The organism is Amycolatopsis sp. 195334CR (assembly GCF_017309385.1).
Taxonomy (GTDB): domain Bacteria; phylum Actinomycetota; class Actinomycetes; order Mycobacteriales; family Pseudonocardiaceae; genus Amycolatopsis.
Genome location: NZ_JAFJMJ010000002.1, coordinates 3035857 through 3091471 on the forward strand (window position 1 = coordinate 3035857; position 55615 = coordinate 3091471).

General features: G+C 71.9%; 42 protein-coding genes and 1 pseudogene (1 of these 43 cut by a window edge). 23 read left to right on the plus strand and 20 right to left on the minus strand.

All coding sequences use genetic code 11. From position 1 onward, the window contains the following. From JYK18_RS36870 to JYK18_RS36895, 6 genes are all read left to right on the plus strand, one after another. A protein-coding gene (locus JYK18_RS36870) for an HpcH/HpaI aldolase/citrate lyase family protein (RefSeq protein WP_206808029.1) crosses the window boundary here: on the plus strand, positions 1-576 show its 3' portion. The gene continues 162 nt to the left of window position 1, outside the view; 576 of the gene's 738 nt are visible here — the last part of the coding sequence; its start codon lies beyond the left edge, outside the window; the stop codon is at positions 574-576. A gap of 100 nt (positions 577-676) precedes the next feature. Beyond that, on the plus strand, positions 677-1576 hold the full coding sequence (locus JYK18_RS47170; protein ID WP_206808030.1) for a carbohydrate ABC transporter permease: 900 nt from the start codon (positions 677-679) through the stop codon (positions 1574-1576). Then, positions 1573-2466 carry a carbohydrate ABC transporter permease gene (locus JYK18_RS36880; protein ID WP_206808031.1) on the plus strand — a complete coding sequence of 298 codons (894 nt, stop codon included), beginning with the start codon at positions 1573-1575 and terminating at the stop codon, positions 2464-2466. Before JYK18_RS47170 ends, JYK18_RS36880 begins: the two co-directional genes overlap by 4 nt. Beyond that, complete coding sequence (locus JYK18_RS36885; protein ID WP_206808032.1) at positions 2463-3821, plus strand: ABC transporter substrate-binding protein; 1359 nt, start codon at positions 2463-2465, stop codon at positions 3819-3821. Before JYK18_RS36880 ends, JYK18_RS36885 begins: the two co-directional genes overlap by 4 nt. Positions 3822-3835: 14 nt before the next feature. Next, positions 3836-4831 (plus strand): ester cyclase, encoded by a 996-nt coding sequence (locus JYK18_RS36890; RefSeq protein ID WP_206808033.1) that lies wholly within the window; start codon positions 3836-3838, stop codon positions 4829-4831. Between the two features lie 11 nt (positions 4832-4842). After that, a complete protein-coding gene (locus JYK18_RS36895) occupies positions 4843-5901 on the plus strand; it encodes an ABC transporter ATP-binding protein (RefSeq protein ID WP_206808034.1) in 1059 nt (352 codons plus the stop codon). Here JYK18_RS36895 and JYK18_RS36900 read toward each other — a convergent pair. After that, the gene (locus JYK18_RS36900; RefSeq protein WP_206808035.1) at positions 5898-6800 is read right to left on the minus strand and encodes a LysR family transcriptional regulator; all 903 of its coding nucleotides are present in this window, start codon (positions 6798-6800) and stop codon (positions 5898-5900) included. The genes JYK18_RS36895 and JYK18_RS36900 overlap by 4 nt on opposite strands. A 72-nt stretch (positions 6801-6872) precedes the next feature. Here JYK18_RS36900 and hisD point away from each other — a divergent pair, with 72 nt between their 5' ends. The 3 genes from hisD to JYK18_RS36915 are packed head-to-tail and all read left to right on the plus strand — an operon-like array spanning position 6873 to position 10119. Next, entirely contained in the window at positions 6873-8195 is a 1323-nt protein-coding gene (hisD, locus tag JYK18_RS36905) for a histidinol dehydrogenase (protein WP_206808036.1), read from the plus strand. Beyond that, complete coding sequence (locus tag JYK18_RS36910) at positions 8192-9346, plus strand: ester cyclase (RefSeq protein ID WP_206808037.1); 1155 nt, start codon at positions 8192-8194, stop codon at positions 9344-9346. Before hisD ends, JYK18_RS36910 begins: the two co-directional genes overlap by 4 nt. Next, positions 9343-10119: a nitrilase-related carbon-nitrogen hydrolase gene (locus JYK18_RS36915; protein ID WP_206808038.1), complete on the plus strand. Its 777-nt coding sequence runs from the start codon at positions 9343-9345 to the stop codon at positions 10117-10119. The genes JYK18_RS36910 and JYK18_RS36915 overlap by 4 nt, the downstream gene beginning before the upstream one ends. Here the strand turns inward: JYK18_RS36915 and JYK18_RS36920 are convergent, their stop codons facing one another. Beyond that, positions 10120-10509: a hypothetical protein gene (locus JYK18_RS36920; protein ID WP_206808039.1), complete on the minus strand. Its 390-nt coding sequence runs from the start codon at positions 10507-10509 to the stop codon at positions 10120-10122. It lies immediately after the preceding gene. Between the two features lie 229 nt (positions 10510-10738). Here JYK18_RS36920 and JYK18_RS36925 point away from each other — a divergent pair, with 229 nt between their 5' ends. The 4 genes from JYK18_RS36925 to JYK18_RS36940 all read left to right on the plus strand — a co-directional run bounded on the left by JYK18_RS36925 (position 10739) and on the right by JYK18_RS36940 (position 13886). Further along, positions 10739-11815 carry a hypothetical protein gene (locus JYK18_RS36925; protein WP_206808040.1) on the plus strand — a complete coding sequence of 359 codons (1077 nt, stop codon included), beginning with the start codon at positions 10739-10741 and terminating at the stop codon, positions 11813-11815. Between the two features lie 57 nt (positions 11816-11872). Beyond that, positions 11873-12880, plus strand: a complete 1008-nt coding sequence (locus JYK18_RS36930) for a GlxA family transcriptional regulator (protein ID WP_206808335.1) — start codon at positions 11873-11875, stop codon at positions 12878-12880. Further along, positions 12877-13620: a DJ-1/PfpI family protein gene (locus JYK18_RS36935; protein ID WP_206808041.1), complete on the plus strand. Its 744-nt coding sequence runs from the start codon at positions 12877-12879 to the stop codon at positions 13618-13620. Before JYK18_RS36930 ends, JYK18_RS36935 begins: the two co-directional genes overlap by 4 nt. Before the next feature lie 71 nt (positions 13621-13691). Then, complete coding sequence (locus tag JYK18_RS36940) at positions 13692-13886, plus strand: DUF3072 domain-containing protein (RefSeq protein ID WP_206808042.1); 195 nt, start codon at positions 13692-13694, stop codon at positions 13884-13886. A gap of 10 nt (positions 13887-13896) precedes the next feature. Here JYK18_RS36940 and JYK18_RS36945 read toward each other — a convergent pair whose 3' ends face one another. The 6 genes from JYK18_RS36945 to JYK18_RS36970 all read right to left on the minus strand — a co-directional run bounded on the left by JYK18_RS36945 (position 13897) and on the right by JYK18_RS36970 (position 19266). Further along, the gene (locus JYK18_RS36945) at positions 13897-15066 is read right to left on the minus strand and encodes a cupin domain-containing protein (protein ID WP_206808043.1); all 1170 of its coding nucleotides are present in this window, start codon (positions 15064-15066) and stop codon (positions 13897-13899) included. Further along, entirely contained in the window at positions 15063-15308 is a 246-nt protein-coding gene (locus JYK18_RS36950) for a hypothetical protein (RefSeq protein ID WP_206808044.1), read from the minus strand. The genes JYK18_RS36945 and JYK18_RS36950 overlap by 4 nt, the downstream gene beginning before the upstream one ends. A gap of 181 nt (positions 15309-15489) precedes the next feature. Next, entirely contained in the window at positions 15490-16212 is a 723-nt protein-coding gene (locus tag JYK18_RS36955) for an SDR family oxidoreductase (protein ID WP_206808045.1), read from the minus strand. Further along, a complete protein-coding gene (locus tag JYK18_RS36960) occupies positions 16209-17363 on the minus strand; it encodes an NADH:flavin oxidoreductase (protein ID WP_206808046.1) in 1155 nt (384 codons plus the stop codon). The genes JYK18_RS36955 and JYK18_RS36960 overlap by 4 nt, the downstream gene beginning before the upstream one ends. Continuing rightward, complete coding sequence (locus JYK18_RS36965; protein ID WP_206808047.1) at positions 17360-17932, minus strand: TetR/AcrR family transcriptional regulator; 573 nt, start codon at positions 17930-17932, stop codon at positions 17360-17362. The genes JYK18_RS36960 and JYK18_RS36965 overlap by 4 nt, the downstream gene beginning before the upstream one ends. A 32-nt stretch (positions 17933-17964) precedes the next feature. Beyond that, on the minus strand, positions 17965-19266 hold the full coding sequence (locus tag JYK18_RS36970; RefSeq protein WP_206808048.1) for an MFS transporter: 1302 nt from the start codon (positions 19264-19266) through the stop codon (positions 17965-17967). Between the two features lie 101 nt (positions 19267-19367). Here JYK18_RS36970 and JYK18_RS36975 point away from each other — a divergent pair, with 101 nt between their 5' ends. From JYK18_RS36975 to JYK18_RS36985, 3 genes are read left to right on the plus strand one after another with little or no spacing between them, the layout of a single operon-like run. Then, positions 19368-20282: a DUF6772 family protein gene (locus JYK18_RS36975; protein WP_242582429.1), complete on the plus strand. Its 915-nt coding sequence runs from the start codon at positions 19368-19370 to the stop codon at positions 20280-20282. Further along, complete coding sequence (locus tag JYK18_RS36980) at positions 20279-20614, plus strand: hypothetical protein (RefSeq protein WP_307796215.1); 336 nt, start codon at positions 20279-20281, stop codon at positions 20612-20614. The genes JYK18_RS36975 and JYK18_RS36980 overlap by 4 nt, the downstream gene beginning before the upstream one ends. A 48-nt stretch (positions 20615-20662) precedes the next feature. Continuing rightward, positions 20663-21655, plus strand: a complete 993-nt coding sequence (locus JYK18_RS36985) for a LacI family DNA-binding transcriptional regulator (protein ID WP_307796216.1) — start codon at positions 20663-20665, stop codon at positions 21653-21655. Here the strand turns inward: JYK18_RS36985 and JYK18_RS36990 are convergent. The 3 genes from JYK18_RS36990 to JYK18_RS37000 are packed head-to-tail and all read right to left on the minus strand — an operon-like array spanning position 21649 to position 23754. Further along, positions 21649-22347 (minus strand): hypothetical protein, encoded by a 699-nt coding sequence (locus JYK18_RS36990; RefSeq protein WP_206808050.1) that lies wholly within the window; start codon positions 22345-22347, stop codon positions 21649-21651. The two genes, JYK18_RS36985 and JYK18_RS36990, sit on opposite strands and share 7 nt — an antisense overlap. Before the next feature lie 4 nt (positions 22348-22351). Further along, complete coding sequence (locus tag JYK18_RS36995; RefSeq protein ID WP_206808051.1) at positions 22352-23470, minus strand: thiolase family protein; 1119 nt, start codon at positions 23468-23470, stop codon at positions 22352-22354. Beyond that, positions 23467-23754: a Zn-ribbon domain-containing OB-fold protein gene (locus tag JYK18_RS37000; protein ID WP_206808052.1), complete on the minus strand. Its 288-nt coding sequence runs from the start codon at positions 23752-23754 to the stop codon at positions 23467-23469. The genes JYK18_RS36995 and JYK18_RS37000 overlap by 4 nt, the downstream gene beginning before the upstream one ends. Before the next feature lie 60 nt (positions 23755-23814). On the opposite strand from JYK18_RS37000, the gene JYK18_RS37005 reads away from it, so the two are divergent. Genes JYK18_RS37005 through JYK18_RS37020 form a run of 4 tightly spaced genes read left to right on the plus strand, consistent with a single transcriptional unit; the run spans position 23815 to position 27608 of the window. Beyond that, entirely contained in the window at positions 23815-24546 is a 732-nt protein-coding gene (locus JYK18_RS37005) for a TetR family transcriptional regulator (RefSeq protein WP_206808053.1), read from the plus strand. 24 nt (positions 24547-24570) lie between these two features. Continuing rightward, on the plus strand, positions 24571-26058 hold the full coding sequence (locus JYK18_RS37010) for a class I adenylate-forming enzyme family protein (RefSeq protein WP_206808054.1): 1488 nt from the start codon (positions 24571-24573) through the stop codon (positions 26056-26058). Beyond that, complete coding sequence (locus JYK18_RS37015) at positions 26051-26848, plus strand: SDR family NAD(P)-dependent oxidoreductase (protein ID WP_206808055.1); 798 nt, start codon at positions 26051-26053, stop codon at positions 26846-26848. Before JYK18_RS37010 ends, JYK18_RS37015 begins: the two co-directional genes overlap by 8 nt. Next, entirely contained in the window at positions 26835-27608 is a 774-nt protein-coding gene (locus JYK18_RS37020; protein WP_307796217.1) for a crotonase/enoyl-CoA hydratase family protein, read from the plus strand. The genes JYK18_RS37015 and JYK18_RS37020 overlap by 14 nt, the downstream gene beginning before the upstream one ends. Positions 27609-27612: 4 nt before the next feature. Here the strand turns inward: JYK18_RS37020 and JYK18_RS37025 are convergent, their stop codons facing one another. Further along, the gene (locus tag JYK18_RS37025) at positions 27613-28755 is read right to left on the minus strand and encodes a helix-turn-helix domain-containing protein (protein WP_307796218.1); all 1143 of its coding nucleotides are present in this window, start codon (positions 28753-28755) and stop codon (positions 27613-27615) included. A gap of 128 nt (positions 28756-28883) precedes the next feature. On the opposite strand from JYK18_RS37025, the pseudogene JYK18_RS37030 reads away from it, so the two are divergent. Together JYK18_RS37030 and JYK18_RS37035 are read left to right on the plus strand one after the other, a co-directional pair. Then, a pseudogene (locus tag JYK18_RS37030) lies at positions 28884-30679 on the plus strand (FAD-binding dehydrogenase). A 445-nt stretch (positions 30680-31124) separates the two neighbouring features. Further along, complete coding sequence (locus tag JYK18_RS37035) at positions 31125-31484, plus strand: STAS domain-containing protein (RefSeq protein WP_206808056.1); 360 nt, start codon at positions 31125-31127, stop codon at positions 31482-31484. On the opposite strand, the gene JYK18_RS37040 is transcribed toward JYK18_RS37035, so the two are convergent. The 5 genes from JYK18_RS37040 to JYK18_RS37060 form a co-directional block, all read right to left on the minus strand. After that, positions 31432-32745: a helix-turn-helix domain-containing protein gene (locus JYK18_RS37040; protein WP_206808057.1), complete on the minus strand. Its 1314-nt coding sequence runs from the start codon at positions 32743-32745 to the stop codon at positions 31432-31434. The genes JYK18_RS37035 and JYK18_RS37040 overlap by 53 nt on opposite strands. 66 nt (positions 32746-32811) lie before the next feature. Further along, positions 32812-33216 carry an STAS domain-containing protein gene (locus JYK18_RS37045; RefSeq protein WP_206808058.1) on the minus strand — a complete coding sequence of 135 codons (405 nt, stop codon included), beginning with the start codon at positions 33214-33216 and terminating at the stop codon, positions 32812-32814. Positions 33217-33246: 30 nt separating this feature from the next. Continuing rightward, positions 33247-33624, minus strand: coding sequence for an STAS domain-containing protein (locus tag JYK18_RS37050; protein ID WP_206808059.1), 378 nt, complete (start codon positions 33622-33624; stop codon positions 33247-33249). Continuing rightward, the gene (locus JYK18_RS37055; protein ID WP_206808060.1) at positions 33621-34679 is read right to left on the minus strand and encodes a B12-binding domain-containing protein; all 1059 of its coding nucleotides are present in this window, start codon (positions 34677-34679) and stop codon (positions 33621-33623) included. Before JYK18_RS37055 ends, JYK18_RS37050 begins: the two co-directional genes overlap by 4 nt. Next, positions 34676-36277 (minus strand): PP2C family protein-serine/threonine phosphatase, encoded by a 1602-nt coding sequence (locus tag JYK18_RS37060; RefSeq protein WP_206808061.1) that lies wholly within the window; start codon positions 36275-36277, stop codon positions 34676-34678. The genes JYK18_RS37055 and JYK18_RS37060 overlap by 4 nt, the downstream gene beginning before the upstream one ends. Positions 36278-36460: 183 nt before the next feature. On the opposite strand from JYK18_RS37060, the gene JYK18_RS37065 reads away from it, so the two are divergent. Further along, on the plus strand, positions 36461-37021 hold the full coding sequence (locus JYK18_RS37065; RefSeq protein WP_206808062.1) for a helix-turn-helix transcriptional regulator: 561 nt from the start codon (positions 36461-36463) through the stop codon (positions 37019-37021). A 205-nt stretch (positions 37022-37226) separates the two neighbouring features. Here the strand turns inward: JYK18_RS37065 and JYK18_RS37070 are convergent, their stop codons facing one another. From JYK18_RS37070 to JYK18_RS37080, 3 genes are read right to left on the minus strand one after another with little or no spacing between them, the layout of a single operon-like run. Then, positions 37227-38402, minus strand: a complete 1176-nt coding sequence (locus JYK18_RS37070; protein WP_206808063.1) for an FAD-binding oxidoreductase — start codon at positions 38400-38402, stop codon at positions 37227-37229. Positions 38403-38425: 23 nt separating this feature from the next. Next, positions 38426-39127: a GntR family transcriptional regulator gene (locus tag JYK18_RS37075; RefSeq protein WP_206808064.1), complete on the minus strand. Its 702-nt coding sequence runs from the start codon at positions 39125-39127 to the stop codon at positions 38426-38428. Positions 39128-39153: 26 nt separating this feature from the next. Next, the gene (locus JYK18_RS37080) at positions 39154-55608 is read right to left on the minus strand and encodes a non-ribosomal peptide synthetase (protein ID WP_206808065.1); all 16455 of its coding nucleotides are present in this window, start codon (positions 55606-55608) and stop codon (positions 39154-39156) included. Between the last annotated feature and the right edge of the window lie 7 nt (positions 55609-55615).

Genomic DNA, 55615 nt, shown 5'->3' on the forward strand with positions numbered 1-55615 from the left:
CACCTCAACGCCGCCGACGCGCACGGCCTGGCGACACTGGTGCGGGTGGGCAGCGCGGAACCCGCGCTGATCCTGCGGGCGCTCGACCTCGGTGCCCAGGGCGTGGTGGTGCCCCATGTGGACACCGCCGGGCAGGCCGCGGCCGTGGTCGCCGCGGCGCACTACCCACCGCTGGGCGAGCGCGGGTTCGCCAACTACACCCGAGCCGCCCGCTTCGGCTCCCGCGCCCCGGCCGACTACCTCGACGACGCGGCCGCCACCACCATGGTGATCCCGATGCTGGAGACGGCGGCGGCCTGCGAGAACGCGGCGGAGATCCTCGCCGTGCCCGGGGTGGACGCGGTGATGCCGGGTCCCGCCGACCTGGCCGTCTCGATGGGTGCGCTGGCCGACAAGCCGCGCGTCGACGCCGCGATCGCGGCCGCCGGTGCCGCCGCCGAACGGGCGGGCAAGCCGGTCCTGCGCATCGTCGGCGACGCCGCGGCGGCCAGGGCGACCGGCTCCCGCTTTGTCGTCTACAACCTCACCCAGGTGCTGTTGACCGCGTTCCGCGAGCTGGTCCTCACCCCTCGTTGACATACGAATACTCCCCGATCAGCTGGGGTGTTGCGGATCTCGTGAATACGCATACACTCGGCCGATCGCGGCACTGGAACCCCGCAAGAGGAGTGCACCCGTGACCACCACGAAACCTCCACCGCGCAAGCGGCACGCGGTCGCCTACCTGCACCTGGCCCCGGCCCTGATCGCCATCGTGCTCACCACGGTGTACCCGCTGGCGTCGGCGCTGATCACCAGTTTCCGGCACTGGCGGCTGAACGAGACCAGGGAGCCCGGCGAGTTCGTCGGGTTCGAGCAGTACGAGCGGGCCTTCACCGACTCGACCTTCTACAACAGCGCCTGGGTCACCCTGCAGTACACGGTGATCTCGGTGGTGCTCTCGGTCGGCATCGGCCTGCTCATCGCGCTGGTGCTCAACCGCCCCGGCCGGCTCAGCGCGCTGACCAAGGCGCTGCTGATCCTGCCGTTCGCGGTGGCGCCGGCGCTGAAGGGCTTCTCCTGGCGGTTCATGTTCAACCCCGAGTACGGCGTCTACGACCAGATGCTCGGCACCGTGCTGCCGTTCACCGACGGCGTCAACTGGCTCGGTGACCCGTTCTGGGCGCTGATGGTGCTGGCGATGACCGAGGTGTGGGGGTGGGCGCCGCTGATCGCGCTGATGCTGCTCGGCGGGCTCGGCTCGATCTCGCCGGAGGTCCGCGACGCGGCCAGGGTGGACGGGGCCACCGGCTGGCAGGAGTTCTGGCGGGTCACCTTCCCGCTGCTGCGCCCGCTGCTGCTGATCATCGTCTTCCTCAAGGCGGTGTTCTCGGTGAAGGTGTTCGACCAGGTGCTCACCACCACCGGCGGCGGGCCCGGCCGGGCCACCGAAACGCTGAACTTCTTCGCCTACGCCCAGGGCTTCACCTTCCTCGACATCGGCTACGCCTCGGCGATCTCCTGGATCATCGTGCTCGTGCTCGGGGTGCTGGCGGCGATGTACCTGATCACCATGACCCGGCAGGAGGCGAAATGACCGACCTCACCGTGCGGCCGGTGCGCCCAGCTCCCCCGGCGACAGCCGCTTCGCCCCGGACCCGGCGCGTGACGCCGTGGCAGCGGGCCGGGCGCCTCCTGCGGGTGCTGGCCACGCTGGCGATCCTGTTCTTCGTGTTGTTCCCCGTGCTGTGGCTGGGGTTGACCGCGTTCAAACCGGCGTCGGAGGTGTTCTCCACCTCGGTCGTCTTCACGCCCACAATGGACAACTTCGCCGAGATCCTCGGTGGCGCCAGCGATCTGACCGGTTCGCTGGTGAACAGCGTGCTGATCGCGGTGGCCACCACGCTGATCTCGATCCCGCTGGCCCTGCTCGCCGCCTACGCGTTCTCCCGGTTCCGGTTCCCCGGCCACCGGGCGATGCTGCTGGCGATCGTGGCCACCCAGTTCATCCCCGGGGTGGCGATCGCGCTGCCGTTCCTGACCCTGTTCCGCGCACTCGGGCTGATCGACACGCACCTGTCGCTGATCGTGGTCAACCTGTCCCTGGTGGTCCCCTACATCACCTGGCTGCTCAAGGGTTTCGTGGACGGGCTGCCGATCGAGATCGAGGAGGCCGCCCGGCTCGACGGCTGCGGGCAGGTGAAGATGCTGTGGCGGGTGATCACCCCGCTGGCCGCGCCCGGCATCTTCGTCAGCGTGGTGTTCTCGTTCCTGTTGTCCTGGAACGAGTTCCTCTTCCCGACCTTCCTGTCGCGGACCGAGGCGAGCACGCTGCCGGTGGCGCTGATGACGTTGGTCCAGCCCGAGGGCGTGGCGTGGGGGCCGATGGCCGCGGCCGGCCTGCTGGTGATGGTGCCGATGCTGGCGCTGTCGTTGCTGGTGCGCAAGCACTTCGCGCAGGGCATGACGATGGGAGCGGTGAAATGAGGCGGATCCGCACACTGGGCGTGCTCGCGGTGACCGCCCTGCTGGCGCTGAGCGGCTGCGCCGGGACCCCGGCGAGCGTGGACCTGGTGTCGCAGCTGCGCGAGGGCCAGGCCGACGAACTCGGCCTGCTCACCGGCAAGCCCTACGACAGCACGCGCATCCGGCTGCTCAGCTGCTGCAAGACGGCCGCGCAGTTCAGCGCGCTGCAGAAGCGCACGGCGGGGTTCACCGCGCGCACCGGGATCGAGGTCGAGTGGGCCAACATCCCGTACGAGTCCTACCTGCAGAAGATCGTCGCGGAGAGCGCGGTCGGCGGCGGGACCTACGACCTGATCGTCTGGCCGGACGCCTACGGGGCCTCGGCCAAGGTCGGGCTCCAGCCGCTGGACGACGCGCTGGCCCGGGCCGGCCGGTCGATCGCCGACTTCCCGCCGCCGTTCCAGCAGGCGGCCCGCGCGGGGGACGCGGACACCGTGTACGGCATCCCGTTCCGCGGCTTCTCCTACAACTACTTCTACCGCAAGAGCGACTACACCAAGCTCGGCCTGACCCCGGCGACCACCTGGGCCGAACTGGACCAGCGGCTCGACGCGCTCAAGCAGGGCCAGGAACGCAACCCGCTGGCCGGGCAGTACGGCCGCAACGGCGGGCAGAACCTCTACACCTGGCTGTCCATGCTGTGGAGCAACGGCGCCGACGTGTTCGACGCCAACGGGGAACCGGCGTTCGACACCCCGGCCGGCATCGAGGCCACCGAGCAGTACATGTCCGTGCTGCGCCGCGGGTTCAGCCCGCCGGAGTCGACCAACTGGTCCGAAACGGACTCCACCCAGTCCTTCGAGCAGGGCGCCAGTTCCTCGGTGTTCACCTGGGCCTGGCAGATGGACGACTTCAGCGATCCGGAGAAGGTCAAGCCGGAGGTCGCCCAGGACGTCGGCGTGGCCCCGATCCCGGGCTGGCCGGGCAAGACCACCGTGTCCTACGGGTTCACCTGGCTGATGGGCGTGCTCAACACCTCGGAGAACCAGGGCGCGGCGTGGGAGTACCTGAAGTGGGTGACGCACCCGGAGACCGAACGGGACATCGCGCTGGACAAGTCGGATCCGGCCACCGCCAACAGCATCGTGGTGCACACCGCGAACATGCTCGATCCCGAGGTGAACGCGGCGAACTTCGGCCTGCCCCGGCTGCAGGAGTCGTCGCTGCGCACGGCCAGGACCGTGCCGATGACCATCGACTGGCCGCAGGTCCAGGACGCGCTGGAGGTGGCCGTCAACGAGATGGCGCACGGCGCGCCGGTCCCGGACCGGCTCAAGGCCCTGTCCGGCGAAGTCCGCGACCTCGTCAAGCGCTGAGGAGAGACCAGCAAGTGGAACTGGAGAAAGCCGCCTACGCCCCCTACGCCGGGCCGGAGGAGTTCATCACCGAGTGGACCGACCGGATCTGGGTCCAGCGGGGCATCGGGCTGATCAGGGAGAACTACGCGGCCGACGCGGTGGTGCACGGCGCCTACGGCACCGGCCGCGGGGCCGAGCAGGTGGTGCGCTCGACGCTGATGAAGATCAACGCCTTCCCCGACCGGGTCGGGCAGGCCGCCGACGTGGTCTGGGAGGCACGTGGTTCCGACGCGTTCCTCAGCTCGCACCTGGTGCTCAGCGCCGGGCGGCACACCGGGCCGGCCGCCTTCGCCGCGCCGACCTTCCGCGAGTTCAACTCCTACACCATCGCCACCTGCCTGTACCGGCGCGGCGTGATGGAGCACGAATGGGTGGTGCGGGACGAAGGCGCGGTCATCCAGCAGCTGGGTCTCGATCCCGAGGAGGTCGCGCGGCGGGTGGCGTTCGGTGGCTGGGACGACGAGGCGTTCAAGCCGTTGTCGCGGCACGTGCTCGACGCCGGGGACACCGGGCCGCGGCCGGACCTGCACCGCGGGGAGTGCGAGCAGGTGCTGGAGCTGGTCGAGCAGGTGTGGAACCAGCGGATGCTGCACCAGGTCGAGCGGTACGTCGCGCGTGACGTCACCTCGTACCTGCCGCGGCACCGCTCGTTCGTGCGGCCCGACGGTTACCAGCGCGGCCTGCTCGAACTGCTGGCGCCGATGCCGGACGCGCGGTTCGAGGTCCGCGAGGTGATCGCGCACGCCGACCCCGCGCGCGGTGGCCTGCGCGTGGCGCTGGTGTGGTGGCTGCGCGGAACCTATTGCGGCACACCGGTCCACGGCCCGCTGACCGGTTCGCCGGTCACCGTGCTCGGTTCGTCCCAGTTCCACTTCCGCGACGGGCGCGTCGTCGCCGAACGACGGGTCTACGACGAAATCGCCGTCCTCGCCCAGATCGCCCGAGCCCGCGGCGACGAACCGTCCTGATTGGAGTACCGATGGCACCGGTCACCTACCACCACGTCACCCGGCGTTACCCGGGCAGCGACCAGGCCGCGGTCGACCGCCTCGACCTCGACATCGCCGACGGCGAGTTCCTGGTGCTGGTCGGCCCGTCCGGTTCGGGCAAGACCACCGCGCTGCGCATGCTGGCCGGGCTGGAGGACGTCGACGAGGGCGAGGTCAACATCGGCGGCCGGGCGGTGACGCACCTGCCGCCGAAGGACCGCGACATCGCCATGGTGTTCCAGTCCTACGCGCTCTACCCGCACATGACGGTGCGGCAGAACATGGCGTTCGGCCTGCAGATGCGGCGCACCGGTTCGACCGAGATCGACCACCGGGTCACCGAGGCGGCGCGGCTGCTCGACCTGACCCCGTACCTGGACCGCAAGCCGAAGCAGCTGTCCGGCGGGCAGCGCCAGCGCGTGGCCATGGGCCGGGCCATCGTGCGCGAGCCCGCGGTGTTCCTGATGGACGAGCCACTGTCCAATCTGGACGCCAAGCTCCGGGTGGAGACCAGGGCGAACATCGCCGCGCTGCAGCAGCGGCTGGCCACCACCACGGTCTACGTCACGCACGACCAGGTCGAGGCGATGACCATGGGCCACCGGGTGGCCGTGCTCAAGGACGGTGCGCTGCAACAGGTCGACACCCCGGCGCGGCTCTACGCCCGCCCGGCGAACGCCTTCGTCGCCGGCTTCATCGGCTCACCCCCGATGAACCTGCACACGACGGCCGTCGAGGGTGGCCACGCGCGCCTGGGCGAGCTGAGCGTGGCCCTCCCCCATTCCCACGCGGGCAAGGAGGTCACCCTGGGCATCCGCCCGGAGTCCCTGCGGTTGACCGGTGCGGACGAACCCGGGTTCAAGGCCACCGTGGAACTGGTGGAGGAACTCGGCGCCGACGCCTTCGTGCACGCCCGCGCGGAGGACGCGCGCGTGGTCGTCCGGGTCGACGGGCGGAACACCCCGGCCATGGGCCAGGTCGTCCGCATCGGCCTGCGCGACGTCGGCGAAGTGCACCTGTTCCACCCGGAAACTGGAGAACGTATCTAGCGGCGGCGCTGGTCCAGCAGCATCTGCTGGGCCAGCCTCGCCAGTTCCTGGCTCGCCGGGGACAGCACCTCGGCCCGCCGTCGCACCAGGGCGATGGTGTCGAACAGCGGTTCCGCGAACGGCACCGTGTGCACGCCGTCCGGCCGGCTCGAACTCGTCGCCACCGCGCGCGAGACGATGGTGTCCCCGATGCCGCGCGCGGTCAGCGCGAGCGCGGACTCCACGTGCTCGACCTCGATCCACGGCGCCAGCCGCACCCCGGCCAGCTGGGCGCGTTCGGCCAGCTGCCGCCGCGTCGGGTCCTTCCAGCCGTAGTGCGCGTCGTACAGGATCAGGCGTGCCTCGGCCAGCTGCCGGATGGTGATCGGCTCCGTCACGCGCGCCGGGTCCGCGCTGACGTAGACCACCTCGTCGCGCAGCAGCGGCGTGACCACCAGGTCGTCCTGCTCGATCGGCAGCACCACCAGCCCGGCCTCCACCGTGCCCGCCGCGACCGCGGCCGCCACCTCCACCGAGTTCAGCCCGATCAGCCGGATCCGCACGTCCGGGTACCGCTCGTGGAACTGTTGCGCCAGGTCCGAGAGCAGGTAGTACGCCGCGTTGCGCAGCAGGCCGAAGGTGGCCACCCCGCCCTGCAGCGACCGCACCGAGCGCAACGCCTGCTCGCCCGCGTCGGCCGCGGCCACCGCCTGCTCGGCGAAGGGCAGCAGCGCCGTGCCCGCCGCGGTCAGCACCAGCCGCCGCGGGCCCCGGCTGAACACCGGCGCGCCGTGCTCGTCCTCCAGTTTCCGGATCAGTTCCGACACCGACGCCTGTGCCACGCCCAGCGCGCGGGCCGCCGCGCTGAACGAGCCCAGCCTGGCCGCGGCCAGGAAGGCCCGCAGCTGCCGCAGAGTCATAGGGCAACCCTATAGCAAGCACTGGATCCATCCGCCTTGTCCTGTGCTTGCAGTTCGCTTAGCGTTCGCCGCATGCGACTGAGTCCCTCCACCCCGACGCAGCTCAGCGGCTCGTACCACGTGCTCAAGTCCGCTGTGGACAAACCACCGGCCCAGCGCGACCCGGCGGTCGTCGAGCGCGTTTCCGCCATGCTGCGCGAGATCGAGCGCGACGGCATGGCCGCCGTGCTGCGCTACGCCCGCGAACTCGACGGCACCGAAGGCGAAGACGTCGAACTGACCGCCGCCGACCTCGACCGCGCCGAGCAGAGCCTGTCGCCCGAGCTGCGTGACGCGCTCGCACTCGGTGCCGAACGGACCGCCGCCTTCGCCCGCCAGCAGCGCTCGCACCTCACCGACTTCGAGACCGAACTGGCGCCCGGCCTGGTCACCGGCGTGCGGTACGTGCCGGTCGGCAGCGTCGGCGCCTACCTGCCCGCCGGGCGCTTCCCGCTGCTCGCCGGCGCGTTCATGACCGCGGGCGTGGCCAAGGTGGCCGGGGTGCCGACCGTGCTCGCGTGCACGCCGCCCAGCCGCGGTGGCGGCCCGGACCCGGCGGTCCTGCACGCGGCCCGGCTTTCCGGCGCCGACCGGGTGTTCGTGCTCGGCGGGGTGCAGGCGCTGGCCGCGCTCGCCTTCGGCCTGCTCGGCGAACCGCCGGTGGACATGCTGGTCGGCGCGGGCAACGCCTACGTGGCCGAGGCCAAGCGGCAGCTGTTCGGCAAGGTGGCGATCGACCTGCTCGCCGGGCCGTCGGAGGTGGCCGTGCTGGCCGACGACAGCGCCGACCCGGTGCTCGTCGCCGCCGACCTGCTCGGCCAGGCCGAGCACGGCACCGACTCCCCCGCCGCGCTGGTCACCACCTCGCGGCGGCTCGGCGAGGCGGTGATCGAGGAGGCCGAGCGCCAGCTCAAGGACCTGGCCACCGCGGAAATCGCCGGACCGGCCTGGCGCGACCACGGCACCGTGCTGTGGGCCGCCGACCAGTCCGTGGCCGCGAAGCTGATGGACGACCTGGCCCCGGAGCACCTCGAACTGCAGACCGAGGACGACGACTACTACCTCCGCACCCTGCGCAACTACGGCTCGCTGTTCATCGGCCGCTGGAGCACCGTGGCCTATTCGGACAAGGGCATGGCGGGCACGAACCACGTGCTGCCCACCGCGGGCGGCGCCAAGCACAGCGCCGGGCTGTCGGTGTCGCGGTTCCTCAAGCCGCTGACCTACCAGCGGCTCGACCGCGCGGCCACGCCCGAGGTGGCCGGTGCGGTCGACGTGATCTCCAGCTACGAGGGCATGGCCGCGCACCGCGCGACCGCCACCCTGCGCATCGGCGCGTACCAGGAGGAGAAATGACCGACGAGCAGCCGAACCGGCCCGGCACCGGCAGTCCGGGCGGCGCGATGGCGCCCGGCAAGCGGACCATGCCGGGTGACTTCAGCATCTCGCTGCGCCCCGGCTACGGCGCCGACGCGCCCAACCTCACCCCGGGCACCCGCCGCCAGCCGATGCGCGGGTTCGAGGACACCTACACCGACATCGTCGACTACATCGTCCGGATCACCCACCGCATCTGGGAGGACCAGGACGTCGGCTACATCTACGACACCTACAGCCCCGGCTGCCGCCTCTACGACGACAGCGGCTACGCGTTCGGGGTGGAGCAACTGGTCAGCGGCACGATGCAGAGCATCAACGCCTTCCCCGACTGCCGCCACTACGCCGACGACGTGATCTGGGCGGGCACCGAGGACGAGGGCTTCGTGACCTCGCACCGCGCGATCAACATCGGCCACCACACCGGCCCGTGGCGGTGGAGCCCGCCGACCGGGAAGCGGCTGCACACCTGGGTGATCGCCAACTGCGTGGTCCGCGAGAACGAGATCTACGAGGAGTGGGTGCTCTACAACCTCGCCTCGAAGCTCCAGCAGATGGGGCTCGACGTGCCCGCCGCCGCGCGTGCCTTCGGCAACGACAGCGGGTTCGTGCCGCTGACCGAGCGCGTCAGCACCGAGCCCGACCGGCTGATCGGCGGCCGCAAGCCCGCGCTCTACCCGGCCGGGGACGACAACGACGTCGAGCACATCGTCCGCGCGCTGTTCCACGACACCTACAACCGCCGGGACCTCACCGCGATCGACCGCGCCTACGACCCGGCGGTGCGCTGGCACGGCACCACCAACCGCACCGGGTACGGCCGGGGCGACGTGCGCGCGCAGGCCAGGAACCTGCTTGCCACCTTCCCCGATCTCGGCGTGCGGGTGGACGAGGTCTACTGGCAGGGCAACCCGGCCGACGGCTACAGCGTGTCCGCGCGCTGGTCGGGGGCCGGAACGCACCGCGGGTACGGGATGTACGGGCGGCCCACCGGGCGGCGCGCGCACCTGTGGGGCATCACCCAGCTGTACTTCGTCAACGGCCGGATCGTCGAGGAGTGGAACCTGTTCAACGAGTTCGACGTACTGGCCCAGCTGCTGCGGGACGACCCGCCGCCGCAGTTGTCGTGACGGTCGTGTGCTGCGCGCCGGTGGCCCCGGTCATCGGCGACCACGACGGCAACCGGCGGCGCGTGCTCGCCGCGATCGCCACGGCGGTGGCGGCGGGCGCGCGGATCGTCGTGCTGCCCGAACTGGCCACCTGCGGTTACGCCTTCGCCGACGTGGCCGAGGCGCGTGCCGCCGGTGTCGCCGCCGATGACCCGATGTTCGCCGAGTGGGCCGCCGCGGCCGGGCCGGCGACGGTCGTCGGCGGCTTCGCCGAACTGGGCTCCGACGGGTCGCTGTACAACAGCGCGGCGGTGGTCGACGCCACCGGCGTGCGCGTGGTGTACCGCAAGACCCATCTGTGGGACCGCGAGAAACTGCTGTTCACGCCTGGGGATTCCGCCCCGCCGATCGTCCACACCGGACACGGGCGGATCGGCGTGCTGATCTGCTACGACCTGGAGTTCCCGGAGGTGACGCGGAACCTCGCCGAGCGCGGCGCGGACCTGATCGCCGCGCCGGTCAACTGGCCGCTGGTCGACCGGCCGGACGGCGAGCACCCGCCGGAAACCATCATCGCCATGGCCGCGGCCCGCACGAACCGCGTGTGCTTCGCCATCAGCGACCGCTCCGGCGGGGAACGCGACGTCACCTGGACCGGTGGCAGCACGCTGGTCGACGACCACGGCTGGCGCCGGGGCACCACCGCGGACCTGGATCTCCGGCGTGGCCGGGACAAGCGCCTGTCCCCGCGCAACCACGCCTTCGGCGACCGGCGGCCCGGCCTGTCCCGCTGATCAGCTGTCGGTGGTCTTCTCGCAGGTCACCGGGCCACCGGCAGCCGGGGCGGTCACCTTGGCCAGCTCCTTCACCCCGTCGAGCAGGATGCGGCAGGTCAGCGTGAGATCACCGGTCGGCTTCGCGGTGACCTCCGCCTTCTGCCCGGCGGCGACCACGACCTCCTGCTTCCACGGCACCCCGACGGGCCCGGTGACGGTGTCCTGCTTCACCTCGTCGTTGTACCGGTCCGGCGACTGCGCGAAGCTGACGTCCGACAGCGTGCCGCCGTTCGCGTCGGTCACCTCGTAGGTGATGGCCCACGACTTGCCGCTGGGATTCGAACACGCCGACGCACCCAGCAGCACACCCGCCGCCAGCACGATCCCGAGCCCTTGCTTGATCTCCATGGCGCTCAGGCTAGGAAAACCCGGGCCGCGAGGGCGTCCACCCGGCGTCGGATCAGCCGATAGTGCTATCGGCTGATCCCGTTGTCACCGGGTCGTGAACTGAGCCCGTTCGGCCGCTGTTGGGCGGTGTGCCCGTGGTTATGCTGCGAATGTCCTTGCAGGGGGCCGGGACAATCGACTTTGGGGGAATGACATGCGGAAATCTCGCGCTTCAGCCTGCGCTGCCGTCGTGGTGGGCCTGATCGCCGCCGGGAGCGCGGCGCCCGCCGCCGCGGCCGTGCGGGCGCCCGTCGATCTGGGCACCCTGCCGGGCGGCGATTACAGCGCCACCACGGCGATCAACAACCAGGGTTCCGTCGCCGGCATCGCGAACACGAGCGACGGTGTCTCCCACCCGGTCCGCTGGTCGCGCACCGGGACGATCACCCAGCTTTCGCTGCCGGACGGCGTCGACTTCGGCCAGACGGTCGACATCAACGAGTCGAACACGGTGCTCGGTTATTACCAGGACCAGCAGCTCGCCCTCCACCCGGCAGCCTGGGACGCCAGTGGGGTCCGGACAGACCTGCCGTTGCCGCCGGGCACCGAATTCAGCCGGGTCAACGACCTGAACAACGCCGGCACAGCCGTCGGCTACGCGAGCCCCAACCCCGTCCGGTGGAACACCGACGGCACGGTCACCGTGCTCCCGCTGCTGCCGGACGCCACGGGCGGGCAGGCCGTCGCGATCAACGACGCCGGGACGATCGTCGGCTTCTCCCGCCAGTCCGACGGCACCGGGCACGCCGTGCGCTGGTCCCCGGACGGCACCATCACCGTCCTCGGCGCCCTGGGTGGCGGCGACAGCGACCCCGCCGACGTCAACGAGCGCGGCGCGGCCGCCGGTCAGGCGCGGGCGCCGGACGGCGCCTTCTACGCCGTGCGGTGGACCGAGAACGGCCAGCTCACCGCACTCGGTCCGGCCTACAGCAGGGCTTTGGCGATCAACGACCGCGGCGTCGTGGTCGGCACCGCGGGAAGCACTCCGACGCGGTGGACGGGCACCACATCGACCGCGCTGCCCCTGCTGGAAGGCGACTTCCAGGGCTACGCCGCCGACGTGAACCGGACCGGCGTCGTCGCCGGTCTCTCCGGCGACCCGTTCACCAACGGCCGCGGCGTGGTGTGGAGTGCCGCGGGCACCGTGACCGAGCTCGGCCCGGTGCCGGGCAGGCGGGTCACCTCGGTCCACGACCTCAACGACCGGGGCGAGATCGTCGGCAACATGCGGATGGCGAACGGCGACATCCACGCGGTCCGGTGGTAGCGCCGCGCTTCGCCGTTCGGACCGTACACAGTGGACCCAGTTGATCGATCGCCTAGGCTGCGGGGTGTGCCGGCCCGCCGCGTCGTGATCGTCGCCTACGACGGTGCCCAGATCCTCGACGCGGCCTCCCCGGCCGGTGCGCTGGAGATCGCGAACTCGCACGGCGCCGATCCGCCGTACGCCGTCGAACTGGTCACCGGCAAGGGCGCCACCATCCGCACCTCGTCGGGCCTCCAGCTGGCCGGGACCCGGCGGATCGCGACCGTGACCGGCCGGATCGACACCCTGCTGGTGGTCGGCGGGGCGGGTGCCGAAACCGCCGCGCACGACGAGGCGATGCTGGCGCAGCTCCGCCGCCTGGCCGGTCGCAGCCGCCGGTACGGCTCGGTGTGCACGGGTGCCTTCGTCCTGGCGGCGGCCGGCTTGCTCGACCACAAGCGGGTCACCACGCACTGGCGGTACAGCGCGCTGCTCGCCGACGGCTTCCCCGCGGTCGAGGTCGACGCCGCGCCGCTCTACATCCGGGACGGGAACGTCTACACCTCGGCCGGGGTGACCAGCGCGCTCGACCTGACCCTCGCGCTGGTCGAGGACGACCACGGTCCGGCGCTGGCCCGCGAGGTGGCCAGGGAGCTGGTCACCTACCTGCACCGGCCGGCCGACCAGGCGCAGCTCAGCGTGTTCGTCAGCGCGCCGCCGGGCAACCGGGTGGTGGACGACCTGCTGCGGTACGTCACCGCGAACCTGGGCGCCGACCTCAGCCCGGGGGCGCTGGCCGCCCGCGCGGGCATCACCCCGCGGCACCTGTCGCGGTTGTTCGGCACGCACCTGGGCACCACGCCCGCCAAGGCCGTCCGGGCCACGCGCACCGAGGCGGCGGCGCACCTGGCCATCGGGACGGACCTGCCGCTGGCCACCATCGCCCGGCGGTGCGGGCTGGGGACCGCGGCCACGCTGCGGCACGCCTTCCTCGACCGGTACGGCGTCACCGGGGACATCCTTCGCAAGCGGACGGACATCCCGCCCCCGCGGCAGCACCACGGTGCCCAGAATCCCGGGGCATGAACACCACACGCAGAACCGTATTGGCCGCGGGCGCGAGCGCGGGTCTCGCGCTGGGCCTGGCTTCGACGGCGACCGCCGCTCCGGCGGCCGGTTCCGGCCCGCACATCGGCATCCTGCTCTACGACGGGTTCAGCCTGCTGGACCCGACCGGCCCGGCCGAACTGCTCTCCCGGGTCCCCGGTGCGACGGTGAGCATGATCGCCGAGCGCCGCGGCCCGGTGCGCACCGACACCGGGCAGGCGGCGGTGGTGGCGGACCGCTCCCTCGCCGAGGTACGGCGGCTCGACGTGCTGCTGGTGCCGGGCGCGGGCAACCGGGGCACCATCGCGGCGATGGAGAACCCGGTGCTGCTGGACTGGATCCGGCGCGTCGACCGGACCACCACCTGGACCACCGCGGTCTGCACCGGGACCCTGGTGCTCGGCGCGGCGGGCCTGCTGCGCGAGCGGGCCACGACGTACTGGGCCTCGGCGGACTACCTGGAGCAGACCTTCGGCGTGGAGTACGTCGCCGAGCGCTACGTGCGGGTCGGCAAGGTGATCACCGCGGCGGGGGTGTCTGCGGGCATCGACATGGCGCTGTACCTGGCTTCCCTGCTCACCGACGAGAACACCGCTCGCGCGGTGCAGCTGGCCGTCGAATACGCACCCGATCCCCCGTTCGACTCGGGAGACGCGGCCACGGCAACGCCGGAGCTGAAGAAGCTCGCCCTGGAGTTGCTGGCCAAGTCACAAACCTGAGCTGTTCGCGCGGGGTGTGAAACCCGCCGGGGGTGGGTAAGTCGAACGTGGGTTCGACGAAAGGAGCCACCGTGACGCAGACGCCCGAGAAGGATCCCGAGGACTGGACCACCGGCGACGAGCCGATGACCGGGCCGCAGGCTTCCTACCTGAGCACGCTCGCACAGGAGGCGGGGGTCAAAGTGCCGGAAGGCCTCACCAAGGTGGAAGCCTCCCGGCGCATCGATGAACTACAACAACAAACCGGCCGGGGCACCGACACCTGAGTGCCGGTCCCTACCGGTCCACCACTGTCAAGAAGCCTTCGGTGACCAGGCGCCGGACCAGTACCAACCGGCCCCGCTCGTCGAGGCCACCGGGGAGATCCCGGGCGGTGAACTCACCGGCTTCACCGGCGAACTCCAGGTCGACGGCCACCCGCGCCGGCATTCGCACCGCCTTTCCGTGGAACGACAACACCACCACGTCGCCTTCGGTGCGCAACCGCCACGCGAGGTCCGCGCGCTTGCTCACCACGCTGGACAGGCTCAGGCAGGCAACCGAACCCAGGTCGAGCAGGTGGCCGTCGAGCGACACCGGGGCGCCCCGCGCCACCACCTCCTCCGCGTTGTCGAGCAGAGCCCCTGGATCAAGGGCGTCGCGGAAAGCTCCGGCCAGGTGGTTCAGCTGTTCCTCGGCCCCCTGGCGATCCCTGGCGAAGCCGAACGGGAGCGCGGCACGGAAGCGCGCGTCCCGCTCGATCAGCTCCTCCAGCGCCCCGAGCAGGACGGAAGCCCAGGTGACCGGCCGGACGCCGACGGTGAGGTGCAGGGACACCTCGGTGGTGCTCACCGCGTCGTGGGGAAACCCCCGGGGGAGGTACAGCGCGTCCCCGGCCGCGAGATCGAACTCCGCCAGCGGGGTTCCGGCCGCCCCGCCGCGGAAAGCCTGTCCCGGCAACGGTGCTCGGATCGGCCGCTCGTACCACCGCCACCGCTTCGACCCCGAGAGCTGGAGGACAAAAACGTCGTGGGTGTCGTAATGGGTCGCCAATCCCTGCTCGTGCGGAGGAGTCAGATAAGCATTGGCCTGGAACGTCGCGGAGAACTCCTCGCCCAGTGCCGAACAGGCCCGCCGCAGCGGCTCGTGCCGCTCGTGCAGGAACTGGAGCGCCAGGGTGCAACCGTCCCGGAACCGGGCGAACATCCTTTCCACGCGCAGGCCGTCCGGCCCGGCGTCGCCGCCGAGGCCGAGTTGCCTGCCCTGGTGCAGCACGCGGACCACCGGTTCCCGGACGCCCGAACCCGCCAGCATCCGGTCGACCTCGGCCAGGGTGAGCAGTTCGTGGTAGTAGCCCGGGTCGTCGCGGTGGACGACGAGCGGCCGGTTCTCCCAGTGCTCACGCACGAAGACCCCGGGATCGACCGGGTGGATCAGCCGGGCGAGGCCGAATCCTCCGCCCATCATTCGGGCAGGCTGTGCACCAGGTCGACCCCGTCGGCGTCGGAGATCGGGCCGATGTCCCCGTCCGCGTGAATCGGGTCCGAGCCGGGGCCGACGTCGAGGTCGAAGGTCGGGTTGTCCGCGATCGCGACAACGGCCCGGTGCGTGATCTCCACCGAGCCGAGCAACGCGGACAAAGGAATGGTGACCTTGATTTCCGCGACCTCGATCTCCTCGTCGGAAAGCGTGGTCGCCTCCGCCGTCATCCTTTTCCGAAGAGTGATCACGGCTTCGGTCTTCTTCAGGGAAAGATCTTTCAACCGCTCGAGTTTCGATTCGGCAGTTTCCCCACTTCGGGGTCTTTCCGGTTCCTCGGCCATTTTTCCGGCCCCCTCTCCTGCCAGCCCCATATCATCCCACGTCCGTGACGGATAATCCACGCGCGATTCAGAATTCGGTGGGGCGCATCAGTGCGTCCGAGCCGCCGTCTATCGAAAATTGGGCGCCGTGGATGTAGGAGGCTTGCGGGCCCAGCAGGTACACGATCAACGCGGCCACCTCCTCCGGGCGGCCGTGCCGGGCGATCGGGGCCTGGTAGTTCCGGATCGCGTCGCCGTAGCGGGGGTCTGTCAAGGCCCCGGCCAGCAAGGGGGTCTCGACGGCACCCGGGGCGACCGTGTTCAGGCGCACCCCGGCGGCACCCCAGGCACCGACCCGCTGCCGTACCGCTACGGTCAGGGCGTTCTTCGACCACACGTAGGCCAACTGGCCCCGATACTCACCCGCCGAAGCCAGCGCCGAGGCTTCCTCGCCCCGCGAAATCGGGTTGTCCGCCCAGCGCACCATCGTCGAGGCCGACGACGAAACGGCCACCGCCGCCGTGCGCAAGGCCGGGAACAGCCCGTCCAGCAAAGCCACCGCGCCCCAGTAGTTCACCTCGATGATCCGCATCGGGTCCGGGGTGTGCGGGCCGACCCCGGCGCACAGCACCAGCCCCTCCAGCTCACCACGGGCCAGCACCTCGTCGATCGCCCGCTGCCTGCCGCCGGGTGTGCTCAGGTCCGCGCACACCTCCGCGTCCCGCAGATCGACGCCGACCACCTCGTGACCGTCCAAAGCGGACACCACCGCCGCGCCGATGCCCGACGCGGAACCCGTCACGGCGATCATCCGGCCGCCAGCACGCAGTGCGTACCGCGGTAGATCGTCGGCATGCACTTGTTGCAGTGCACGCACAACGACCTCGCCCCCGACCGCAGGCGCGACGGCAGATCGGGCTCACGCAGCAACGCCCGCGCCATCGCGACGAAGGCGAACCCGTCCCCCATCGCCTGCTCCATCGTCTCCAGCTTCGTGATCCCGCCGAGCAGGATCAGCGGCAGGTCCAGCGCCGCGCGGAACTGGCGTGCGCGATCGAGCAAGTACGCCTCCTGGAACGGATAACTGCGCAAGAACGCACCACCGGCCGCGCGCACGCCCCACCGCACCGGCCGCGGGAACTGCGCGGCGAACTCCCGCAGTGGCGCGTCCCCGGTGAACAGGTACATCGGATTCAGCAGCGAACTGCCCGCGGTCAGCTCCAGCGCGTCGACCGTTCCGTCCGCCGCCAGCCACCGCGCCACCTGAACGCTTTCGTCCAGCCAGAACCCGCCCGGCACCCCGTCGTCCATGTTGAGCTTCGCCGTCACCGCGATCCGGTCGCCCACCGCGTCGCGGACCGCCCGCGCGATCTCCAGCGCCAGCCGGGCGCGGTTCTCCAGCGGCCCGCCGTAGGCATCCCGCCGGTGGTTCAACCGCGGGCTCAGGAACGAGCTGACCAGGTAGTTGTGTCCGAAGTGGATTTCCACCGCGTCGAACCCCGACGCCACGGCGAACAACGCCGCCGACGCGTGCGCCCGCACCACCCGGGCCAGATCGTCCACTGTGGCCGCCCGGGTCATCCGCATGCCCAGCGGGTTCGGGAACCGGCCCGGCGCCAGCGCGGGCAGGCGGTTCGACGCCGCGTTCGCCACCGGGCCCGCGTGCCCGATCTGCGCGCTCACCGCCGCGCCCTCGGCGTGCACCGCTTCGGTGAGCCGCCGCAGGCCGGGCACCGCCTCGTCCCGCATCCAGAGCTGGTGCCGGTCGGTCCGGCCCTCCGGCGACACCGCGCAGTACGCGACCGTGGTCAGGGCCGCGCCACCACGGGCCACCCGCCGGTGGAACTCGATCAGCCGGTCGGTGACCACCGCGTCCGGCGTGGCCCCTTCGAAGGTCGCCGCCTTGATGATCCGGTTGCGCAGCGGCACCGGTCCCAGGTGCGCGGGCGTGAAGACGGTCATGAGCCCGCCAATCCCGCCGTGACGAACGCGCGCAGGGTCGCCACCGGGACCTCGCCGGGCATGGCGTCGGCGAAGAACTCCAGCACCAGCCCGAAAGCGAGCAGCCAGCGCTGCGCCGCGGCCCGCTTCGACAGCTCCGGGCGGGCATCCCGCAGCAGTTCGACCCACGGCGCCAGGCCGAACCACCGCGAGGTCCACGCCGGTTCCCGCCGGTCACGCACGAACCGGGCGAGCAACCGCAGCCGCAGCCGCCCGACCGGGTCCTCGGCCAGTTCGGCCAGCGGCGTCACCACCAGGTCGACCAGTTCCGGCACGGTGGGCACCCAGCCCCCGCGCCGCCGCTCGGTGACCTCGTCCAGCCGCCGCTGCCACACCGGCGCCAGCCGCGCCTCCAGCAGCGCCGCGATCAGCGCGTCCTTCGACCCGAAGTGGTAGTGCACGGCTGCCGGGTTCATGCCCGCCGCGCTGTTGATCGCGCGGGCGGACACCGCGTCGTAGCCGGATTCCAGCAGCAGCCGCTCGGCGACGGTCAGCAGCCGCTCACGGGTGGGGGCGTCGGTGCCTGCCATGCACGCAGTGCACCACACCCCCGGCGGCAAAATCAATCACTGATTGAAACCGGCACGCGCGCCTCGCGCCGCAGGTGCTCCGGCTCGGCGATGAACCGGGCACCGAGCACCGACAACAGGCACAGCAGCCCGCACACCAGCGCGATCGGCCAGGTCTGGCCACCGGAAGCGGTGCCGAGCGCGGCGGCGGCGAACGGGATGCAGCCGCCGACGATCGCGCCGGCGATCTCCCGGGTGAAGGTGACCCCGGTGTAGCGGAAGCCGACCGGGAACAGCTCGGACATCATCGTCGCCTGCGAGGCCAGCGTCAGGTCGTTGCACAGCGTGTAGACCAGCACGAACGCCGCCCAGATCAGCACCGGCGTACCGGTGTCGAGCAGGAAGAAGAACGGGTAGAACAGCAGCGCCGCCGCGGTCGCGCCGGTCATCATCACCGGCCGTCGCCCGTACCGGTCGCACAGCAGGCCCGCGACCGGCACGGTGACGATCTTGCACGCGTTCGCGATGACGATGCCGACCAGCCCGACCCAGGCCGCGGTGCCCACCTCGTCGGCCAGGTAGCTCAGCGCGTAGACCGAGGGCAGGTAGCTGATCACGTTGGGCGCGACGGAGATCAGCATGCCGGGCAGGATCTTGCGCCCGGAGGTGGCGAACAGCGCCCGCAGCGGCGCCCGCGTGCTGCGGCCCTCGTCCTTGGCGCGCTCGAACTCGGGGCTGTCCGGCACCTTGATCCGGACGATCACCCCGGCCACCCCGACCAGGCAGCTGAGCAGGAACGGGAGGCGCCAGCCGTAGGCTAGGAAGTCCTCTTCGGACATCAGCGCCGAGGTCAGGAAGAACACGCCGGTCGCCACCAGTGAACCGACCGCGTTGCCGAGCGTGGGCGCGCTCGCGTTCAGCCCGCGGGCCCGGGTTTCCGCGTGCTCGGCCGACAGCAGCATCGCCCCGGCGTACTCCCCGCCGGCACCGAGCCCCTGCACCACGCGCAGCAGCACCAGCGCGATCGGCGCGAACACGCCGGCCGTGGCGTAGCTGGGCAGCACGCCGATCAGCGTCGAGGCCACGGCCATCAGCATGAGCGTGGCGAACAGCATCGTGCGGCGGCCGACGCGGTCGCCGAGGATGCCGATGATCACGCCGCCGACCGGCCGGGCGAAGAACCCGACGGCGAAGGTGGCCAGCGACGACAGCGTCGCCGCCGCCGGATCACCGGCCGGGAAGAACACCTGCGGCAGCACGAGGGCGGCAGCCGTGCCGTAGAGGGAGAAGTCGTACCACTCGAGCGCCGTGCCCACCGTCGAACCGACCGTGGCGCGGCTGATGCGGGGTGCCATCGCCGACCCTTCGTTGCGTCCGTCGAACGTCTACATTAACGTTCATGGTGGCGAGAGATTACGAGTTCCCTTTCGCTTAGGTCAAGAGACAAGGACCCGGTTTGACGACCATTAACGTTCATGAGACCGCCCTGGCGAAGTACAACCCGCTGTCCCGCGTGCTGTGCTTCGACACCTTCGACACCACCACGCACGGCTGGACCGAACTGCTCGGCAACTACGACGGCCGCGGCGACCTGGACACCGTCGACGACCACATGCGCGACTTCCGCCCGCCGCAGCTGTCCTCGTGCTCCTTCTTCGACGTCGGCACGCACGGCACGATGAGCGGGAACTACGCGCTCAAGCTCGCGACGCGCGCCCACCCCGGCCACACCGCCACCGGCATCCGGCGGCTGACCATGGCCGGTCGCGGCCGGGTCCGCATCGAGACGCACTTCGCCTTCAAGGCCGAAGCCACCGTGGGCCACGAGGCGGCCGCGTCGGTGCCGTGGGACGGCAACCACCACCCGTCGGAGTCGCAGTTCGGCGCGTTCACCGTGGCCACCGACATCTGCGCCGACGGCGGTCTGCGCTACCACAACGTCATCCGCTACCAGAACACCGATCTGGACGGCCGGATGACGCAGCGCTGGATGTACCCGGTGGTGCCCGAGCCGACGCCGCGCGACCACCAGGAGGGCAAGTTCTCGCTGCCCTACGCCGCCGACTTCACCGCACCGGACCCCGACGACTGGCGCACCGTCGGCGAACCGCTGGAGCTGTGCGTCAACGAGGTGCCCACCAAGATCAACTGGCACTACCTGCGGTGGGACATCGACACCGCCACGCGGTCCAATGTGGAGCTCCAGCTCAACGACCGGGTGGTGGACCTGCGCGAGGTGCCGGTGCCGCCGTACCCCGACCGCTACGCCACGCTCGACAACCTGCTCAACTTCTACTTCTCCGTCCGCACGCACCGCGGTGTGCGCAACTTCCTGTTCCTGGACTCGGTCCTGATCTCGGTGGATTGGTGAGGCACGACATGCGCTCGACGATGACGGCGGTGCTGGAACGCAACACCGCGGTGCGGGAGGACTTCGCCACCGAACCGTACGAGCTGCCGTGGGCGGCCGAGGCGCGGTTCTTCGTGCAGGCGCTGGAGGTCGACGGCGCGCTGGACTTCCGCACGCAGATCTCCCCGGACGGCCTGCACTGGTGCGATCTGGACGGGGAAACCCACCGGATCGACTCCCCCGGCCTGCTGACCTGGGCGGTGAGCGGGTTCGGGCAGTGGCTGCGGGTGCGGTGCGCCGTGGGTGCCGGCGCGTCCGGCAAACTGCGGATCTATCTTGTAGGCAAGGGTTGATCCGGAGGTCGGCTGGTGGTGCGCGCGCGGCGGGTCACGTTACGTGACGTGGCGGACAGGGTCGGCCTGTCCGCCAACACGGTGTCCCGGGCGCTGTCGGGCAAGGACCAGGTCAGCGAGAGCACGCGCGAGATGATCGTGGCGGAGGCCCGGCGGCTGGGGTACGTGCCCAACAACCACGCCCGGTCGCTGGTCTCCGGCACCACGACGGTGCTCGCGCTGGTGATCACCAACCCGTCCAACCCGTTCTACGCCGCGCTGATCTCCGCGGTGGAGCGGCAGTGCCGCCTCGCCGGGTACTCGGTCCTGCTGCTGGTCACCGAGGAGAACGAGGACAACGAGGCCCGCGCGGTGCAGCAGCTGCTGCGGTTCGGCGTGGACGGGGTGCTGGCCGTGCCGAGCCAGCACCGGCCGGGCGTGTGGGCCGAGCTGTCCGAAGCCGGGCTGCCGGTGGTGCTGCTCAGCCGCGACATCCCGGAACTCGGCTTCGACTTCGTCGGCACGGACGTGGAGCGGGCGGTCACCGACGCGGTGACGCGCGTGGCCGGGCCGGATCCGCGGCGGGCGTGGTTGTTCGAAGAGGACCTGGAGATCAGCACGGTCGCCGCGCGCACGGCCGCGTTCCGGCAGGCGCTCGGCGGGGATTCGCTGGTGCTGAAGGTGCCGGGCCACCGCACGCGCGACGCCACCCTGCCGTGGCGCCCGGACGACGCCTACCGGCTCGCGGCCGGCCTGATCACCCGCGAGCACCACCCGGAGCTGGTGGTCACCGGCAACGACTACTTCGCGCTCGGGGTGTACAAGGCGGTCCGCGAGTGCGGGCTCACCGTCGGCGAGGACGTGCGGGTGCTGGGTTACGGCGACCACCCGTTCGCCGCCTACCTCGAACCGGGGCTGACCACCATCCGGCTGCCCGCCGACGACGTCGGCACGACGGGCGTGGACCTGCTGGTGCGGCGGATCGCGGACCCGGACCGCCCGCGCGAGACGGTCCTGCTGAGCGCGACTCTGGTGGAACGCGGCTCCGCGACAGCTCAGTAGAGTCTGCCGCTGCGGACCTCGAACCGCTGGTATTCCCCGATCTCGTCATCGACGTGGTGGAACGACTGGACGATCGCCGTGTCGCCGTGGATCTCGCGGACCACGACCGGCACGCCGACGTCGAGCGGGTAGGACGACTCCGGGAGCACGTCCTCCTTCGCCTCGAAGTACGGGACCTTGTCGATCAGCTGGTGCTCGTTGTGGTGCCGGTCGTACAGCACCACCTCGACCAGGCCGGGCTGCGGCTCGTCGTCGTACCAGCGGAGCGCGAGCGCGGGCACCAGGCACTGGTCCCCCACCGCGACCTTCGCCGCGACCAGATCCTCGAACGCGCTCCGGACCGCTCTCCGGCCCGCATACCGGTTGTTCAGCTCGTTGGCCTCGACCGGGTGCGGCAGCACCTCCCGCACCACCACCCGGACCGGCGGCGCCGGTGTGCCGAAGCGCTCCTCGAACTCGGTCCGCACGCCGAGCACGATGTACTCGAAGCACATCGGCACCAGTTCCGGGAAGTCCAGCGCGTCGCGGCTCGTCCGGATCTTCTCGGGGATCGCGTCGACCGCCTCGAACTCCGCGGCGGGCTCCAGGTCCAGCAGCGCGGTGGCCCCGCCCTTGCGCGAGTGCTTGGTCCCCACGTCGCCGCGGAGGTCGCGCAGGGGCAGCGCGTGCAGGACGTCGTCGAGGGAGATCACGCGATCAGGTTAGGCGCAGGACGTGGACCAGGCACACCGCGCCCACACCGACCATGTGCGCCAGCCCCGTCCGCGCGCCGGGATGCTGACGCGGGCCCGCTTCGCCACGCAGCTGGGTGGTGATCTCGGCGATCTGGCCGACGCCGGTGGGGCCGATGGGATGGCCCATGGACAGCAGCCCGCCGGAAGCGCTGACGGCGACGCGCCCGCCGATGTCGAACTCCCCCGCTTCCAGCGCGAAGACGGCCCGGCCCGGTTCGGCCAAGCCCATGGCTTCGACGTAGAGCAGTTCTTCGACGGTGAACGCGTCGTGGAGTTCGACGACGTCCAGGTCGGCCGCGGTGATACCCGCGTCGGAAAGAGCCTGTGCGGTGGTTTCGCGGGTGAGTGCGGCGTCGAAGTTCTCGCCGTCGTAGACGGTTTCCGAACGCGAGGCCGACGAGAGCACCGTGACCGCGCGAGACCGGTCCAGTCCGAGGCGGGCGATGGCGTCGTCGGAAGCCACGATCGCCGCGGCGGCGCCTTCGCCGACCGGACAGCACTGCAAGCGCGTGAGCGTCCCACTGATCTGCGGCGGTGCCAGCACTTCGGCGAGCGTGCGGGCCTTGCGCCGTTGCGCGTTCGGGTTCAGCGCGCCGTTGCAGCTGTTCTTCACCGCCACGGCCGCGAGTTGCTCGGGCGTGACGCCGTGGTCGTGCTGGTACCGCGACGCCAGCAGCGCGAAGTGCGTGGCGGGTGCGACGCGGACCAGTTCGCGCACCCCGGCCGCCTTCTGCGGCAACAAGAAGTGCAGCGGCTTGTCGACGCCGACGGCGATCGCCACGTCGGCCAGTCCGGCGCCGACCTCGACGCAGGCCTGGCGGAAGGCGGTCGAGCCGGACGCCGAGGCGTTCTCCACCTGGGTCATCGGGATGCCGGTGGCGCCGAGGTGCCGGAACATCAAGCGGGACAAGCCCATTCCGGTCGTCGCGGTGCCGGTGTACGCGGTCTGCACCTGGCGCCACTGAAGTCCGGCGTCGGCGAGCGCGGCGCGGACGGCGTGCACGCCGAGCCGGGTGTAGGGGGTGTCGCTGAGGCGCTGGTACGGGTGCAGCCCGACGCCCACCACGTGCACCGGCCTCATCCGAACACCTGCCCGTCGGCCGCGCGGACGACGTCCCCGATCCGCGGGCGGTCGGAGGACAGCACGGCCCGGATGAGCGGGCCGTCGTCGAGCTGGATCTCGGCGACGGTGCACGGCTTCTCACCGTGGACCCGCGCCAGCGCGTGGATCGTGCCGCGCGCGGTGATCTCCATGGGCCGCAACTGGTCCTCGGGCGCACCGCACGCCTCGCAGCCGATGGCCAGCGGCGGGAAGTAGACGCGCTCGCACCGGGCGCACCGGGTACCGGCCAGGGTCGCGTCCATCGGGGTCCTCCCTGCCGAACTTACTTGTTAACCGCTTAGTAAGTTAGTACGGTGAACCGCATGGCGTCCAGCGCGAAGAAGCAGCGCACCCAGGAGGAACGCCGGTCCTCCGCCGAACGGGCCATGCTCGCCGCCGCCGTCCGGCTGTTCAGCAAACGAGGTGTCGAGCAAACGTCGATGGCCGACATCGGCGAGGAAGCCGGGTACAGCCGCGGGCTGGCCAACCACCACTTCGGCTCGCGGGCGGAACTGGTCGACCGCCTCGCACGGCGGTCGCAGGCCGACTTCGTGACCAGCCTCGGTGACGCCGGCGGGAACGAACTCCGCGAGCTGGCCGACCGGTTCAGCGCGGGCGAGCACACCACCCAGGAACTCGTGGCCCGCCTGGATTCCCGGAAGCGGTCGCCGGTGCTGGAGGACGTGCGCGGCGCCGAACCGCGCGCGCTGGTGGCACTGGCCGACGCCTACCTCGCCACCATCGGCGGCGGTTCGGAGGCCGTGCGGGCGTTCCTCGTCATGTGGGGCGCGTCCTTCCCCGAGGAAACCGCGCTGCGCCTGGTTTTCGCGGCCAACGACGCCCGGTTCCGGTTCAGCGTCGAAGACCTGGTGCGGCTCGGGCAGCGGAACGGGACGATCGTCCCGGAGGCCGATCCGGCGGGCACCGCGACCGTCGTGGTCGGCCTGCTGCGCGGCATCTCGGCCCAGTACGCGGTCGACCCGGACGCCGTCGACCTCGCCGCGGCACGCCGCACCACCGCGCGCTTCCTGCGCGACACCCTGGCCCGCCCCTGACTCCCAGACGGCCCGGAGGCCCCGGTGGACGAACCCGGCAGCGGTACCCCGGAATTCTGGGCGCGGGAACGACCGGACGCCCCGGCCGTGGTCCACGGCGAGGAGGTGCTGACCTACGGCGAGTGGAACGCGCGGGCGGACCGCGTCGCCGAAGGCCTGGCCGCGCTCGGGCTCGGCGCGGGCGACCGGCTCGGCATGCGGTTCACCCTGTGCCCGGAATGGTTCGTGCTCCAGCGCGCGGTGCAGAAGCTCGGCGTGGCGCAGGTGGCGGTGAGCTGGAAGCTGACCGACGGCGAAGTGGCCCACATCCTCCGCGACAGCGAAGCGAAAGGCCTGGCGCACAACGACAACGCGGACGTCGTGGTCATCGTCGGGTCGGCGAGCTCGCGGTATGAGGACCTGCTGGCCACCCCGATCCGCACGCCCCGGTTCGGCCGACTCCGCCCGGAACTGGTGCTCTACACCTCCGGGACCACCGGCGCGCCACGCGGAGTCCCGCCACCGGGCAAGCCCGCCGACGAGTTGCGCGCCCGGCGGTACAACGCGTCCGTCCGCGGTATCCCGCCCTACCCCGACCACGCGATCACCCTGCTGGCGTTGCCGGTCCACCACGGCGCCGGTGTCGCGGCGGCGACCCGCACCTGCGCGGAAGGCGGCACGGTGGTCCTGCTGCCTTCCTATGACGCCGAGCGCGCGCTGGCGCTGATCGAACGGCATCGCGTGCAGATCTGGCCCACCGTGCCGACCATGCTGCTGCGCGTCCAGAAACTGCCCGAGCCGGTGTTCGCGCGGTACGACCTGTCCTCGCTCACCGCGGTGACCGTCGGCGCCGCGCCCGTTCCGCAGTCGCTGAAGGAGTGGATCACCGACCGGCTCGGTGGCGGCCTGCTGTGGGAGGGGTACGGCACCAGCGAAACCGGGATGATCTCCTACACCGCACCGGAATTCCAGCTGAGCAAACCGGGAACCAGCGGAATTCCCCATGACGGCGTCGAAATCGCCATCGTCGACGAGGACTGGAACCGCCTGCCCACCGGGCGGACCGGGGAGATCGCGGTCAGCACCCCGATCGTGCTTCGCGGGTACCTCGGCGACGAAGACCTCGGGAGGGACGCGGTCCGCGACGGCTTCTTCCGCACCGGCGACGCGGGCCACCTCGACGAAGACGGTTTCCTGTACCTCACCGACCGGGTCAAGGACATGATCGTCGCCGGTGGCGTCAACCTCTACCCGGCCGAGATCGAGAAGGCGCTGCTCGCCCACCCCGCCGTGCTCGACGCGGCGGTGATCGGTGTTCCCCATGACGACTTCGGCGAGCAGCCGATGGCGTTCCTGGTCGCCGACGGGCTCGCCGAGGCCGATCTGGAGACCTTTTTGGACAGTCGGCTGGCCGCGCACAAGCACCCGCGCCGGTACGCCTTCGTCGGTGCGCTCCCCCGCAACCCGATGGGCAAGGTGCTCAAGCACCGGCTCCGCGCCCCCTACTGGAAAGGACGTGAGCGCCGTGTCTGAAGGGCTCGCCCAGTTGCTGGACCTGACCGGCGAAGTGGCGCTGGTGACCGGCGCCGGTCAGGGCGTCGGCGCGACGATCGCGCGGTACCTGGCGGCACAGGGCGCCGCGGTCGCCGTCAACGACTACCGCGCCGAACGGGCCGAAGCCGTCACCGACGAGATCCGCGGGGCCGGCGGCACCGCCATCGCCGTGCAGGCCGATGTCACCGACTATGCCGCCGTCGGGGCCGCGGTCGAGCGGGTGACCGCCGAACTCGGTCCGGCGAGCATCCTGGTCAACAACGCCGGGAACGCCGGGGCGAACCCGAGAGCGGCCGCGCGCGGGCCGTTCTGGGAGAGCGAACCCGCCGACTGGGAACCGTTCCTGGCGGTCAACCTGCACGGGGTGCTGGCGTGCTGCCGCGCGGTCATCCCCGGCATGCTCCACTTGGGACACGGCAGGCTGATCACCGTGATCAGCGACGCCGGGCGCGTCGGCGAAGCGGGCATGGAGGCCTACTCCGCCGCCAAAGCCGGTGCCGCCGGGCTGATGCGCGCGCTCGCCCGCAGCCTCGGACGGCACCAGGTCACCGCGAACTGCGTGGCGATCGGCCTCACCGACACACCCACGCTGGCGGGGGTCACCGGCAACCCGGAGCTGACCCGCAAGGTGCTGTCGAACTACCTCATCCGCCGGGTCGGCCGTCCCAGCGACGCCGCCGCCGTGGTGACGCTGCTGGCGTCGGCGGCGGGCAGCTGGATCACCGGCCAGACCTACCCCGTGAACGGAGGCTTCAGTGTCAGCCGATGACCCCATCCGCACCGAGCACCACGGCGACCACGTGCTGATCATCCGGATCGACCGGCCGCGCCGCCGCAACGCCTTCGACGGCGCCACCGCGCACGCGCTCGAAGCCGCGATCGACGCCTACGAGAACGACGACCGGCTCCGCTGCGCCGTCCTCACCGGCTCCGACGTGGTGTTCTCCGCCGGGCAGGACCTCATCGCCGCCGCCCGCGGTGACCTGGCCACGACCGGGCGCCGCGGTGGGTTCGGCATCATGGCCCGGCCACCGGACAAGCCGATCATCGCCGCGGTCGAGGGCCACGCGCTGGCCGGTGGCCTGGAGCTGTGCCTGGCCTGCGATCTCGTGGTGTCCTCGCGCACCGCGACGATGGGCCTGCCCGAGGCCGCCAAGTCGCTGGTCGCGCTCGGCGGCGGCCTGTTCCGGCTCCCCCGGCGGATCCCGTACCACCTGGCCATGGAACTCGCGCTCACCGGGAAGGCCTGGCCCGCCACCCGGTTCGCCGAACTCGGCCTGGTCAACAGGCTGACCGAACCGGGGCAGGCGCTGGCGGGCGCGCTGGAACTGGCGGAGGAGGTGCTGGCGGCCGCGCCGCTGGCGGTCCGGGCGAGCAAGCAGATCGTCCGGCACGCCTACGACTGGTCCGACGAGGAAGCCTGGAAGAAGCAGCGGGATCCCGCCGGGCCGGTGCTCGCCTCCGAGGACCTGCAGGAGGGATTGCGGGCGTTCGCCGAGAAGCGGCCCGCCGTCTGGAAGGGACGGTGAGCGCTCAGCGCGACTGGAGCCACGTGCGCAGCGCCCACCACGTCTGCATCGCGGTCACCACGTAGGGGTGGGACCGGTCGTTGACGTCGATGCCGACGAGTTCGTTCAGCCGGTCCAGGCGGTAGCGAACGGTGTTGGCGTGGATGTGCAGCGCCTTGGCGGTCGCGTTGATCACGCAACCGTGGTCCAGGAAGGCCACCGCCGTGGCGGCGATCTCCTGGTGGAACTCGTTGGCGGGGTCCAGTGGTGCCAGCAGTTCGCCGGCGAGCGTGCGGGCCAGTGCCGGGTGCGCGGCCAGCGCGGTTTCGGCGGCGAGCCCGACGAGCGGCTGGACTCCGGCGAGCCCGCGTTCGGAAGCGACGGCGAGTGCCTGGCTGCACAAGGGATACGTATCGCGCAACGCCAGCAGCGGCCGGGCGGGCGAAGTCACCACCACCGGCGCGTCCCCGGGCAGCGCCGGGTTGTGCGGCGCGACACCGGTCAGCGTTCCTTCCACGAAGCCGTACACCCCGCCGAAGGGCGCGAGCTGCTGTTCCAGCGACCTGGCGTCACGCGGATCGGTCACCGCGGAAACCACGCAGTGGTACCGGCGTTCGGGGGTCAGCCCGGCCCGGCCGAGCGCTTCGGCGTCCGGCAGCCGTTCGCCGGGGAGCAGCAGTTGGCGCAGCACCTGCGTGCTGAGATCCCTTGCCGTGCGGGAGAGTTCGAGTTCGGCGGTGTGGTAGCCGCTGACGATCTGGCGCTGCACCGCGCCGACGTAGTGGTCCAGGTCGACGATGAACTCCAGGATCGTGGCCTCGTCGACCCCCGCCGCGCGGGCGGCGTCCACCCCGGCGCGGGTGACCTCGGCCCGGCCCGCGTGCACCCCGCGCAGCAGGTCGATGATCGGCACGCCTTGGGCGGCGCGGTCGGCACCGAGGGCGAAGGCCGCCGAGAAGTCACCGGCCTCGTGCTCGTCCCCGCGTTCGAGGTGGGCCACGGCCTCGGTGAGCAGGGTGGCGATGTGCCTGCGGTTCTCCGCGGCGGGCAGCCGCGCCACCTCGGGTGAGCTGCGGCGGGCGGCCTCGACCGCCCGGCCGAGCACGGCCGGATCGCTCGCCAGCGCCCGCACCACGTGCAGCGCGATGGCGGTGGTCCGCTCGTCCACGCCCCACCTCCGCCGTTGTGGACCGGCCACAGCGGCGGCGGTCGAGTTTGGCGGTTCGAGCCTATGTTCGCTGCCCACAGACTGGTTCCCTGTCCCTACTGGACGGTAACAGGGCGGAGGACCCGACGATGAGTTCCCCCAGCAACCGCAACCTCAGCCGGCGCGGGCTCCTGACCGGTGGCGGGGCGCTCGCCGCGGGCACGGCGCTGAGCGGTCTCGGCTTCGGTTCGACCGCCTACGCGGCCGGGGCGGCACCGGACGCGGACGCGATCGTGGTCGGCGCGGGACTGGCCGGGCTGGTGGCGGCCTCGGAGCTGGCCGCGGCCGGGCGGCGGGTGCTGCTGGTCGACCAGGAGCCGGAGGCCAGCCTCGGCGGGCAGGCGTTCTGGTCGCTGGGCGGGTTGTTCTTCATCAACTCCGACGAGCAGCGGACCGCCGGGATCAGGGACTCGTTCGAACTGGCGTGGGCCGACTGGTTCAACAACGCCGGGTTCGACCGCGGCATCGACAACCCGCTCGGCGAGGACTACTGGGCCTCGCGCTGGGCGGAGGCCTACCTGCACTTCGCCGCCGAGGAGAAGCGCAAGTGGCTCTACGGCCTCGGCATGCGGTGGGTGCCGATCGTCGGCTGGGCCGAGCGCGGCGGTCAGCTCGCCGACGGTCCCGGCAACTCCGTGCCCCGGTTCCACCTGACGCTGGGCACCGGTCCGGGGGTGATGGAGCCGTTCGAGAAGAAGGTCCGCGAGGCGGCCGCGCAGGGCAAGATCGTCTTCAAGTTCCGCCACCAGGTCGACGCCCTGATCACCAGCAACGGCGCGGTCACCGGGGTGCGCGGCAGCCTGCTCGAACCGAGCGGCGCGGCCCGTGGCACGCTTAGCTCGCGCACCAAGGTCGGCGAGTTCGAGCTGTCCGCGCCGATGGTGCTGGTGACCTCCGGCGGGATCGGCGGCAACCAGGACCTCGTCCGGCGGAACTGGCCCGCCCGGCTGGGTGAACCGCCCGCCCGGATGATCACCGGGGTGCCCGCGCACGTGGACGGGCGCATGCTCGCCATCAGCGAGATGGCCGGGGCGCGGCTGGTCAACCGCGACCGCATGTGGCACTACACCGAGGGCATGGCGAACCACAGTCCGATCTGGCCGGACCACGGGATCCGCGTGCTGGCCGCGCCGTCGTCGCTGTGGCTCGACGCCACCGGCAAGCGGTTCCCGAACCCGGGTGTGCCCAGCTACGACACCCTCGGCACGCTGGAGCTGATCATGCGTTCCGGGCACGACTACTCGTGGTTCCTGCTGAACAAGCGGATCATCGACAAGGAGTTCGTGCTGTCGGGTTCCGAGCAGAACCCGGAGCTGACCCGCAAAGACCTGCTCGGGTACCTGGCCAGCCGGTTGTTCAACGACACGCCGCCGCCGGTCAAGGCGTTCATGGACAAGGGCGAGGACTTCGTCATCTCGGACAACCTCCCGATCTGGTGGCCGGGATGAACCAGCTCGCCGGGAACGACCTGGTGCAGCTGGACGTGCTGCGCGCGCAGGTGACCGCGCGGGATCTGCAGGTGGACCACAAGTTCACCAAGGACGGCCAGCTCATGGGCATCCGGAACTCGCTGGACTACGTTGGGGACAGCCTGGCCAGGACGGTGCCGCTGCACAAGATCCTGGACCCGGCGGCGGGGCCGCTGATCGCCATCCGGATGAACATCCTGACCAGGAAGACGCTCGGGGGCCTGCAGACCGACCTCGCCGGGCGGGTGCTGAACGCCGGGGGCCAGCCCATCACCGGCCTCTACGCGGCGGGGGAGGTCGCCGGGTTCGGGGGTGGCGGGGTGCACGGGTACCGGGCGCTCGAAGGCACCTTCCTGGGCGGCTGCCTCTTCTCGGGCCGGGAAGCGGGCCGGGCGGCCGCCGCCGAAAGCGCCTGACCGGCTTGGCGGCATTCCCGGCGGCTTCCGCAGTCACCTTCCCGACACGCTTGTCATGGCGAGCCGCCCAGCGTGGTTGCCGCGGCGACTCGCCCGGCGGTCGACACGGCGAGTCGCCAGCAGGCTGCCCGCAGCAGTCTCCCCGGCATGCTCGCCGCGGCAGCTCACCCGGCATGTCTGCCGAGCGAGCTGCCCAGTCCGCTCGCCACACCAGCTCGCCCAGCAAGCTTGCCGCGGCAGGCAGCCCGGGCGCCCACAGCAGCCTGCCCGGCACGCTCGCCGCGGCAGCTCACCCGGCATGCCTGCCGAGCAGCCTGCCCAGCGTGCTGGCCACGGCGGCCGTCCACCTCGGCTACCGGCCGCGGCTTCCCGCCGGGCGCACACCGCACGGCAACTGTGCGCCCGCGGGGAGGCCGCCCGCCCGCCCCGGCGGGATGCTGGACCCATGGTGGACGGGATCGCTTTCTCCTGGGAGCTCCGGCCGCGGACGGCGGTCGTGGCGCTGTCCGGCGAGCTGGACGTGATGACGGCCCCCGAACTGCCGTCCGGGCTGCAACCGCTCCTGCAGGACCCGCCGCCGGTTCAGCTGGTCGTGCTGGACCTCAGCCGGCTCGCGTTCCTCGGTTGGGCCGGGGTGCGCGCGCTGGCCGCCGTGGTGCGCGACCTGCGGGACCGCGACGTCACGGCCTGCTTCGTGTCCCCCCGCGGTACCGCGGTCTCCCGGACGCTGGACCTCGCCGGCACCGCGGAGTTCATCGATGTGTTCCGGTCGCGTCAGGATGCCCTTGTGCATCACGTCGCATAGCCGTCCGGTCCTGCAGCGCCGCGCTGGGCGACTGCCCGTAGGCGGCCCGGTAGTCGGTGGCAAAGCGCCCGGGGTGCGGGAACCGCCACCGCAGCGCGATCGCGGTGACCGTGTCCAGCGCCGGGTCCGCGGCCAGCAGCTCACCGCGCGCCCCGGCCAGCCGGAACTGCCGCAGGTACGCCATCGGCGTGGTGTCCAGGTGCCTGCGGAAGGCCAGCTGCAGCGCGCGGACGCTGACCTGCCCGGCCCCGGCGATCTCGGCCGGGCCGATGTCCGCCGCGGCGTTGCGCTCGATGAACGCGATCGCACCGGCCAGCGGCGAATCCGGCCCCGCCACCACCGTGTGCGGGAAGGTGTCGAGCACGGTCGCGGCGAGCAGCCGGGCGGCGCTGGTGAGCACGCGGCTGCTGCGCGACGCGCCGAGCACGTGCTCGGCCAGGTGGTCCACGGTGGCCCCGAGGTGACGCCCGGCCGCGGCGCTGACCGGCAGGTGGCCGGTGAACCCGAGCGGCTCCCCGGCCAGCACCGCGGCGAACACCGCCGGGTGCACCCGGATCAGCTGCAGCCGCGTCCCCGCCTTGCTCACCGTGCCCGCCGGGTCCGGATGGGCGAACAGCACGAACTCCCCCGCCGCGACCACGCTCGGGACACCGTCGCCGGTGCGGACCAGCTCGCCGTCGAGCACCCGGCACACCAGCGGCCGGCTCAGCGGGGTCGGGCTGTGGTCCACCGCCATCGAGTGCTCCAACTCGGCGATGGCGAACGCCCCGGCGTCACGCACGGTGTGGTGGACCCGGAAGCCCTCTTCCGCCCCCTGGGTGAACATGGTGTTGTCGGCGTAGGCCTCGGCCAGGAAGTGCCTCCCGGCCCGCGCGCTCGTGGTGCCGAACGCGACCGGGGCGGTGCTTTCCCCGGCCAGTGCCGCGTCGGAGACCGTGCTGTGCAGCGTCACCCCGGTCCCGCTGCGGGTGCCGATCCGGGCCAGGTGCAGCGCGTGCCCGGCACCAGCGCCGGTCACCAGGCGCAGCCGGCGGCCGGTGCCCGCCAGCCCGTCCCCGAAGTTGCCCAGCAGCACCGCCGGGCCGGCCCCGATCCGGCGCACCTCCGCCAGATCGACGATCACCTCGTCGGCCCCCGTGCCGGACAGCAGGTCGAGCCAGCCAGCGAAATCGGGGCCGTCGGCGCGGTCGATGTCGCCGGTCAGCACCAGGACCTTCCGGTCGAACCCCGCGGTGAACGGGTGTGCGCGGTACCCGGTCATGGCCGCCTCCCTGGAGTCGTCCAGGTTACGCCGACAGTGTGGCCGCCCGCGACGACGGCGTCGCGGTCAGCGCGCCCGGACCAGCTTCACCGCTTCGGCCAGGCTGCCGGTGATCGGCAGCGCCTCGCCCAGGTTCAGCACGGTGATCGGCCGGACGACCGCGGGTGAGACGGCCACCAGTGCGAACCGCGCCCCGGCCGCGCGAATCCGGGCCGCGGCGCGAAGCAAGGCGTTGAGGCAGCTGGAATCGCAGAAGCTCACCGTGGTCATGTCCACCACCAGGCCGTCACCGGCGTCGTCGAGCGCTTCGCCGAGCACGTGCTCGAGGCCCTCCACGGCGGCCAGGTCCAGTTCCCCGGCGAGTGAGAGGAGCGCGACCCCGTCGCGGTTCCCCGGCGCGGCCGACCACAGCGGGCGTCCGCTTTCCCACCGTCCCGCGCTGTCTCCGGGCGCACTGGACTCGGCTGACATAGGTGCTCCTTCTTGTGTTCGGCGGGCAGCTCAGCTGTCGCCCCGTTGCTCCTGCTCGACCGAAGCCACGGTCCGCTCACCGGTGAGGTAGTGCCGGGTGCCGGTCACCTCGAGCAGCCGCTCCAGCGCGGCACCGCGGTGGTCCAGGTGCAGTACCACCCCGGCGGCCTCGGTGTGCCTGCGGATCATCAGCAGCGCCGACAACCCGCCCGAGTCGCACAGGCCGAGCGCGCCGCAGTCCAGCCGCAGCGTCCGCAGGTCCGGCGTGCCGGCCAGCCGCGTCCTGATCAGCTCGGCGAACTCCGTCGAGCACGAATAGTCGAGGTCGCCGTCGAGCCGCAGCACCGCGGTCCGCTCCTCCGGCGTGCTCCAGGTGCAGGTGAGCGTGTTCAGCGAAACGGTCGTCATGCGGTCTTCCCCAGGTGGTCGTGCGCGCGGGCGAGCAGCGGGGCGGCCCGGGTGAAGTCGCGCAGTTCGGTGGTGAGCAGGTCCAGAGCGGGCAGCAGGGTCGCGGCGGGCACCCCGCGCACGGCGAGGATCTCGGCGGTCCAGGTCAGGAAGCCGAGGAACAGCTCGTCGTCCCCGGTGTAGAGCGAGGTGGCCAGGAAGTCGACGATGTGCGCGAGGTCCTCGGCGGTGTGCTGCCGCTGCAGGTCGGTGTACTCGCGCATCGCGGGCACCCGCCCCTCCAGCCCGGCGTAGACGGCCTTGACCAGTTCCGGCGCGGTCCGCACGACCATCGTGTACTCCTGGTCGGCCAGGTGCGGCAGATCGTCGAGCACCTCGTGGCCGCGGCGCGGCATGGGCAGCGGCGAGCCGGCGAGGCGGTCGGCCGCGGCCCGGGCGTCGGGCGCCCAGGCGTCCGCGCCGAGCAGCCGCGCGTACCGGCCCTCCGGCCCGAAGGCGGCCCCGCCGGCGATCACCGGCACCCCGGCGGCCTGGCAGGCGGTGATGGTGGCGTGCGCGGTGGGCAGCCGGGTGGCGATCGAACCGGACAGCGCCACCGCGTCCGGCCCGGTCTGGTGCAGGTGGGTGATCAGGTGCGGGGTGGGCACCTGGGCCCCGAGGTAGTCCACCGCGAACCCGCGCAGCTTCAGCGTCTCGGCCAGCAGCCGGGCGGGCAGCGCGTGCCATTCGCCGTCGACGCAGGCCACGGTGATCCGGCCGAGCACCGGGCGCGAGCGCGGCCGCGACTGCACCGCGGCGGCGATCACCCGCTCGTTGATCGCGGTGGCCGCGTGCTCCTGCGCCACGCTCAGCCGGTTGGCCGCCCATTCCTGGCCGACCCGGCGCTGCACCACGCCGACCACGTCGAGCAGGGTCTCTTCCAGGTCAAGGCCGGCGTCGAGCGCGGCGAGGGCGGCTTCGACCGCGGCCTGCTCGTCGCACGCGGTCACCGCGTCCCAGAGCCGGGCGACGGCCAGCTCGCGGTGCCCGTTCGCGTTGCACGTGGGGGTGCTCATGCGGTGTACCTGCCTCGCCCGTGCCCGCCGACCGCCGTCAGGTGCTGCCCGCGGGGCGCGGTGATGACGAGCACCGCCATGTCGTCGTGCGCGTTGCGGCCCGCCCATTCCGCGGCGAGCATCCGCACGCGTTCGGCCACCGCCTCGGCGGGCATGCCCGCGCATTCGGACAGCGTCCGGTGCAGCCGCTCCTCGCCGAACATGGTCTCCCCCAGCGGGCCGCCCTTGGCCTCGGTGATGCCGTCGGTGAACAGCAGGCAGCTCTCACCGGGCGCCAGGGTCAGCTCGGCGGTGACCGACTCGAGTTCCGGCAGTACCCCGATCACCGTGCCCATCGTGGGCACCTCCTCCACCTGTCCCGTGGTCCGCACCACCAGCGGCGCCGGGTGCCCGGCACTGGTCACGCGCAGCCGGACGCCGGGGCCGTCGCGGACCACCGAGGCCAGCACGAGGGTGACGAACCGGGTGTCGCGGTTGTTCAGCAACGCGCCGTTGAGCAGGGTGAGCATCCGCCGGTGGTCCTCGGCGAGCGGCAGCAGCGCCTGCAGCGTGTTGCGGACCTTGCCGGTCAGCACCGCCGCTTCCAGGCCCTTGCCGCAGACGTCGCCGAGCACGGCCAGCGACTCCTCGCCCTCACCGGCGGCCGGGTGCACGTCGTAGAAGTCGCCGCCGATGCGCTCGTGGTCCCGCGCGGCGCGGTACCCGCCGGCGAACTCCACCCCGGCCACCTGGTGCACCACCGGCGGCAGCAGGTCGCGCATCAGCGTCTCGGTGATCGAGGTCTGCTCGGCGAACAGCCGGGCGGCCGACATCGCCGCCCCGGCCCGTGCGGCGAACAGCCGGGCGAAGATTTCCTCGGAGTCCGAGAACCCCTGGTGCTCGCGGCGGCGCACCAGGATCAGCGCACCGGCGGGCACGCCCTGGCCCGGCAGCGGGGTGACCACGATCGAGCCGATCTCGTCCACCCCCTCCGGGCGCAGCCAGTCCGGCGCCGACCGCGGGTCGATCCACCGCGAGGGCACGGGCGGGAAACCCTGCAGCGCCTCGCTCAGTCCGGGCACCTCGTCGGGGTTGACCATCAGCTCGGAGTGCTCGGCCTTACCGCCGCGCACGCAGCTCACCACCGGGAACCGGCGCTTCGCCGCCGGGGCGATCACCATCGCGGCGTCGGCGAGGTACCGCGCGGTCAGCTCCGCGGTGACCGCCATGCAGCGCTTGAGGTTGAGCGAGGAAAGCAACGCGTTCGACGCCTCGCTGAGGAAGGCAGCGCGTTCGCGTTCGAGCCGGAGCTCGTCGCGGACCAGCCGGACGTCGGTGTCCTCGACCAGCCACCAGCTCACCCGGTCGTCCCCGACGCGGACCGCGTGCGCGGTGTACCCCTGCCCACCCACCGGCCCGGACACCGCGGGCCCGGCCGGATCCGCCTCGGCGAGCCATTGCGGCAACCCGGTTCCCGCACGCGAGAACAGCAGTTCCGCCGCTTCGTTCATGCCGTCGAGCCGCCCGTCGGCCGTGGTCAGCACGGCCGGGTAGGGCGCGGCGACCCACGCCAGTTCGGGGTACGGCGCTCTCGCGACGGGGGACTCCTGCTTCTCCATCAGTCGGGGTACGCGCGGCGCACCCGTCACCTCACACCTCTGCTCGATTCGACGCCCCGGCTCGAGCGTTCCGCACCCGCGGACCGGACGCAACCCGGCGGTCAGCCCAGCGTAACCGTGCGGTGGTGGGACCAGCTCGGCCAACCCCCGTCCGGCTTGCCGGTGGCGCATATCATCTTGCCCATGACGCACAGCGACAGCGAGCTGGACGGCCTCGTGCGCCAGCGGATCCGCGCCCTGCGGGTGGCGCAGGGCTGGTCGCTGGACGAGCTGGCCGCCCGCGCGGGGCTCAGCCCGTCCTCGCTCAGCCGGATCGAGACCGGGCGGCGGCGCCTGGCCCTCGACCAGCTCGTCACCCTGGCCCGTGCCCTGGACACCTCACTGGACCAGCTGGTCGAGACCGATACGGAGGACGTGGTCTCCTCCCCCGCGATCGACGCGCCCCGCGGGCTGATGCGGTGGCCGATCAAGGCCGATCCCGGGATGACCGTGGTGCGCCAGCGCATGACGAGCCCGCCGCCGGACCAGCCTTCGCGGCTGCGCGCGCATCCCGGCCGCGAGTGGCTCGTGGTGCTGTCCGGCACCGCGGTGCTGCTACTGGGCGGCCGGCGGCTGCGGGTGGAGACCAACCAGGCCGCCGAGTTCCCGACCATGCTCCCGCACGCGATCGGGGCCGAGGGTGGCCCCTGCGAGATCCTCGGCATCTTCGACCGGGACGCCCGCCGCGGCCACCGCGGCGATTAGGGACTTTGCGCGCTCGTGCGTTCGCGCGCCCTTCACCGTGATGAGCTGGCCCGTTTCCGGCAGGGTGCCGTCGAGTGCTGGCAGAACGGGACCGGCGGCTCCCACGATTCCGGCCGGGTTCCCGACGAGCCGGGGCAGTTCGTTCCCGGCTCGTTCGTGGGGGCCGACGACGCGGGACAAGCAGGCCGCACGGACGTTGCCGGCACTACTGCTCACCCAGCTTGACCGGCCGGCCGACGGCCGGGAGATCAGCCCGCCGCACGCCGGTGAGTCGGCTGGGGCGGAAGGGTTCCAGTAGTTCCTGCGCTTCACCGGTGAGGATTTCGGTGGCGACCAGCCGGCCCAGCAGCGGCGCCAGGGTGATGCCCCCGTGCGAGGCCAGGCAGTAGGTCCGCGGGTGCTCCGGCGGGTAACCCGCGATGGGGTGACCGTCGGCGGGCAGGGCGCGGAAACCCACCCGGAAGTCGATTTCCGGGGCCTGTCCGGGATCGGGCAGCAACGCGGTGAGCCGCCGGGTGATCGTGGTGGCGATCTCGCCGCCGGGAGCGGGCGGCCGGGCCGGGTCGACCTCCGGGTTCAGGTCGAGTGCCTGCACCACGGCGGGCAGGCCCGCGCCGGGCCGCAGGTTCAGGCCCGGGGTGTGGACCACGCAGCCGAGGTCGAGCGCGCGGACGTACCCGAGCAGGCCGACGAGCGGGGATCCGCGGCCGGTGTCGGTGATCATCGGGAGGTCGATGCCGGAGTGGGCGGCGAGGTCGCCGGTCCACCGCCCGGTGGCCAGCACCACCTGGTCGGCGGTGTGCACGGTGCCGTCGGCCAGCGTGACCGACGCACCGTCGGACGGCGTGACCGAAGCACCGTCGCTTGTGGACACCACCTCCCCGATCGACAGCACCGCGCCGTGCCGGACCGCGTCGGCCAGCAGGTTCTGCACCAGGCGGTCCGGGCGGACGTAGCCCTCGGCGGGGAAGTGCGCGATCGCCGTGGTTTCCTCGGGGATCCGGAGCCCGCGCACCAGGGGCGCCGCCTCCGCCCGGGTCACCCAGCGCGCCGGATATCCCAGCCCCCGCAAGCGTTCCACGTTCTCCGCCAGCCACGGCTCGCTGTCGGCGTCGGCGAACTGCACGCCGCCACTGCGGAAGTACGCGGGTTCGCCGGGCAATTCCCGGGCGAGTTCCTCGTGCTCGGCCATGCCCGCCAGGTTCAGCCGGTAGTAGTCCGGATCCGGTTTGCGGTTGGCGTTGGTCCAGGCGAAGGTGGTCGAACTGGTACCGGCGCCCGGCCCCCGGCGGTCCAGCAGGAGGACTTCCGCACCGGCCAGGGTCAGCGAGCGCGCGACGCCGGTGCCGAGCACCCCGGCCCCGACCACGATGACCTTCATCGGAGCTCCTTTCGAAGTGGTGGCTACGCGGGGAACTCGACGAAGAACTCGGCGGTACCCGGGCGGATCAGGGCGGTGACCACCTCGATCGCGGTCCCGTCGGGCGCACGCAGTTCGCGGCGCCGCCGCAGCGTCGGTGTCCCGGCCTCGCTGTGGAGCAGTTCGGCGTCGTGCTCGTCGAGCACCACGGGGTCCAGGTAGACCCGGATGCGGTCGAGCGCCACCCCGCGGTCACGCAGGTACGGCAGCGAGACGAGGTCCGCGAGGTCCTCGTTCAACAGCTCGGGCGCAGCGGAGAACAACACGACGTGCCGCTCGATGGTGCGCGGCTGGTCCTGGAGGTCCAGCTTGCGCCGCACCAGTTCCACCACCGCGGTGTCCGCGTCGGCCCCGGGCAGGGCGAGCACGGCGTCCCCGGACCGGACGATCCGGGCCGAGAGGACCTCGTGCCGCCCCGGCACGCCCTTGACGTGCGTTTCCGGCGAGGCGTAGCTGAGCAGGTTGATCTGCCGGCGCACGTCCGCGACGAACGTGCCCTGGCGCCGCCGCCGCACGGCCAGCCCCGCGTCGGCCAGGTCGTTGAGCACCCGCTGAGCCGTCGCGCGGCTGACCCCGTACTGCTCGCACAACTCCATCTCGGTCGGCAGCTTCGCGCCCGGAGCCAGCTTGCCCGCGTGGATCCGGTCCTCGAACTCCCGCCTGATCGTCTCGTGCAGCGTCGGCATTTTTAGACCGTACAAAACTCCAATTGTCAGGTCAATAGCGCTCGCAGGGCCGTGCCGATCGCCTCGGCGGGCTCCGGCTGGAGCATCCACTCGTGCTCGGCGTCCACCTCGTGCACGTCGACGTCGCCGGTGACGTGCGGCCACCAGGCCACCGCCGGATCACCGTGCGGCCGCTCGCCCGCCGCGGCGAAGAAGACCAGGTCACCGCGGAAGATCCCGGGCACGTACTCCTGCTGGAGCCGCGGGTTCACCACGAGGCAGGCGCGGATGCCGCGCAGCATCTCGTCGTCGACCAGGAGGCCGGCGGAACCGCCGGTCTCGCGCAGGTGCGTGGTCGCTTCCTCGTGGGTCACCGCCGCGTCCGGCTCGGCACCGGGCGCGGCGACCAGCAGCCGGAGCACGTCCTCCTCGCTGATCTCCGGCATGTCCACGCCCTTGAGCAGCTCCGGGGGCGCCGCGTCGAGCATGACCAGCAGTTCGACCTCCTCCCCGCGCGCCTGGAGTTCGGTGGCCATCGCGTGCGCGGCCACCCCGCCGAACGACCAGCCGAGCAGGCGGTACGGCCCGGTGGGCTGCACGGCCCTGACCTCATCGAGGTAGTCCAGCACCATCTCCCGCACCGTCGCCGGGGCCTGCTTCCCGGTGAGCGAGCGCGCCTGGATGCCGTACACCGGCACGTCCGGGTCGAGGTGCGGCACGAGGCTCGCGTACGACCAGCTCATCCCACCACCGGGGTGGATGCAGAACAGCGGCGTCGCGCTGCCCGTCGACCGCAGGGGCAGCAGGGTTTCGAGCGCCCGCCCGCTCCCGCCCGTGGCCAGTTGCCGCGCGAGCCCGTTCACCGTGGGCGCCTCGAACAACGCGCGCACGCCCAACTCGACCTCGAACGCGGCACGGACGCGGGCGATCAGCCGGGTGGCCAACAGCGAATGCCCGCCCAGGTCGAAGAAGCTCTCGTTCGTGCCCACCTCGGGCAGCCCGAGGACCTCGGCGAACAGCTCGCACAGGGTCTGCTCGGTGGCGGTACGCGGGGTGCCGCGCGTGTCACCGCGCCCGAAGTCCGGTGCGGGCAGCGCACGCCGGTCCACTTTCCCGTTCGCCGTCAACGGCAGCGCGTCGAGCACCACCACCGAGGACGGCACGAGGTACTCCGGCAGCCAGCCGGCCACGAACGAACGCACCGCACCCGCCAGCGCGCCGACATCGTGCCTGGCCGCCGGGCTGTTGGTGAACGCGCCGGGAGAGAACTCCCCGGCGGGTTCCGGAACCGCGGGCGGGATTACGGGCAGATCGGCCCGCACGCAGACCACGTCGAACTGCTCGGGGACCGCCGACCAGGTGGCCATCGCCCGGTACCCGTGCCGGGCCACCGTTTCGGCCAGTTCGTGGGGGTCTGCCGCGTCGCGGTCCGCGGCCCGTGCTCCCGCGACCGAGCCGCCTTCCCGGAGCACGCCGTACGCGGCGGCTTCCCGTGCCAAGCGGCGGTTCGGGATTCCTTCCACCCGCAGCACTTCCGGCCCGGTACCCAGGTGCCGCACCAGTTCCTCGGCGCACTCCCAGCGCGCGACGGTCACGTCCCGATCGGCGCCCGGCCGGGTGTGCAGGACGACGTCGTAGCGGTACCGGGTCAGTTCGTTGTGGTGCGCTCCGGCTTTGAGCCGGACCTCGGCCGCCGCGAAGCCGGGCACGTGCGCGGCCAGCGCGGTGAAGAACGCGGGATCGACCAGGAGTTCCTTCTCCCGCAGCAACGCCTGTTCCGCGGCACTGAGCACGTTCTCCGCGCCTTGGTGCAACTGCACGGCGGTGTGGAAGCAGCGGGCGAGTTCCCGGTTCCGCACATCCCCGACGAACACCACCCCACCCGGCGCGAGCAAGCGCACCACAGACCGCAGGACCTCCGCAAGGTAATCGGCGTGCGGGAAGTACTGCACCACCGAGTTGATCACCACCACATCGAAGTGACCCTCGGGCAAACCGGTGACCTCGTCAGCAGGTTGGCAACGCAGTTCCGTGTGCCTTGCCAGATCCGGCCGGTCCGCGACCTGACCCCGGAGCCGGTCGACGACCTCCGGGGAGAAGTCGGTGGCCCAGTAGCTCTCACACCCTGGCGCGATCTCGCTCAGCAGCAAGCCCGAGCCCACGCCGATCTCCAGCACGTTCCGCGGCTCGAAGTCGAGGATCCGGCGAACCGTCTCGTCCCGCCACTCGCGCATTTCCGGGAGCGGGATCGGCTCGCGTGTGTAGCTGCTGTTCCAGCCCGCGAAGTTCGTGCCGAGCGGCAGTTCGTCCACAGTGGAATACAGCTCGTCGTAGACCTCCTGCCAGTCCTGGACCTGCTGTTCCTCGAACGCACCGGCCTCGTCCGGGGCGGGCACCACGTAGCCGATCAGCCGTTTGTCACCCGAGGAGTCCTCCCGCGCGACCACCACCGCCTGCGCCACCGCCTCGTGCCGCACCAGCGCCGCCTCGACCTCACCGGGTTCGACGCGGAAACCCCGCACCTTCACCTGGTCGTCGACGCGGCCCAGGAACTCCAGCTCACCGTCGGCACGCCACCGCACCACGTCCCCGGTCCGGTACGCCCGCCGCCCCGGGGCGAACGGATCCGCCACGAACCGCGACGCCGTCAGCCCGGCCCGGCCCGCGTACCCGCGCGCGACCCCGGCGCCCGACACGTACAGCTCACCCGGCACACCCACCGGTACCGGCTGCAGGGCCGCGTCCAGCACGTACGCCGCACGACCGGCGATCGGCCGTCCGATGGGGACGGTGTGCCCGAGTTCGCCGATCCGGTGCGCGGTGGCGAAGGTGGTCGTCTCCGTCGGCCCGTATCCGTCGACCACCTCCAGGCCGGGGCACGCCGCGAGCACGGCCCGCACCGAGTCCACCGGGACCACGTCACCACCGGTCCACACCTCACGCAGCCCGGCAAGGCACTCCGGCGCCTCCTCCGCGACCACCCGGAACAACCCGGCCGTCAACCACATCGCGGTCACCCCGTGCCGGGCCACGGCGGCCGCGATCCCGGCCGGGTCCAGCCGACGCTCCGGCGCGATCACCACTGTGCGACCGCCCAGCAACGTCGCCCACAGCTCGTAGGTGAACGCGTCGAACGTCATCGGCGAGTGCAGCAGCACGCGCTCGTGCCCAGCGAACCTCGGCTCGGCCGCCAGCGTCACCACGTTGGCGTGCGAGGTCGCCACGCCCTTCGCTCCCCCGGTCGATCCGGAGGTGTAGATGACGTAGGCCTGGTTCGACGGCGACAACGCCACCTCGACCGGACTCGCGTCCAGCTCGCCGGAATCCGCCGAGGTCAAGGTCAGCAGGGGTTCGGTGTCGCGCAGCATGAACTCGACCCGCTCGGCCGGGTAGTCCGGATCGATCGGCAGGTACGCACCACCGGCCTTGAGCACCGCCAGCATCGCCACCACCAGTTCCGGTGACCGCGGCAAGGCCAGCGCCACCACCCGCTCCGGCCCGACACCGCGGGCGATCAGCGACCGCGCGAGCCGGTTCGACGCCGCGTCCAGTTCGCCGTAGGACATCGACTCGGCCCCGAACACCAGCGCGGTGGCCTCCGGTGCCTGCCGGGCGAACACTTCGGGGATCGTGGCTTCGGCGGTGTCGCGCGCGGCCACGTTGAACTCCGCCAGCAGCCGCGCGCGTTCGTCGGCGCCGAGCAGATCGACCGAGCCGACGCGCCGGTCCGGCTCGTCCGCGACCGCCGCGAGCAGGCGTTCCAGCCTGGCCAGCAGGGATTCCACTGTGGACCGGTCGAACACGTCGGTGTTGAACTCCACCACGCCTTCCAGGTGCTCGACGCCCCGGCCCGCCACCACGTGCACGGACAGGTCGAACTTCGCCGTACCGGCACCGAGGAACTCGTGCGCGGCCGTCAGCCCGGGCAACTGCACCGCACCGGCGGGCATGTTCTGCCAGCCGAGCATGACCTGGAACAACGGCTGGTGGGCCAGCGAACGCTCCGGGTTCAGGATCTCCACCAGGTGCTCGAAGGGCACGTCCTGGTGCGCGTACGCCTCCAGGCTGCGTTCCCGGACCTGGGCCAGGAGCTGGCGGAAGGTCGGGTCGCCGGAGGTGTCCGTGCGCAGGACCAGCGTGTTCACGAAGAACCCGACGAGGTCGTCCAGCGCCTCGTCCGTACGGCCCGCGATCGCGGCACCGATCGGGATGTCCGTCCCCGCGCCGAGCCGCGAGAGCAGCGCCGCCAGCGCGGCGTTGACCACCATGAAAAGGCTCGCCCCGCTCTCCCGCGCCACTTCCTCCAGCCTCGTGCGCAGTCCGGCGGACCATTCGAACGGCACGGTTTCGCCCGCGTAGGACGGGCTCCGCGGGTGCGGCCGGTCCATCGGCAGGGTGATCCGCTCCGGCAGGTCCGCCAGCCGCTGCCGCCAGTACGCCACCTGCGCGGCGCTCTCGCTGTCCGCGTCGTCCGGGTCACCGAGCACTTCGCGCTGCCAGAGCGTGTAGTCCGCGTACTGCACCGGCAACGGCGCCCAGGCCGGTGCCCGCCCCGCACACCGGGCTTCGTAGGCCGAGCTCAGATCGCTCCACAAAGGACGAAGCGACCAGCCGTCCCCGGCGATGTGGTGCACAACGACAACCAGTACGTGCTCCTCCGGCCCGACGCGGAACAGGGCCGCGTGCAGCGGGATCTCGGTTTCGAGGTCGAAGACGTGCCGGGCGGCCGCCGCCAGGTCCGGGTCCTCGGTGACCGCCAGCGCGGGCTTCACCTCGTCCAGCACCAGCTGCCGCGGCACGCCGTCGACCTCCGGGAAGACCGTGCGCAGGCTTTCGTGCCGCGCCACCACGTCACCCAGTGCGGCCTCCAGCGCGGCGACGTCCACCACACCGGTCAACCGCAGCGCCAACGGGATGTTGTAGGTCGGCGACGGGCCTTCCAGCCGGTTGAGGAACCACAACCGCGCCTGCGCGAACGACAACGGCACGACCTCCGGCCGGTCGGCCCGCGCCAGGGTCACGCGTGCGGCACCGGCTCCGGTCAGCCGCCGCGCCAGCGCACCCACGGTGGGTGCCTCGAACAGCGCCCGCACCCCCAGCTCCACCCCGAACGCGGTCCGCACCCTGGCCACCAGGCGGGTGGCCAGCAGCGAGTTCCCGCCCAGGTCGAAGAAGCCGTCCTGGGTGCCCACCGACGGCACGCCGAGCACCTCGGCGAACGCCACGCACAGCAGGTGCTCGGTGGCGTTCCTCGGTTCCCGCCAGTCCCCGCCGAACTCCGGCGCGGGCAGGGCACGCCGGTCGAGCTTGCCGTGTGCGGTCAACGGGAACTCGTCGAGCGGCACCACCGCCGACGGCACCAGGTGGTCCGGCAGCCGTTCGGCGAGGAAGGCCCGCACGTCCGCCGGATCGACCTCGGCCGGGACCACGTAGGCGACCAGCCGCTTGTCGCCGGGACGGTCCTCGCGGGCGACCACCACCGCCTGCGTCACGGTTTCGTGGCGGGTGAGCACGGCCTCGACCTCGCCGGGCTCGATGCGGAAACCGCGCACCTTGACCTGGTCGTCGCCGCGGCCCAGGAATTCGAGTTCGCCGTCGGCGCGCCAGCGCACCACGTCGCCGGTCCGGTACATGCGGCCCGGTGCGAAGGGGCAGGCCACGAACCGCGAGGCCGTCAACCCGGCCTGGCCCAGGTAGCCCCGGGCCTCCCCCGAACCCGCGATGTACAACTCCCCCGGCACCCCGGCCGGGACCGGCCGCAGGGCGGCGTCCAGCACGTAGACCCGCCGCCCGGCGATCGGCCGTCCGATCGGGACGGTGGTCTCCGGTGCACCGATCCGGTGGGCGGTGGCGAAGGTGGTCGTCTCCGTCGGGCCGTATCCGTCCACAATGGTCAGCTCCGGGCAGGCCACGGCCACCCGGCGCACGGACTCCACCGGCACCAGGTCACCACCGGTCCACACCTCACGCAGACCCGCCAGGCACTCCGGCGCCTCCTCGGCGACCACCCGGAACAGCCCGGCCGTCAGCCACATCGCGGTGACCCCGTGCCGGGCCACGGCGGCCGCGATCCCGGCCGGATCCAGCCGGCCCTCGGCCACCACCACGGTGTGGCCGCGCAGCAACGTTGCCCACAGCTCGTAGGTGAACGCGTCGAAGGTCACCGGGGCGTGCAGCAACACCCGCTCGTGGCCGGTGGCGAACGCCGGTTCGGCGGCCAGCGCCACCACCCCGCGGTGCGTGAGCGCCACGCCCTTCGGCGTGCCGGTCGAGCCGGAGGTGTAGAGCACGAACGCCTGGTTCGACGGTGACAACGCCACCTCGGCCGGTCCGTAGTCCGGGCCATCGAGCTCCACAGTGGACAGGGTCAGCATCGCGCCCGCGTCCCGCAGCATGAACTCGATCCGCTCGGCCGGGTAGTCCGGATCGATCGGCAGGTACGCGCCACCGGCCTTCAGCACCGCCAGCATCGCCACCACCAGCTCGGCCGACCGCGGCAACGCCAGCGCCACCACCCGCTCCGGCCCCACACCGCGGGCGATCAGCGACCGCGCGAGCCGGTTCGAAGCAGCATCCAGCTCCGCGTACGACATCGAGTCGTGTCCGGAGATCACCGCGATCGCGTCGGGCGCCTGCCGCGCGAACACCTCCACGATCGTGGATTCCCCGTCCACGACGGAGTCGTTCCACTCCCCCAGCAGGCGCTCACGCTCGGTGTCGTCCAGCAGCTCGATCGCCCCGATCGAACTCCCCGGATCCGCCGCGATGGCGTGCAGGAGCCGCTCCAGCCGCCCGGCCAGCGCTTCCACCGCCGCCCGGTCGAACGCGTCCGTGCGGTAGGAGAAGCGGAACGGCAGGGCGTGACCGGGACCGGCCGTGACCGTCATCGGGTAGTGCGCCGCGTCGTCGCTCCGGATGTCGGTGAGCGACAGCCCGCGCTCCGCCGGGGTCAGCGCGCCGAACGGGTAGTTCTCGAACACGAACAGCGTGTCGAATAACGCGCTGTGCCCGGCCAGGCGGTGCAGTTCGCTCAGTCCGAGGTGCTGGTGTTCGAGCAGCGCGGTCTGGTCCTCGCGCAGCCGCGTGAGCACCTCCGAGACCGGGGTGGCGAGGTCGTGCCGCAGCCGGACCGGCAGGGTGTTGATGAACAGGCCGACCATGCCCTCCACCCCGGGGAGCTGGGCCGGGCGACCGGCCACGGTGGTGCCGAACACCACGTCGTCGCGACCGGTGAGCCGGCCGACGAGCAGGCCCCAGGCACCCTGCAGGACCGTGCCGAGCGTGATGCCGAGCCGCTGCGCGAGCGTTCCCAAGGCAGCCGACACCGACGGGGAAAGCTCGAACTCGAAGTGCGCCCGCTCGCCCGTTCCGGTCGGCGAAGCCTGGCTCAGGTACGTCGGCTCCTCCAGCCCGGCGAGCATTTCGCGCCACGCGGCTACGGCGGCGTCGCGGTCCTGCGCCGCCTGCCACGCCAGGAACTCGCGGTACGGCGTCACCGGTGGGAGCCCGCTGAGATCCGCACCCGCTTCGTGGATCTCGAACAGTTCCCGCAGGAGAACCGGGACCGACCAGCCGTCCAGGATCACGTGGTGGTGGGACAGCAGCAGCCGGTGCCGTCGCGGGGACAACCCGATCAGCGTGGCGCGCAGGAGCGGGCCGGAGCCGATGTCGAACCCGCGTGCCCGGTCCTCGCGCACGACCCGGGCCAGCGCCGCCTCCTGCGCTTCACCGTCCATAGCGAACAGATCGACGTGCTGCCACGGCACCACCGCCCGCGCCGGGATGAGCTGAACGGGCCGCTCCAGCCCGTCGTGGGTGAACGAGGCACGCAGGCTCTCGTGCCGGTCGGCCAGTGCCTGCACCGACTTCCGCAGCAGTTCGGGGTCGACGGGCCCGTCGAGGCCCAGGTCGAGTTGCACGGTGTAGACGTCGTCGGTGTCCGCGGCGTGGAAGAGGAAGCCCTCCTGGAGCGGGGTGAGCGGGAGGATCTCCGCGGACGGGTCCAGCCGGTCGAGCTGCTCCTGGGTGAGGGATACCAGCGGGACGTCCGAGGGCGTGCGCCCGCCGCCGGTGCGGGCGGTGCAGGTGGCGACCGAGCGCAGCGCGGCGAACCACAGCTCGCCCAGCTCGCGCACCTCGTGCTCGGTCAGGCCGGTCCACAGCCACGTGGCTGCCAGTCGCGGCCCTTCGGCCGTGTCCATGGTGACCGCGCTCAGCTCCAGCGGAAGCGCCAGATCCCCGAGCCCGCCGCCCAGGAGCGACTCAGCCTGCCAGTCACCGCCGGTGGCGGCGGCCACGCGCCCCAGGTAGTTGAAGCCGACATCGGGCTCGCGCACCGACGCGAGTTCCCCGGAGCCGAGGTGCCGCAGGAGGCCGTACCCGAGGCCGTCGGGTACCGCGCGCAGTTGTTCCTTGACGCGTTTGACGGCCCCGCCGAGCGAATCACCGGCGTCGAGCACCTCGGACCAGGTCAGCGGGCCGCCGTCGACGCGGACCGGGTAGCGCGTGGTGAACCAGCCCACGGTGCGTGACAGGTCGATGCCTTCGGCGAGCGTTTCGTCCCGGCCGTGTCCTTCCACGGTGATGCCGAGCGGTCCGCGGGCCCGGCCCCGCCTGCGCCCCCATTCGGCCACGGCCAGGGAGAACGCGGCGAGCAGGACGTCCTGGACCCCGGCGTGGAAGGCCGCGGGCACCACGCCCAGCAGCGGTTCGGTGTCGGCGGGGTCCAGGTGGAGGGTGAGGCTGCCCGCGGTGCCGTCGGCCGGGCCCGGCACCACCGGGTCGAGGCCGGTGAGGATTTCCCGCCACCGCGGCAGTTCCTCCGCGCGCTCGGCCACCTGGGGCGTGAGCACTTCGGCCCAGCGGCGGAAGGAGGTGCCCACCTCCGGCAGGTGCACCGGGGCGCCGTCGCGGAGGGCTTCCCAGCCCGCGGCCAGGTCCGGCAGCAGCACGCGCCACGAGACCCCGTCGACCGCCACGTGGTGGATCACCAGCAGCAGCGTGCCGGGAGTCCCGGCGCCTCGGTCGAACCAGACGGCCCGCACCAGTTCACCGGCCGCGAGATCGAGTTCGCCGGAGGCCGTCCGGAGCGCGTCGTCGAGGTCCGGGTCCCCGGCGCCCTCGACCCGCCGCAGGCACTGCTCGGCCCGCACCGAGCCCACCGGTTCGACGGTCAGCGACCACGAATCGGTGACGCGCAGGCGTAACGCGTCGTGGTGGTCGAGCAGGGCCTGGAGCAGCCGGGTGAGGCCGTCGAAGTCCAGGTCCGCCGGGGTGGTGAGCGCCATCGCCTGGCAGAAGTCGTCGACCGGGCCCACGGCCTCGGCCAGCCACGCGATGATCGGCGTGAGCGGTACCGGTCCCACTCCGACGTCGGGCCGCACCGGTTCCCCGGCCGGCCGCACGATCGCCGCCAGTGCGCCGGGCGTCTTGTGCAGGAACACGTCCCGCGGCTTGATCAGCACACCGGCGGTGCGGGCCCGGCTGGCCAGCTGGATGGACGAGATGCTGTCGCCGCCCAGTTCGAAGAAGCTCTCGTTCGTGCCGACCTCCGGCAGGCCGAGCACTTCGGCGAACAGGGCGCACAACGCGCGCTCGCCGTCCGTCGCCGGTTCCTCGCGGTCGCCGCCGAACTCGGGGGCGGGCAGGGCGCGGCGGTCCAGCTTCCCGTTGGCGGTCAGGGGGAACGCGTCGAGCGCCACGATCGCGGACGGCACGAGGTAGTCGGGCAGGCGCTCGGCCGCGAAGGCCCGTACCGCGGCCGGATCGACGTCGCCCGGGACCACGTAGCCGACCAGCCGCTTTTCGCCCGGCCGGTCCTCGCGGGCGATCACCGCCGCCTGGGTCACCGCTTCATGCCTGGTCAGGGCGGCTTCGACCTCGCCGGGCTCGATGCGGAAGCCCCGCACCTTCACCTGGTCGTCGACGCGGCCCAGGAACTCCAGTTCACCGTCGGCACGCCAGCGCACGACGTCCCCGGTCCGATACATCCGGCCCGGTCCGTATGGGTTGGCCACGAACCGCGAAGCCGTCAGCCCCGGCCGGTCCAGGTACCCCCGGGCCACCCCGGCACCGGCGATGTACAGCTCGCCCGGCACCCCGATCGGCACCGGCCGCAGCCCGCGGTCGAGGACGTGGACGGGACCACCGGCCAGCGGCCGTCCGATGGGGACGGTGTGCCCCAGCTCGCCGACCCGATGCGCGGTGGCGAAGGTCGTGATTTCCGTCGGCCCGTACGCATCCACACTGTGCGCGGTGGCGAAGGTCGTGGTCTCCGTCGGGCCGTAGACGTCCACGATGGTCAGGTCGGGGCAGGCTTCGGCCACTCGGCGCACGGATTCCACCGGCACCACGTCGCCACCGGTCCACACCTCGCGCAGGCCCGCCAGGCACTCCGGCGCCTCCTCCGCGAAAACCCGGAACAGCCCGGCCGTCAGGAACATCCCGGTGACGTCGTGCCGAGCCACCAGTTCCGCGGTCACCACCGGATCCAGCCGCTGGTCCGGCGCGATGACAACCGTGCGGCCGCCCAGCAACGTCGCCCAGAGTTCGTAGGTGAAGGCGTCGAAGGTCACCGGTGAGTGCAGCAGGACGCGCTCGTGCCCACCACCGGCGAACCGCGGGTCACCGGCCAGCGCCACCACGTTCCGATGCGTGGCCCCGACGCCCTTCGGCGTACCGGTGGACCCCGACGTGTAGATCACGTACGCCTGGTTGTCCGGCGACAGCGCCACGTCGACCGGGCCTTCCTCCACCCCGTCGAAGTCCACAGTGGACAAGGTGAGCATCGCCCCGGCGTCCCCCAGCATGAACTCGATCCGCGAGGCCGGGTACGCCGGGTCGATCGGCAGATAGGCGCCACCGGCCTTCAGCACCGCCAGCATCGCCACCACCAGCTCCACCGACCGCGGCAACGCCAGCGCCACCACCCGCTCCGGCCCCACACCGCGAGCAATCAACGACCGCGCGAGCCGATTCGAAGCAGCATCCAGCTCCGCGTACGACATCGTGCGCTCACCGCAGATCAGCGCGACCGCGTCCGGTGCCTGCCGCGCGAACACCTCGACGATCGTGGACTCCTCATCCACCTGTCCGGTGTCGTTCCATTCCCGCAGGCGGTCGCGCTCGGTCGCGTCGAGCAGGTCGATCGCGCCGGTCCGGGTGCCGGGATCGGCCGCGACCGCCGCCAGCAGGCGCTCCAGCCTGGCCAGCAGGGATTCCACAGTGGACCGATCGAACACGTCCGCGTTGAACTCCACCACCCCGTGCAGCGCTTCGGCCACGCTGAAGACCAGATCCATGCGCGCCGTGCGAGTACCGATGGGCACCGGTTCCGCCGTCACGCCGGGCAGGTCCAGCTCGGCACCGGTCGCGTTCTGCCAGGCCAGCATGACCTGGAACAGCGGCTGATGGGCCAGCGAACGCTCCGGGTTCAGGATCTCCACCAGGTGCTCGAACGGCACGTCCTGGTGGGCATAGGCTTCCAGGCAGCGCTCACGCACCCGGTCGAGCAGCTCGCGGAAAGTCGGGTCACCCGAGGTGTCCGTGCGCAGGACCAGCGTGTTCACGAAGAACCCGACCAAGTCATCGAGAGCCTCGTCGGTACGGCCCGCGATCGGCGAACCGATCGCGATGTCCTCCCCGGCACCGAGGCGGGACAGCAGGGCCACCAGGGCGGTGTGCACGACCATGAACAGGCTCGCGCCGCTGTCGTTCGCCAGGATTTCCAGCCGGGCGCGCAATTCGGGTGACCAGGAGAACGCGACCGTGTCGCCCGCGTAGGAGGCGATCGCGGGGTGCGGCCGGTCCGTCGGCAGGGTGATGCGTTCGGGCAGTCCGGCCAGGGTCCGCTGCCAGTAGGCGACCTGCGACGCGATTTCACTGGCCGTGTCCTCGGCCGAGCCGAGGGTTTCGCGTTGCCACAGCGTGTAATCCGCGTACTGCACCGGCAGCGGTCCCCACCCGGGCGCCTGTCCTTCACACCGCGCCGTGTAGGCCGTGCTCAGGTCGTCCACCAGCGGGGCGAGGGACCAGCCGTCGGCGGCGATGTGGTGCACGACCAGGGCCAGCACGTGCTCGTCGGGTCCGGTGCGGAACACCGTAGCCCGCACGGGGATCTCGGTCTCCAGGTCGAAGGTGTGCCGGGCGGCTTCGGTGAGCGCGTGGTCGAGGTCGGCCACCTCGGTGACTGCCGGCGCGGGCCGTACCTGGTCGAGCACCTGCTGCCGGGGCTTCCCGTCGACCTCGGGGAAGACCGTGCGCAGGCTCTCGTGCCGCGCCACCACGTCGGCCAGCGCGGACTCCAGCGCTGCGACGTCGAGCCGCCCGGTCAGCCGCAGCGCCAACGGAATGTTGTAGGTCGGCGACGGGCCGTCGAACCGGTGCAGGAACCACAGGCGCGACTGGGCAAACGACAGCGGCACGATCTCGGGCCGTGCTGACGGGACCAGAGCCGCCCGTGCGGCACCGGCGTCAGCCAGGCGCCGCGCGAGCGCACCGGCCGTGGGCGCCTCGAACAACGCGCGCACCCCCAGCTCGACGCCGAACGCCGTGCGCACCCGGGCCACCAGGCGCATCGCCAGCAAGGAATGCCCGCCCAGCTCGAAGAAGCTCTGGTCCGTGCCGATCACCGGCACGCCGAGCACGTCGGCGAACAGGGCGCACAGCTTCCGCTCGGCCGCCGTCCTCGGCTCCTGGTGCGCACCGCCGAACTCCGGTGCCGGAAGCGCGCGCCGGTCGAGCTTGCCGTGGGTGGTCAACGGCAGCGCGTCAAGCGCCACCACGGCCGACGGCACCAGGTAACCGGGCAGGCGCTCGGTGAGGAAGGCCAGCACCTCAGCCGGGTCGGCCTCGGCCGCGACGACATAGGCGACCAGTCGCTTGTCGCCGGGACGGTCCTCGCGGGCGACCACCGCCGCCTGCGTCACTGCTTCGTGCCGGGTCAGTACCGCCTCGACCTCACCCGGTTCGATGCGGAAACCCCGCACCTTCACCTGGTCGTCGACGCGGCCCAGGAACTCCAGCTCACCGTCAGCACGCCACCGCACCACATCCCCGGTCCGATACATCCGGCCCGGTCCAAAGGGATTGGCCACGAACCGCGAAGCCGTCAACCCCGGCTGGCCCAGGTAACCCCGAGCGTCACCCGACCCCGCGACGTACAACTCCCCCGGCACCCCAGCCGGGACCGGCCGCAGGCCGCGGTCGATAACGTAGACCTGCCGCCCGGCGACCGGCCGTCCGATGGGGACGGTGCTCCCCAGTTCCCCGGCCCGGTGGACGGTGGCGAAGGTGGTGGTCTCCGTCGGCCCGTAGGCGTCCACAATGGTCAGAGCCGGGCAGGCCGCGGCCACCTGGCGCACGGACTCCACCGGCACCACGTCACCGCCGGTCCACACCTCACGCAGGCCCGCCAGGCACTCCGGCGCCTCCTCCGCGATCACCCGGAACAGCCCGGCGGTGATCCACATGGCCGAGATCCCGTGCCGCGCCACCAACTCGGCCACGGCAGGCGGGTCCAGCCGCTGCTCGGGCGCGACGACCACCGTGCCGCCACCCAGCAACGTCACCCACACCTCGTACGCGTGCGCGTCGAAGGTCACCGGCGAATGCCACAGCACCGGGCCACCGCCGAAGGTCCCGGACAGCGTCACCACCCCGCGGTGCACCACCCCGACGCCCTTCGGCGTCCCCGTGGAGCCGGAGGTGTAGATCACACAGGCCAGGTTCGACGGCGACAACGCCACGTCGACCGGTCCCGCGTCCGCGCCATCGAGGTCCACAGTGGACAAGGTCAGCATCGCGCCGGAGTCGCGCAGCAGGAACTCGATCCGCTCAGCCGGGTACTCCGGGTCGATCGGCAGATAGGCACCGCCGGTCTTCAGGACCGCCAGCATCGCCACCACCAGCTCGGCCGACCGCGGCAGCGCGAGCGCCACGACTCGTTCCGGCCCCACGCCCTCGGCGATCAGCCGATGCGCGAGCCGGTTCGAGGCCGCGTCCAGTTCCCCGTACGTCATCGAGTCGTCACCGCAGACCACCGCGACGGCGTCCGGTGCCTGCCGTGCGATCACCTCGACGATCGTGGACTCCCCGTCCACGACGGTGCCGTTCCACTCCGACAGCAGACGCTCGCGCTCGGGCCCGTCCAGCAACTCGACCGCGCCGATCCGGCACCCCGGATCGGCCGCGACGGCGCGCAGCAGCCGTTCCAGCCTGGCCAGCAGGGACTCCACAGTGGACCGGTCGAACACGTCGGTCCGGAACTCGACGGCACCCGAGATGCCGTCGCGCTCGGTGAAGTACAGGGAAAGGTCCACGCGGGACGTCCCGGTGGTCACCGGCAGCGGCTCGCAGTCCACGCCGGTGAACTGGAGCGCGGCGGCGCTGTTCTGCCACGCGAGCAGGACCTGGAACAGCGGCTGGTGCGCCAGCGAACGCTCCGGGTTCAGGGCCTCGACGAGGTGCTCGAAGGGCACGTCCTGGTGCGCGTACGCCGCCAGGCTCCGCTCACGCACCCGCTCCAGCAGCTCACGGAAAGTCGGGTCGCCCGAGGTGTCCGTGCGCAGGACCAGCGTGTTCACGAAGAACCCGACCAGGTCGTCCAGCGCCTCGTCCGTCCGGCCCGCGATCGGCGAGCCGACCGCGACGTCGTCACCCGCGCCGAGCCGCGACAGCAGGGCCGCCACGGCGGCGTTGACCACCATGAACAGGCTGACCCCGCACTCACTGGCCAGGCCCGCCAACCGGGCGTGCAGGTCGTCGGGCCAGGCGAAGGTCACCGTGTCGCCCGCGAGCGAGGCGACCTGCGGGTAGGACCGGTCCACCGGCATGGTGATGCGTTCCGGCAGGCCCGCCAGGGCCTGCTTCCAGTAGGCGACCTGCGAAGCGACCTCGCTGCCGGGATCCTCCAACGCGCCGAGGACTTCGCGTTGCCACAACGTGTAGTCCGCGTACTGCACCGGCAGCGGCGCCCACTCCGGCACGCGGCCGGCTCGCCGGGCGGCGTAGGCGGCGCTCACGTCACGCACGAGCGGTTCCATCGACCAGCCGTCGCCTGCGATGTGGTGCAGCACCAGCACCAGTGCGTGGTCCTCGGGTCCGGCGCGGAACAGCTCCGCCCGCAGCGGGATCTCGGACTCCAGGTCGAAGGCGTGGCGGGCCGCGACGGTGGCCGCCGCGGCGAGGTCGCGCACCTCGGTGACGGCCAGCTCCGGGCGCACCTGGTCGAGCACCTGCTGGCGCGGCACACCGTCGACCTCGGGATACACCGTGCGCAGGCTCTCGTGCCTGGCCACCACGTCGGCGAGCGCGAGTTCGAGCGCTTCCACATCGAGCTGCCCGGTCAACCGCAACGCCAGCGGGATGTTGTAGGTCGGCGACGGGCCTTCGAACCGGTTCAGGAACCACAGCCGCGACTGCGCGAACGACAACGGCACGACCTCCGGCCGTGACGACGGGACCAGAGCCGCCCGCGCGGTTCCGGCCTCCTCCAGCTGTCGTGCGAGCGCGCTGACGGTAGGCGCCTCGAACAACGCCCGCACGCCCAGCTCCACCCCGAACGCCGTGCGCACCCTGGCGATCAGCCGCGTGGCCAGCAGCGAATGCCCGCCCAAATCGAAGAAGCTCTCGTTCGTCCCGACCTCGGGCACACCGAGGACGTCGGCGAACAAGCCGCACAACTGGTGCTCCGCCGCGTTGCGCGGTTCCTGCCTGACTCCGGTGCCGAACTCCGGGGCGGGCAAGGCACGCCGGTCGAGCTTCCCGTTCACCGTCAACGGCAACTCGTCCAGCACCACCACCGCCGACGGCACCATGAACTCCGGCAACCACTCCGCCGCATGCGCACGTACGGCACCGGCCAGCGTGCCCACGTCCTGCCTGCTCGCCGGGTTGTTCGTGAAGGCACCCGGCGAGAACTCGCCCGCCGGGTCGCCCGCGATCCGCACCGGCGGCAGCCCGGCCCGCACGCACAGCACGTCGAACTGCCCGAGGTCCGCCGACCAGGTGGCCACCGCCCGGTAACCCAGCTCGCCCAGCGCCCTGATCAGCTCGTCGGGATCCACGACGTCGGCGGCGACAGGCTCACCCCGGTAGTCCGCGACCTCCTCGGCCAGGCGCGCGTTCGGCACGCCTTCGACGCGCAGCACCTCGGGTTCCGCGCTCAGCCGCCGCAGCAGTTCGTCCACGCCGGTGAATCGCACGGTGTCCACGGTGTCCAATTCGGACACCGGCACCGGGCGCGTGTGCAGCACGACGTCGTAGCGGTGCCGGGTCAGTTCGTTGTGGTACGACCCCGCTTTGAGCTGGACCTCCGCCCATTCCAGACCGGGCGCGTGCGAGGCGAGCGCGGGGAAGAACGCCGGGTCGACCAGGAGTTCCTTCTCCCACAGGACCGCCTTCTCCGCGGCGGCGTGCACGTTCGGCGCGCCCTGGCGCGCCTGGACGGCCGAGTGGAAGCAGGTCGCCAGCCGCTTGTTGCGGACGTCGCCGACAAAAACCACCCCACCG

Bases quoted from the DNA above. Each gene is read 5' to 3' on its own strand.
- JYK18_RS37005 (WP_206808053.1), top strand. From the start codon at position 23,815: ATGGCGTCCAGCGCGAAGAAGCAGCGCACCCAGGAGGAACGCCGGTCC.
- JYK18_RS36900 (WP_206808035.1), bottom strand. From the start codon at position 6,800: ATGACTCTGCGGCAGCTGCGGGCCTTCCTGGCCGCGGCCAGGCTGGGC.
- JYK18_RS36880 (WP_206808031.1), top strand. From the start codon at position 1,573: ATGACCGACCTCACCGTGCGGCCGGTGCGCCCAGCTCCCCCGGCGACA.
- JYK18_RS36935 (WP_206808041.1), top strand. From the start codon at position 12,877: ATGAACACCACACGCAGAACCGTATTGGCCGCGGGCGCGAGCGCGGGT.
- JYK18_RS36995 (WP_206808051.1), bottom strand. From the start codon at position 23,470: ATGAGGCCGGTGCACGTGGTGGGCGTCGGGCTGCACCCGTACCAGCGC.
- JYK18_RS36910 (WP_206808037.1), top strand. From the start codon at position 8,192: ATGACCGACGAGCAGCCGAACCGGCCCGGCACCGGCAGTCCGGGCGGC.
- JYK18_RS36960 (WP_206808046.1), bottom strand. From the start codon at position 17,363: ATGACCGTCTTCACGCCCGCGCACCTGGGACCGGTGCCGCTGCGCAAC.
- JYK18_RS37055 (WP_206808060.1), bottom strand. From the start codon at position 34,679: ATGAGCACCCCCACGTGCAACGCGAACGGGCACCGCGAGCTGGCCGTC.
- JYK18_RS36945 (WP_206808043.1), bottom strand. From the start codon at position 15,066: ATGATGGGCGGAGGATTCGGCCTCGCCCGGCTGATCCACCCGGTCGAT.
- JYK18_RS37050 (WP_206808059.1), bottom strand. From the start codon at position 33,624: ATGACGACCGTTTCGCTGAACACGCTCACCTGCACCTGGAGCACGCCG.
- JYK18_RS36920 (WP_206808039.1), bottom strand. From the start codon at position 10,509: ATGGAGATCAAGCAAGGGCTCGGGATCGTGCTGGCGGCGGGTGTGCTG.
- JYK18_RS37035 (WP_206808056.1), top strand. From the start codon at position 31,125: ATGGTGGACGGGATCGCTTTCTCCTGGGAGCTCCGGCCGCGGACGGCG.
- JYK18_RS37070 (WP_206808063.1), bottom strand. From the start codon at position 38,402: ATGAAGGTCATCGTGGTCGGGGCCGGGGTGCTCGGCACCGGCGTCGCG.
- JYK18_RS36950 (WP_206808044.1), bottom strand. From the start codon at position 15,308: ATGACGGCGGAGGCGACCACGCTTTCCGACGAGGAGATCGAGGTCGCG.
- JYK18_RS36965 (WP_206808047.1), bottom strand. From the start codon at position 17,932: ATGGCAGGCACCGACGCCCCCACCCGTGAGCGGCTGCTGACCGTCGCC.
- JYK18_RS37060 (WP_206808061.1), bottom strand. From the start codon at position 36,277: ATGGAGAAGCAGGAGTCCCCCGTCGCGAGAGCGCCGTACCCCGAACTG.
- JYK18_RS37040 (WP_206808057.1), bottom strand. From the start codon at position 32,745: ATGACCGGGTACCGCGCACACCCGTTCACCGCGGGGTTCGACCGGAAG.
- JYK18_RS36970 (WP_206808048.1), bottom strand. From the start codon at position 19,266: ATGGCACCCCGCATCAGCCGCGCCACGGTCGGTTCGACGGTGGGCACG.
- JYK18_RS36885 (WP_206808032.1), top strand. From the start codon at position 2,463: ATGAGGCGGATCCGCACACTGGGCGTGCTCGCGGTGACCGCCCTGCTG.
- JYK18_RS37065 (WP_206808062.1), top strand. From the start codon at position 36,461: ATGACGCACAGCGACAGCGAGCTGGACGGCCTCGTGCGCCAGCGGATC.
- JYK18_RS37045 (WP_206808058.1), bottom strand. From the start codon at position 33,216: ATGTCAGCCGAGTCCAGTGCGCCCGGAGACAGCGCGGGACGGTGGGAA.
- hisD (WP_206808036.1), top strand. From the start codon at position 6,873: ATGCGACTGAGTCCCTCCACCCCGACGCAGCTCAGCGGCTCGTACCAC.
- JYK18_RS36955 (WP_206808045.1), bottom strand. From the start codon at position 16,212: ATGATCGCCGTGACGGGTTCCGCGTCGGGCATCGGCGCGGCGGTGGTG.
- JYK18_RS37075 (WP_206808064.1), bottom strand. From the start codon at position 39,127: ATGCCGACGCTGCACGAGACGATCAGGCGGGAGTTCGAGGACCGGATC.
- JYK18_RS37000 (WP_206808052.1), bottom strand. From the start codon at position 23,754: ATGGACGCGACCCTGGCCGGTACCCGGTGCGCCCGGTGCGAGCGCGTC.
- JYK18_RS36895 (WP_206808034.1), top strand. From the start codon at position 4,843: ATGGCACCGGTCACCTACCACCACGTCACCCGGCGTTACCCGGGCAGC.